Here is a 45,938-nt window from a genome sequence, read left to right as displayed (position 1 = left end):
GTCAAGGCGTCCTCGACGGTGTCGGGCACGGCGGCCGACGTCACGTGGGGCCAGGCGGGCTCGGTGTCGGTGACGGTGACCCCGTCCGCCGCGACGGGCACGGTGGAGCTGTACGACGGTGCGACCAAGCTCGGCGAGGGCACGCTCTCCTCGGGCGCGACGTCGGTGGCGATCGCTGCCCGGGCGCTCGAGCCGGGCAGCCACTCGCTGACGGTGAAGTACCTCGGCGACAGCCATTACGCGGCGAGCCTGGGCTCGGTCAGCGTGACGGTGGTCAAGGCGTCCTCGACGGTGTCGGGCACGGCGGCCGACGTCACGTGGGGCCAGGCGGGCTCGGTGTCGGTGACGGTGACCCCGTCCGCCGCGACCGGGATGGTCGAGCTGTACGACGGCACGACCAAGCTGAGCCAGAACGCCGTCACCGCGGGGGCCGGGACGATCACGATCCCGGCCAACGCGCTGGCGGTGGGCGAGCACGAGCTGACGCTGAAGTACCTCGGTGACACCCACTACTCGGCCAGCGAGTCGACGGTGGACGTCACGGTGGTCAAGGCGGCCGCGACCGTCACGGCCACGCCGACGCCCGCGTCGGTGGTCCAGGACAGCGGCACGAGCACCATCGCCGTAGCGGTGACCGCAACGGGCACCACCCCGACCGGCACGGTCAGCGCCTGGCTCGGTGGCACGCAGCTCGCCACCGCCACGCTGTCCAACGGTGAGGCCGACCTGGTCGTCGGTCCGTTCGCCACGACGGGCACCAAGTCCATCGAGGTGCGCTACTCCGGGTCCGGCGACGTCAGCGCGGCCACCCGGACGGTCACCGTGACCGTCACGGCCAAGCCGACGCCGCAGCCGACCCCGACCACCGTCACCGGCACGGACACCACCATCCAGTGGGCCAAGGCCGGCTCGGTTGCGGTCTCCGTCGCCCCGTCCGCGGCGACCGGCACGGTGGAGCTCTACGAGGGCGCGACGAAGCTCGGCACGGCCAGCCTCTCGGGTGGCGCGGCGAGCTTCCCGCTCGCGGCGAAGTCGCTGGCGGTCGGCACGCACACCATGGTCGTGAAGTACCTCGGCTCGAGCACCCACGCGGCCTCGCAGGGCACGGTGACCGTCACCGTGACCAAGGCGAAGCCGAAGGTGCAGGTGGAGAAGCCCGACAAGATCAAGGCTGGCGACAAGGCCAAGATCAAGGTCGCCGTCACGGCTCCCGGCTACAGGGCGACCGGCGAGGTCCGGATCGTGCTCCGCGGCGTGGGGAAGGCGATCACCGTCGTCGAGGACCTGAAGGGCGGCGACGCTGTCGCTCGGATCAAGGTGACGCGCCCCGGCAAGTACGAGGTCACCGTCACCTACCTCGGTGACGAGCACACCCTCCGCGGCGAGGACACCACCAACCTCCGGGTGAAGTGACCCGCAGCCGCTGACCGACCAGAGGTCCCGAGCCACCTGCAGGTGGCTCGGGACTTCTGCGTTGTGCCCGACCCGCCCCTAGAATCTGCCGGGTGACTCTGAGGCTCCACGACACCGCGACGCGCGAGGCCCGCGACTTCGTCCCCCTGGTTCCGGGCAGGGCGGGCATCTACGTGTGTGGCCTCACCGTGCAGTCGGAGCCGCACGTCGGACACGTGCGGTCCGCGGTGAACTTCGACGTGCTCCGCCGCTGGCTCACCGCCACCGGCTTCGACGTCGACTTCATCCGCAACGTCACCGACATCGACGACAAGATCCTCGCCAAGTCCGAGGAGCAGGGCGTGCACTGGTACGCCCTCGCGTCGGCGATGAAGCGCGAGCTCGACAAGGCCCTGGCCTCGATCAACGTGCTGCCGCCGACCTACGAGCCGGGCGCGACCGGTCACGTGCCGGAGATCGTCGAGCTGATCGAGCAGCTCATCGCCCGAGGCCACGCGTACGCCGCCGAGGACGGCAGCGGTGATGTGTACTTCGACGTCCGGAGCTGGTCGTCCTACGGCGAGCTGACGCGCCAGCGCGTCGAGGACATGGAGCCGGCCGGCGACGCCGACCCGCGCGGCAAGCGCGACCCCCGTGACTTCGCCCTCTGGAAGGGCTGGAAGAAGGAGACCGAGCCGCAGACCGCGGCCTGGCCCTCGCCGTGGGGCCTCGGGCGCCCGGGCTGGCACATCGAGTGCTCCGCGATGGCGGGCAAGTACCTCGGGCCGGCCTTCGACATCCACGGCGGCGGCGTCGACCTGCGCTTCCCGCACCACGAGAACGAGCAGGCCCAGTCCCGGGCGGCCGGCCGGCCGTTCGCGTCGTACTGGCTGCACAACGCCTGGATCACCACCGCCGGCGAGAAGATGAGCAAGTCGCTGGGCAACTCGCTGCTCATCCCCTCGGTGCTCGAGCGGGTCCGCGGCATCGAGCTGCGCTACTACATGGTCGCGGCGCACTACCGTTCGCACGTCGAGTTCTCCTTCGAGGCCCTCGACGAGTCGGCGAAGGCGTTCCGCCGCATCGAGGACTTCCTCGACCGCGCCGCTCCGGTCGTCGGCTCGTGGTTCGCCGCGATGCCCGACTCCTTCGTGGCCGCGATGGAGGACGACCTCGGCACGCCCGCCGCGGTCGCGGTGATCCACGACTCGGTGCGCGAGGGCAACCGGCTTCTGGCCGAGGGCCCGTCCGACGCGCTGAGCCAGAAGTTCGGCGAGGTCATCGCGATGCTCGACGTGCTCGGCCTCAACCCGGCCGACGAGGCGTGGGCGACCGGCGGTGCCGACGACAAGCTGACCGACGTGGTCGACGCCCTCGTGAAGGGCCTCCTGGCGGAGCGGACGGCTGCCCGCGATGCCAAGGACTGGGCGCGTGCCGACGCGATCCGCGACCAGATCAAGGCAGCCGGTATCGAGGTCGAGGACACCCCGTCCGGACCGAAGTGGAGCGTGTGAGAGACATGGCTGGCAACAGCAAGCGCAAGGGCGCGATCAAGAAGACCGGCAAGGGCAATCCCACCGCCGGCTCGGGTGGACGGGTCCGGCGCGGCCTCGAGGGGAAGGGCCCGACGCCCAAGGCGAAGGACCGGCCCTACCACCAGGCCCACAAGGCGGCCAAGCGTGCGGAGAAGGAGCGGACCACCCGGCCCAAGCGTCGTACGACCTCCGACGCCGAGTGGGCCGCGGGCCGCAACTCGGTCGTCGAGCTGCTCCAGGGCGGCGTGCCGGTCGCGGCGATCTACGTCGCCGAGGGCACCGAGCGCGACGGACGGATGCGCGAGGCGTTCAAGCTCGCCGCCGAGCAGGGCCTGACGATGCTCGAGGTCACCCGCAACGAGATGGACCGGATGACCGGCGGCGCCGTGCACCAGGGTCTCGCGGCCCGGCTGCCGGCCTACGAGTACGCCCACGCCGACGACCTGCTCGACCGCGCGGCCGACAACAAGGAGCCGGCGCTCATCGTCGCGCTCGACCAGGTCACCGACCCGCGCAACCTCGGCGCCGTCATCCGCTCGGCCGCCGGCTTCGGCGCCCACGGCGTGCTGATCCCCGAGCGCCGCGCGGCAGGCATGACCGCCTCGGCCTGGAAGACCAGCGCCGGCGCGGCCGCGCGCCTCCCGGTCGCGCAGACCGTGAACCTCACCCGCCAGCTCAAGGCCTACCAGGACGCCGGCTGCATGGTCGTCGGCCTGGCCGCCGACGGTGACATCTCGCTGCCCGAGCTGGTCGCCGAGGGCGGGCTCGCCGAGGGACCGCTCGTGGTCGTGGTCGGCTCGGAGGGCAAGGGCCTGGGTCGCCTGGTCACCGAGACCTGCGACCAGATCGTGTCGATCCCGATGGCCGGCCAGCTCGAGTCGCTCAACGCCGGCGTGGCCGCCTCGGTGGCCCTCTACTCGATCTCGCAGGCGCGCCTGACCTGATGGGCCGACGACGCCGAGTGGTCGCGGGCATCGCGGTCGTCTGCCTGAGCGTCCTGCTCGGGATCGGCGTCGCGGTCTCGCTCTTCCTCACCAGCAGCCGCACGGTGGTGCTGCTGGGGCACGACACCGTGGTGCGTCCCACCCTGGCCCGTGACGCGGTGATCCAGACGGGGCCGCTCCTCCCCGACCTCCGGATCCGTGACGTGGGGCCGGTGGGTGCCACGTTGACGCTCGGCAAGACCGAGGTCGGCTCGATCGAGGAGCTGGTCGATCGGTACGCCTACATCGCCGGCGACCCCACGTCGCAGATCGACAAGGTGAAGGCCGTGGTCGTCGACATGGCCCTGGCGGCGGCCATCCGGGGCCTGGGGATCGGGCTGCTGCCGGTGGCGGTGTACCTACTGCTCGGGCGCCACCGCCGCGGAGAGCTCTTCCGCGGCCTCGGCACACGTCAGGGCCTGCTCGCACTGGGCCTGATCCTGGTGCTGCCCGTGCTGGTCTGGCAGCCGTGGGAGTCGGCGGAGGAAACGCAGCAGGCTCAGGGTTCGTGGGAGACGCTCGAGGAGTTCGTCGGTCCGGAGGCCGTGCTCCCCCGCGAGGTCCGCGACATCGAGATCCGCACGAGCGTCCTGACCACCCAGAGCAGGCGGCTGGTACTCAGCGCGCTCGGGACCTACAGCACGAGCAAGGACTTCTACTCCGACGCAGCAGCAGAGGCGGCTGACCTCGACCTCCGGGAGCCGGAGGAGGGGGAGACAGTGGCGCTCCTGGTGAGCGACCGCCACGACAACATCGGCATGGACCGCGTTGCGCGGGCCATCGGCGAGGCCGCGGGCGCCAGCGTGGTCCTCGACGCAGGGGACGACACCTCCACAGGGCAGCCGTGGGAGGCGTTCAGCCTCGACTCGCTGGCCGGCGCCTTTGACGACTGGGACCGCTTCGCCGTCGCCGGCAACCACGACCACGGCACCTTCGTCAGCGGCTACCTGGCGGACCTCGGCTGGACCATGCTCGACAGCGAGCCGGTCGAGGCGCCCTGGGGAGGCACCTTGCTCGGCGTCGACGACCCACGCAGCAGCGGTCTCGGCAGCTGGCGCGACGAGACCGGTCTCAGCTTCGCCGAGGTGGGCGAGCGCCTGGCCGACACCGCCTGTGCGGCGATGGAGGACGGGGAGCGGGTCAGCACCGTGCTGGTCCACGACGCCAACCTCGGCCGCGAGGCGCTCGCCCGCGGGTGCGTGGACCTCGTCGTCGGCGGCCACACCCACGTCCAGGCAGGCCCCGAGGCGGTCGAGGGCGAGGACGGCAGCATCGGCTACACGTGGACCAACGGCACGACCGGCGGGGCGGCGTACGCAATCGCGCGCGGCAGCAAGCCGCGCCGCAACGCCGACGTCAGTCTCGTCACCTACGCCGAAGGACGCCCGGTCGGACTGCAGTGGGTGCGCCTGCGCACCGACGGGACCTGGCGGGTCGGCGACTGGGAGCCGGTCCAGCCCAGCGCCGCGGAGGCGCTCACTCCTGCCCCGTGATCGCCTCGTCAGGTCGCGCGGTGAGGAACGTGTCGATGTAGTCGCGCGCGGTCTCGTGGAGGTCGACCTGCCGGCCCGCCTTCTCCGAGAGGTACCAGCGGTGCTCGAGGATCTCGTGGAAGATCTCGGCGGGCTCGAGCTTGCCGGTCGCGTCGGGCGGGATCATGGCCATGATCGGCTCGAAGATCTGGGTCATCCACCGGCTGGCGACGAGGTGCTTGTCCTCGCGGCCCAGGTCGAGGGCCGCGGTGAAGGAGGCCAGGTCGTTGAGCAGCCGCCGGGCCTGGTTGTCCTCGACGTTCATGCCGGTGAGCGCCTGGACCTCACGCGTGTGGTGGCCGAGGTCGACCACCTTCGGCTGGATGCGGATCGTGTCGCCGCCGAGGTCGGTGACGATGTCGAGCTCGTCGACGTCGAAGCCGAGGTCGTTGAGCCGCTCGACGCGCTGCTCGATGCGCCACATCTCGTCGACGCGGAACTCCTCGAGGTCGGTGAGCTCGCCCCAGAGCGCCTCGTATCGCGAGCGGAGGTGCTCGACGATCTCGAAGCCGTCGATGGGCTGCTGCACGGCGCCGCTCGCGCTGAGGTCCATCAGCTCGGCGAAGATGTTCTCGCAGCCGACCGAGATGTCGTAGTCCCGCATCCGGTCGCTCACCGCCTCGTGCAGCTCACCGGTCTCGGCGTCGACCAGGTAGGCGGCGAACTCGCCGGCGTTGCGCCGGAACAGCACGTTGGAGAGCGAGACGTCGCCCCAGTAGAAGCCGGCCAGGTGCAGGCGCACGAGGAGCACCACGATGGCGTCGATGAGCACCGGCACGTCGGCCACGGTCGCGCCGCGGCTGAAGAGGCTGCGGTAGGGGAGCGAGAACTGCAGGTGCTGGGTGATCAGCGCGGCAGGGAGCTCGTCGCCGTTCGGGTCCTCGCGCCCGGTGACCACTCCCTGGGGGAGGACCGCGGGCATGCCCATCCGCTGGAGGTCGCGCAGCATCCGGTACTCGCGGAACGCGATGTCGTCCTGCGTCTCCTTGACGGCGTAGACCCGGTCGCGCAGCCGCACGATGCGCACGATGTGGCGCGACAGGCCGCGCGGCAGGGGTACGACGACGTCGTCGGGCCACTCCTCGAGCGGGGTGTCCCACGGCAGGCTGAGGATCGCCGGGTCGGGCCGGCTGGCGACGATCCGCATGGCCATGGCTGAACGCTACTCCGTGGCGAGGGCCCAGACGTCGAGCCGCGGACCGTCCGCCCCCGGCACCCGTACGCCGTCGGGGCCGGGCGCGAGGTCCGCTCCGCCGGGCTCGGAGCCGAACAGGTACTCCGCCGCGCCGACGGGCAGGTCGAAGGCCGGGCCGGCAGCCCTCCGTGCCACGACCAGCAGCGAGCCCGCCTCGTGCTCGCGCAGGTAGGCGATCGTGTCGGTGTCGACGTGTGCCCAGCGCAGGCCTCCGCGCCGGAGGGCGGGACGGGCCCGTCGCAGCCTCGCCAGGTCGGCGTACGTCGTCAGGGTGGCGCGGTCCCACGAGTCGCGCGAGGCCCACGGCATGGTGCGGCGCGCGTCCTCGCCGTTGACTCCCTCCAGCCCGAGCTCGTCGCCGGCGAAGACCATCGGCACGCCGGGCATGGTGAACTGCAGGCCGGCCGCAACCCGGTGCACGGCCGCCTCGCCGCCGACGACGGTGCGGATGCGGGCGGAGTCGTGGGAGCCGAGGATGTTCCAGCTGTTGGCGGTGGCGCGCCAGCCGAGGGTGCCCTGCCAGGCGCGGAAGGTGTCGACCACGGCGGTGCCGTCGCGTCGGGGGACCGGCACCGGGCGGCCGAAGGCGCGGGCCGGTGAGGACGGGTCGCGCAGCCACGACCAGACCGGCCAGGAGAAGCCGGAGTAGTTCATCGTGCCGTGCCAACCGTCGCCGTCGACGTCGCCGGTCGCGTCGTGGTTGTGCTCGCCGATGACCCACGGGTCCTCGCGCAGCTCCGCGGCGGTGGCGCGGGCGGCGCGGGCCACGTCGTGGGCCACGTCGATCGGCCCGAGCCGGCCGGTCATGTTGGCCACGTCGATGCGCCAGCCGTCGACGTCGTACGGCGGCCGGAGCCAGCGACCTACCACGGAGTCGGGTCCCTCGACCATCGCGGCGCGCAGGTCGGGGTCGGCGTGGTTGATCTTCGGCAGGGTGCCGTGGCCCATCCAGCACGCGTAGGTGCCGTCGTCGCCGAAGTAGTAGTAGGTCCGCCGCGGGTCCAGAGGGTCGTCGGCCGCGGCGAGGAACCACTCGTGGGTGTCGCCGGTGTGGTTGGTGGTGAGGTCGCCGAGGATCCGCCAGCCGCGCTCGTGCACCGCGGTGCTGAGCCGGTCGTACGCCTCGTCGCCGCCGAGCAGCGGGTCGACCTCGGTGAAGGTGGTGGCGTTGTAGCGGTGGTTGCTCTCGCCGGGGAAGACGGGCGTCGTGTAGACGATGTCGGCGCCGACCTCGGCGACGTGGTCGAGGTGCTCGGTGAGGCCGTCGAGGTCGCCGCCGAAGAGCTGCATCGGGGTGCGCGGGTCGTCCGGCTCGAACGCGACCTCCTCGTCCCACTCCGCGGGCAGCGCCCAGTCGGGGCTGGGTCGGCCGTCGGCCGCTGCGGAGCGTGCGAAGCGGTCGGGGAAGACCTGGTAGACGACGCCGTCGCGGCCCCAGTCGGGGGCGGCGGGGTAGGCGGCCAGCCGGAAGTCCGCGGCATCGGGCAGGTCGTGGCCCACGATGCCGGCGCCGGTCAGCCAGTCCTGGTCGTCACCACGGACGACGAGGAAGCGGTAGTGCGTCACCGGGTTGTGCACCGGCAGCGCGCCCTCCCACCAGACCGTGTCGCCCTCGGTCGTCGCGGTCATCGGGTGGAAGACCGGCTCGGCGTCGTACGTCGTCCGCAGCCAGACCGCGTCCACCGGGTCGTCGGCTCGCGTGCGCACCCGGACGGTCACGGTGTCGCCCAGCGTCGGCGCCTCGTCCCCGACGTAGAGAGGCGAGCCGTCGTGGTGAGGGAGGTGGAGGAGGCTCACGGGCCCCATCCTCGCAGCCCGGACCCGCTGACTAGGATTGCCGCCGCGCCTGTGGGCGCACCGCCGGTGTAGCTCAGTTGGTAGAGCGCATTACTTGTAATAATGATGTCGCGGGTTCGATTCCTGTCACCGGCTCAACGCACCTGCTCGACCTCGAACTCGCACGCCGGCGCGGCGATGGCGCCCTGGGCGGCGACCAGGCGCAGCTCGCGCTCGCCGGAGTCGAGGGTCTCCTTGAGCACCGCGAAGACCGAGGACGCCGTCCGGGCGAGGGCGTCCGCGGCCGACCCGGTGTCCTTGAGGTGCGCGGTGAAGAGCGCGGCGGTGATGTCACCCGAACCGTTGGCCTTCATCGGCAGGCGGGGCGTGGTCACCAGCCAGGCGCCGTCGCCGGTGACCGCCAGCATCTCGATGACGTCCTCGGGCGCTCCCTCGCGAATCACGGAGGTGACCAGCACGGTCGCCGGCCCGAGGGCGCGCACCTCCTCGGCGGCGGCCAGGATGTCCGCCAGCGCGGACGCGCCGCTGAGCGCGTCGTTGTCGGTGATGAAGCCGAGCTCGAACTGGTTGGGCGTCAGCACGTCGGCGACGGGGATGACCGTCGAGCGGTACTTCGGCGGGATCGCGGGGTTCACGAAGCACCCCGAGGTCGCGTTGCCCATCACCGGGTCGCAGGTGTACGTCGCCGCCGGGTTGGCCGCCTTCACCTGCGCGACCGCGTCGACGATGACGTCCGCGATCTCCGGCGACCCCTGGTAGCCCGAGAGCACCGCGTCGCAGGTCTCGAAGGCTCCGCGCTCGCCGATCCCGGTGACGACCTCACGGACGTCGTCCGCCGGGATCAGCGGCCCGCGCCAGGCGCCGTACCCGGTGTGGTTGGAGAAGTTCACCGTGAGCACGGGCCACACCTCGTGGCCGAGGCGCTGGAGCGGGAAGACGGCTGCGGAGTTGCCGACGTGGCCGTAGGCGACGTGGGACTGGATCGAGAGGACGCGCATCCTCTCAACCTATCCGGATCTCGATACACGCCGTCACGACCTCGTACCTCGGTCGGGGGCGCACTCGACCTCGCTCGACTTCGAGCCGCCTCCTTCGTCGGCGACCCGTCAAGCGACCTGCAGCGACCGCTTGGACAGCCCCATCCAGTAGCCGTCGATGACCTGGATGCCCGGCTCGTCGGCCGTCGTCGCAGCACCGAGGGTCACGAAGAGCGGCGTGTAGTGCTCGACGGTCGGGTGGGCGTACGGCATGCCGGGCGCCTTGGCCTTGTAGTCGGACAGCAGGTCGACGTCGCCGCGGGTCATCGCGTCGGCCGCCCACAGGTCGAAGTCCTTGCTCCAGCCGGGGGCCGCGGCGTCGATGCTCCAGTCCTTGAGGAACGGCAGGCCGTGGGTGAGGAAGCCCGAGCCGATGATCAGCACGCCCTCGTCGCGCAGTGGGCGCAGCCGCTCGCCGAGCTGCATCAGGCGGTGCGGGTCGTCGGTCGGCAGGGACATCTGGAGGACCGGGATGTCGCCCTTGGGGAACATGATCTTCAGCGGCACCCACGCGCCGTGGTCGAGGCCGCGAGAGGTGTGCTGGTGCACCGGCTCGGTGGTCGGCATCATCGCCGCGACCCGCTGGGCCAGCGCGGAGGAGTCCGGCGTCTCGTAGGTCATCTGGTAGTACTTCGGCGCGAACCCGCCGAAGTCGTAGACCAGCGGCGCGAAGTTCGCGGTCAGGCTGACCGGCGCCGACTCCCAGTGCGCGCTCACGATGAGGATCGCCTTCGGGCGCGGCAGGTCCCTGGCCCAGGCGGCGAGCTGCCCCGACCAGATCGGGTCGTCGAGCAGAGGCGGCGCACCGTGGCCGATGTACAGGGCAGGCATGCGTGCGTTCATGACATCCTCAATAGTACGGGATTCAACTATATTCCCGGTGTAGTCCAGTGGCAAGTGGTGGCGGACGACACGTCCCGACGACCACCTGCCACTGGACTACCGAGGAGGTACGTCGTCGTACGCCGGCAGCGTCCAGTCGACCGGCTCGGCACCCTGCTCCTCCAGCAGTCGGTTGACGCGGCTGAAGGGCTTCGACCCGAAGAAGCCGCGGCGCGCGCTGAGCGGCGAGGGGTGCACCGACTCCACCCACGGGATCGGCCCGAGGAGCGGCTTGAGCGCCTGGGCGTGGCGGCCCCACAGGATCGCGACGACCGGTCCGCCGCGCTCGGCGAGCGCCGTGATGGCGCGCTCGGTGATCGCCTCCCAGCCCTTGCCGGCATGGCTGTTGGAGTCGCCGGGCCGCACGGTCAGCGACCTGTTGAGCAGCATCACGCCCTGGTCGGCCCACGCCGACAGGTCGCCGTGCTTCGGCGGCACGATCCCGAGGTCGTCGCGCAGCTCGACGTAGATGTTCACCAGGCTCGGCGGCAGCGGCCACACGTGCCGCTCGACGGCGAAGCTCAGCCCGATCGGGTGCGACGGGTTGGGGTAGGGGTCCTGCCCGACGACGAGGACGCGTACGTCGGCGAGCGGGCGCTGGAAGGCCCGGAAGACCCGGTCGCCCTCGGGCTGGTAGCCCCGCCCGGCGGCCACCTCGGCCCGCAGGAACTCACCCATCGCCGCGATCCGGTCGTCGACCGGCGCCAGCGCCTCGGCCCAGTCCGGCGCCACGAGGCCCTTCTCCACGAGGCCGTGGAGGCTGCTCATCGTGCAGGCCTCTGCAGCCGGTCGAGGAACGCCTTGAGCAGTGCCTCGCGCATCGCGGGGGAGGCCACGTCGAGCATCGCGTTGACCTCGGCCATCCGGGTCGGCAGCTCGAGGTCACCGTCGGCCGACGCGCCCACCAGTCCGGACGCGGCGAGCAGGCCGTCGAAGTCGTCGTCGCCCAGCGCGGCGGGGTCGAGCGCCTCGATGAAGGCGACCACCTCGGCGTCGACGGCGACCGGCCCGACCTCCTGGGCGGCCTTCACCGAATCGCGCAGGGCGTCGCCGAACTCGTCGACGTGCGCCTTCGTGCCGGCGCTGACCGAGAGGTGGATGCTCGGCCCGTCGTCGCCGAAGGACAGCTGGGGCTGGACGTACCACCCGCGCGCGACCAGCTCGTCGGTCAGCGTGAACGGGTCGAGCGAGTCGTCGGTGGCAAGGGTGACGAGGGTGGAGTCGGGCTCGACGAGCAGCCGCAGGGCGGGCTCCGCGTCGACGTACGACACGATCGCGTCGACGGCCTCGAGGGCCTGCGCGGCCAGGTCGAGGTAGCCCTCGTCGCCGATCTGCTGCACGACCGCCCAGGTGCCGGCGATCGGGCCGCCCGACCGCGTCGACTGGGTCGTGGCGTTGAGCATCGTGTAGCCCGGCCACGCCGCCGAGGCGAAGAACTGCGGCTTGCGCAGCCCGGGGTCGCGGTGCAGCAGCAGCGAGGTGCCCTTGGGGGCGTAGGCGTACTTGTGGGTGTCGACCGAGATCGACGTGACGCCCTCGACGGCGAAGGTCCACGGTGGCACGGCACGCCCCAGGCGGGCGGCGTACGGCAGCACCCAGCCGCCGATGCAGGCGTCGACGTGGCAGCGCACGCCGCGTGCGGCCGCTGCGGCGGCGATCTCGACGACCGGGTCCACCACCCCGTGGGCGTACGACGGTGCGCTGGCGACGACCAGCACGGTGGACTCGTCGATCGCCGCGGCCATCTCGGCGGCGTCGGCGCGGAAGTCCGGGCCGACCGGGACCAGGACGGCATCGACGCCGAAGTAGTGCGCCGCCTTGTGGAACGCCGCGTGCGCGGTCGCCGGCAGCACCATTCGCGGCCGCGCGACGTCGGGCCGGCTGTCACGGGCCCCCTGCACGGCGAGCAGGATCGACTCCGTCCCGCCCGAGGTGACCGTGCCGACGGCGCTCGGCGGTGCGTCGAGCAGGTCGCACGCGAAGCCGACGAGCTCGTTCTCCATCTGGAGCAGCGACGGGAACGCGGTCGGGTCGAGGGCGTTGGACGCGGCGTAGGCCGCGACCGCCTCGGCGCCGACGCGATCGACCTCGGCGTCGCCGGAGTCGTACACGTAGGCCAGCGTGCGGCCGCCGTGCACCGGCAGGTCGGCTCCCTGCAACGACTTCAGTCGCTCGAGGGGGTCGCTCACGAGACGGCTCCTTCCGCAGCCGCCACGTCGGCGGGGTCGAGGGCGTACTGGCGCAGCCACCAGAGGCTGGCGAGGGTCAGCAGGGCGGGCACGATCGAGAAGCCGAGCGCGATGGCGGTCAACGCGGAGTCGGGCTGGCTGATGTCGCGGCCCTCGCTCGAGAGGTAGCCGCCGAGCGCCAGCATCAACGCGTAGAGCGCCGGCCCGAGGGCCAGGCCCAGGGTCTCGCCGGCCGTCCAGACGCCGGTGTAGACACCGGCCCGGTTCTCGCCGGTCCGCGCGGCGTCGACCGCGGCCACGTCGGGCAGCATCGCCATGGGGAAGACCTGGCACCCGGCGTAGCCGACGCCGACCAGCCCGGTCGCGATGAAGGTCCACACGTCGTTGCCGCCACGCGACAGCATCGCGAGCGCGGCGCCGGCGGCGAGCACCAGAGAGGCGGCGACGTAGCCCTGCTTCTTGCCGACCTGCTCGCCCCATCGCGCCCACAGCGGCGTGAGCAGGAGCGCCGGCCCGACGAAGCAGACGAAGAGGATCGTGGCCGCACCGGTGCTGTCGAAGAGGTCCTCGGCGACGTAGGCGACGCCCGCCAGCATGCAGCCCGTCGCGAGCGCCTGGAGCACGAACGTCGTCAGCAGCACCCGGAAGTCGCGCGCCTGCCCGATGATCCGCAGCTGCTCGCGCAGCGAGCCCGCACCCGCGCCGACCGCACCGATCGGGGCGTTCCGGGTGCCCCACCACGCGCTCACCACGCCGACCACGATGAGCACCGCCATCACGACACCCATCACGCGGTAGCCGTCGCGCCCGCCGACCGCGTCGCGGATCACGGGCGCGGTCGCACCGGCCAGCATGATCGTGAACGCCAGGATCGCGACCCGCCACGTCATCAGCCGGGTGCGTTCGTCGTACGACGTGGTGATCTCGGCGGGCATCGCGACGTAGGGCACCTGGAAGAAGGCGTACGCCGACGCCGCGAGCACGAAGAACACCAGCACCCACGTCGCCTCGAGCGCCGCGCTCCCGAGGTCGGGCGCCGCGAAGATCAGGGCGAAGGCGCCGGCCAGCATCAGCCCGGCCCGGATCAGCCACGGCCGGCGCGGACCCGCCGGGTCGATCGTCCGGTCGCTGACCCGCCCGGCGACCGGGTTGAGCACCACGTCCCAGGCCTTCGGCAGGAAGACGATCACGCCCGCCCACAGCGCGGCGATGCCGAGCTCGTCGGTGAGGTACGGCAGCAGCATCAGGCCCGGGACCGTGCCGAACGCACCGGTCGCGACCGACCCGCTGCCGTAGCCGATCCGCACGCCTCGCGGCAGCCGCGACGCCTCGTCGCGGGAGGTGGTCGCCGTCATCGGGCGCCCAGCGCGCGGGAGCCGGCAGAGCCGTAGCGGCGGGTCGGGTTCGAGCCGATGGTCTCGGCCGTCGCCTTCTTCGCAGCGGTCTTCCTGGGGGCCGCCTTCTTCGCAGGTGCCGCCTTCTTGGCGGACGCCTTCTTCGCTGCCGCCTTCTTGGCGGGAGCGGCCTTCTTCGCGGGCGCCTTCTTGGCAGCGGCCCTCTTGGCCGGTGCCGTCTTCTTGGCAGCGGCCTTCTTCGCGGGCGCCTTCTTGGCCGGAGCGGCCTTCATCGCCACCTCGCCGCGCGACCACTGCGCCACCCACTCGTCGATGACCTGCCACGTCGTGCCGCGGGCGGCGCGACCGGTGAGCATGCCGAGGTGCCCGCCGGGGACGACCTCGAAGCGCACCTGCTCGGAGCCCGAGAGCAGCGGCACCACGGCTCGTACGGCGGGGAGCGGGGCAATGCCGTCGGTGTTGCCGGCGAAGACGAGCACCGGCACGGTGATCGCCGCCAGGTCGATGGTGCGCTCGCCCACCTCCATCTGGCCCTTCGCGAGCGCGTTGCCCTTCACGAAGCGGTGGTAGAGCTGCCCGAACGTCCGGCCCGGGTAGGCCGTCATGCTCGACATGAAGCGGCTGACCGCCTCGAGCTGGGCGAGGAAGTCGGTGTCGTCGAGGTGGGTGAGCACGGCCAGCGGCTTGGTGACGACCTTCTGCGCCGAGGCGGCCGTGAAGGCCCAGTTGACCAGCGGCACCGGCACGCCGCCGAGCGCGCGGTAGGCACGGGTGATCGCGCCGCGGCCCTGGGTCAGGTTCAGCAGCGGCCGCACCGGCGCCACCAGCGGCACCTTGGTGACGTCGACGGGGGAGCCGAGCACGGTGAGCGAGGCGATGGGGAGGTCAGTCCGGTCGGCGGCCACGAGGAGGGCGAAGATGCCGCCGAGGCTCCACCCGACGAGGTGCACGCCCCGGCCACTGGAGTGCTCGTGCACGGCCCTGATCGCCTCGGGCAGCACCTCGTCCACCCAGTGCTCCACGCCGAGCGCGCGGTTCTTGAAGGACACCTGCCCGTACTCCAGCAGGTAGGTCGGGCGCCCCTGCGTCACCAGGTGCTCGACGAGAGAGCAGTCGCGTCGCAGGTCGAAGCAGAGCGCGGGTGCGGCCAGCGGCGTGACCAGCAGGACCGGGTCGCCAGTCTCCACGACGCCCTTGGCGGGGCGGTAGTGGTAGACCTCGCGCAGCTCCCCGTCGTCGATCAGCGTGCGCGGCATCGGCCGCAGGTCGGCCAGGCCGCCGTAGAGCAGGGTGTGCGCGACGTTGCCCGCTGCCGAGACCACCTGATCAGGCGTGGGGATCAGATCCATGGAAGAAATCTACGGGCAGGTGCATCCAGTGCGGCGCTCCGGCGGGAGAAGGGGCTGACAGGGCGCCACATCGGGCGCCCCCGACGGAAGGACTGCCCCATGAAGCGTCGCGTTCCCGCCATCCTGGCCGTCTCGGCCCTCGCCCTCGGTGCCGTCACGGCAACGGCCCCCGCGGCCAGCGCCAAGGCCGCCGGCGAGGACAGCCTCGCCGCACTGCTGACGTCCGACGGCAACCAGTTCGACAAGGACAAGTCCGACTTCGACATCGTGACCGAGGCAGCGCTCGCGGTGGTCGCGGCGAAGCCGGACTCCCCGGTCGCGCTGCTCGCCGACGGGTCGAAGCGGCTCACGGTGTTCGCCCCGACCGACCAGGCCTTCCGCCTGCTCGCCAAGGACCTCACCGGCCAGAACATCAAGAGCGAGAAGAAGATCTTCGACACGCTCGTCGGCCTCGCCGGTGTGGACACCATCGAGACGGTGCTGCTCTACCACGTCGTCCCTGGCAAGACCCTCACCAGCAACAAGGTCCTCAAGGCCAACGGCGCCAAGCTGATGACCGCGGCCGGCAAGACCATCAAGGTCAAGGTCCGCACCAAGCCGAGCGTGTCCGTCACGCTCAAGGACAAGGACAAGAACGACACCGACCCGATGGCCGTGCTCAAGGCCCTCGACCTCAACAAGGGCAACAAGCAGGTCGCGCACGGCATCGACCACGTGCTGCGCCCGATCGACCTCTGACGGAGGCGGAGTGTGGGGACGGGGAGGCGTGGTGTCGGGCGCAACGTCCGCGGTCACCCTCCCCGTCCCGCGACGGCTTCGTTACGGTGACCCCGTGACCGACGGAGCGCTGGTGGGGGAGGCGCACGACGACGCCGTCACCGTGCTCGCCCGACGGCTGGTCTCCGGCGACCCCGACGGCCTCGCCGAGGTCTTCGACCGCTGGTCCGCGCTCGTGCACACCTACGCCCTCCGTGCTCTCGGTGACTCGCACGACGCCGAGGAGGTCACGCAGCAGGTGTTCATCGCGGCGTGGCGCAGCCGTCACACCCTCACCCCGTCGCCGGGGGCCCTGCCGGGCTGGCTGATCGGCATCGCTCGCCACAAGGTGGCCGACCGCCGTGCCGAGCGCGCCCGAGACGTACGCCGGTCGGTGGCCGTCGTCGCGGCCGCTCCGGACCGCGACGGTGAGGACGCCGACCTCGCCGAGCGCCTGGTCGTGCGGCAGGCGGTCGAGGAGATGGCCGACCCGCGTGGCACGATCCTGCGGCTCGCCTTCTGGGACGACCTCACCCACATCCAGATCGCCGAGCGCACCGAACTACCCCTGGGCACCGTCAAGAGCCACCTGCGGCGCGGCCTGATCGAGCTGCACCGACGACTGGAGGAGGTGCGCGATGGCTCATCCTGATCTCGAGGTCCTCGCGGGCCTCGCCCTCGACCCTGCCGAGGTCGACGCCGACGTGCGCACCCACGTCGACGCCTGTGCCGAGTGCCGTGCACTCGTCGAGGCACTCTCCGACGTGCACGACCTCGCTGCCGCCGGCGAGCCGCTGACGCCCGCGCCCGCCGGCGTACGCGCACGGGTGCTCGCCGAGGCCCGACGCTCCGAGCAGCCTCCGGCAGCGGCGCCCGTCGTCCCGATCGCCGCCGCCGAGCGACGTCGCAGCGGCGTGCCGCTCTGGCTGGCCGGCGCCGCGGCCGCGGTGACCCTGGTCGCCGGCGTCGTCGGTGGCCGGCTCAGCGTCGACGACCCGGCCCCGCCGGTTGACCGCGGCACGGTGGTGGCCGCCGCCGACCTGACCGCGCTCGACAGCGACGCCCCGCGGGGCGAGGCGAGCGCCGTACGCTCCAAGGACACCGTGACGCTGCGGGTCGCGGCCCGCGAGCTCGGCGACGAGGACGGCTTCCACGAGGTGTGGCTGATCAACGTCGACGGGTCGCGCATGGTCGCGCTGGGCGTGCTCGCCGAGGGCGACACCGGCGAGTTCGACGTCCCCCTCGGCCTGATCGACGAGGGCTACCGGATCGTCGACATCTCGGTCGAGCCCGACGACGGCGACCCCACCCACTCGGGTGTGAGCCTGGCACGCGGGGAGCTCGCCTAGCCTCGACAACCCGTGTCGCGAGGGCTAGGAACGACCCATGAGGTGGAGGTACGCGATCCTGGGCGGCACCGCTGCGGCTGCGGCCGCCACGACGGTGCACGACCTGGTCCAGAGCAAGCACGCGATCATCCGCAACTTCCCGGTGGTCGGCCATGCCCGCTTCTTCCTGGAGAGGTTCGGGCCCGAGCTGCGGCAGTACATCGTCACCAACAACGACGAGGAGCGACCGTTCAGCCGCGACCAGCGGCGCTGGGTCTATGCCAGCTCGAAGCTGGAGAACAACTACTTCGGGTTCGGCACCGACAACGACGTCGAGAACGGCGAGGGCTACCCGATCATCAAGCACCGCACCTTCACCGGTCCGGGTGCCGCGGTGATGCCGCACGCCCAGGAGGAGATCGTGCTGCCGTGCGCGAAGGTGATGGGCGGCCCGCGCGGCCGTACGCACGCCTTCCGGCCGAGCTCCGTGGTCAACATCTCCGGGATGAGCTTCGGCTCGCTGTCGGGCAAGGCCATCGAGTCCCTGAACAAGGGCGCCGCGATGGCCGGTTGCCTGCAGAACACCGGTGAGGGCGCGCTGTCGCCGCACCACCGCCACGGCGGCGACGTGGTCTTCCAGATCGGCACGTCCTACTTCGGCTGCCGCGACGAGCACGGCCGCTTCGACCTCGGCCGCCTCGTCGACCTCGTGCAGTCGGCACCGGTCCGGGCCATCGAGGTCAAGCTGAGCCAGGGCGCCAAGCCGGGCCTCGGCGGCATGCTCCCGGGCGAGAAGGTGAGCAAGGAGATCGCCGAGATCCGCGGCATCCCCGAGGGCGTCGACTGCGCCTCGCCCAGTCGTCACGCGGTCTTCCACGACGTCGACTCGATGCTCGACTTCGTCGAGTCGGTCGCCCAGGCGACCGGGCTGCCGGTCGGCATCAAGTCGGCCGTGGGCAACTTGACGATGTGGGACGAGCTCGTCACCGAGATGTCGCGTGGTGGCCGGGGCGTCGACTTCGTCAACATCGACGGCGGCGAGGGCGGCACGGGTGCCGCGCCGATGATCTTCGCCGACTCCGTGGCCTACCCCTTCCGGATCGGGTTCGCCGAGGTCTACAAGCGGTTCGCGGCCGCTGGGCTGTGCGACGACGTGGTCTTCGTCGGCGCCGGCAAGCTCGGCATCCCGGAGAACGCGGTGGTCGCCTTCGCGCTCGGTGTCGACATGGTCAACGCCGGCCGCGAGGCGATGATGTCGATCGGCTGCATCCAGGCCCAGAAGTGCCACACCGACCACTGCCCGGTGGGCATCGCCACGCAGAACCCGCGCTACACCCGCGGTCTCGACGTCAGCCTCAAGAGCGTCCGCGCGGCCAACTACATCCGGTCGATGCGCCGCGACCTGCTCAAGGTCTCGGAGGCCGTGGGTGTCGTGCACCCGGGACTGATCGCCCCGCGCGACGTCGACATCCTCGACGGCACCCGCTCGGCGGTGGGCCTGGCCGAGACCTACGGCTACGACCCGTCCTGGCCGCGGCTCGCCCCGCGCCTGGTCAAGGAGATCGAGGAGATCATGGTGGCGCAGGACGCCACCGCCGCCGCGTCGGCCGAACAGACCGCCTGACCTCAGCGCGAGCGCGACTGCCGTACGGTCTTGTCGTGGTGCTCGGGCAGCGCCTCGAGCTCCTGGAGGAAGTCGCGGGCCCACTTGGCCACGTCGTTCTGGACGACGGTCTTGCGCATGGCCCGCATCCGGCGCGAGACGTCCTTCTCGTCGGCGGCGTAGGCCTCGAGCAGGGCGGCCTTCATCCCGTCGATGTCGTAGGGGTTGACCAGCCACGCCTGCCGAAGCTCCTGGGCCGCGCCGGCGAACTCCGAGAGCACGAGCGCGCCGTCGTCGTCGACCCGGCAGGCGACGTACTCCTTGGCGACGAGGTTCATCCCGTCGCGGAAGGGCGTGACCACCATGATGTCGGCCGCGCGGTAGAGCGCGGCCATCTCCTCGCGCGGGTAGGAGGAGTGCATGTAGGAGATCGCCGGGCGGCCGATGCGGCCGTGGTCGCCGTTGATCCCGCCGACGAGGCGCTCGATCTCCTCGCGGAGGATGCGGTACTGCTCGACCCGCTCGCGCGACGGCGTGGCCACCTGCAGGAAGACGGCGTCCTCGACGTCGAGCTTGCGGTCGCGCACGAGCTCGCCGAAGGCGCGCAGCCGCGAGTAGATGCCCTTAGTGTAGTCGAGCCGGTCGACGCCCAGGAAGATCCGGCGCGGGTTGCCCAGCGCCTCGCGGATCTCCGCCGCCCGCTTCTCCACGCTCTCGGACCGGGCCAGCTCCTCGAAGCCGGCGGTGTCGATCGAGATCGGGAAGGCGGTCGCCTTCACAGGTCGTCCGTCGGGGAGGTAGATGGTGTCGCGGTGCGTCTTGTGGCCCACCCGGCTGCGCACGAGGCGTACGAAGTTGGCCGCGGCGCCCGGCAGCTGGAAGCCGATCAGGTCGGCGCCCAGCAGCCCCTCGAGGATCTGGCGGCGCCACGGCAGCTGGGAGAACAGCTCGGCCGGCGGGAACGGGATGTGGAGGTAGAAGCCGATGCGCAGGTCGGGCCGCTGGTCGCGGAGCATCTGCGGCACGAGCTGGAGCTGGTAGTCCTGCACCCAGACCGTCGCATGGTCGGCGGCGACCTCGGCGGCCTTGTCGGCGAAGCGCTGGTTGACCGCGACGTAGGACTCCCACCACTCGCGGTGGAACTCCGGCTTGGCGACCACGTCGTGGTAGAGCGGCCACAGGGTGCCGTTGGAGAAGCCCTCGTAGAACTCCTCGACCTCCTGCGCGCTCATCGACACCGGCACCAGGGAGAGCCCGTCCTCGACGAACGGCTCGAACGCGTCGTCGTCGGCGGCACCCGGCCAGCCGATCCAGGCGCCGTCGTTGGCGCGCATCACCGGCTCGAGGGCGGAGACGAGCCCGCCGGGGGAGCGCCGCCACGACACCTCGCCGTCGGGCAGGTGGACGCGGTCCACCGGCAGCCGGTTGGCCACGATCACGAGGTCTGCCTGCGGAGTCGGGCTCACCCCGCGACCCTATCGAGCCCCGGTGACGTGCAGCTCACCCCGCGGTGTCCCTCCGGTGCCCCTTGCGTGCCATCGCGGAAGAACCTCGGGTTTGTCCAGACGACTCGCCGGAGGCGAATGACATCGTTGTCGTTCGTCGCCTAGACTGACCGCAGTCCACTCGCAACCGGGTGGACGTGGGGTCGACGAGGAGAGTCACATGGACGCAGCGAAGCACATCGCAGCCGAGCAGGAGACTGTTGCCGGGCTGAGCGACCGCGACCGCGAGATCCTCGAGTTCGAGCGCCACTGGTGGAAGTACGCCGGTGCCAAGGAGCAGGCCGTCCGCGAGAAGTTCGACATGTCCTCCACCCGCTACTACCAGGTCCTCAACGCCCTCATCGACCGCCCCGAGGCCCTCGAGGCCGACCCGCTGCTGGTCCGCCGCCTCCGCCGGCTGCGTGCCTCGCGCCAGCGCCAGCGCTCCGCCCGCCGCCTCGGCTTCGAGATCTGACACCGCGAGATCTGACCACCCACCTCACGATCGGCATCTTCCCCATGGCCTCCTTCCCCAGTCCGGGCCGCCCCTCCCTCCGTCCTCGTGACGAGCAGGGCGTCGCCTTCCCGTCCCCTCTCGTGATGCTGTCGGTCATCGCCGTCGCGATGGCCTCGATCACCTTCCTCGCGACCCGCGACGAGGCGCCGACCGAGCGCCGCGTCGACACCGCGACGATCGCCAGCGCCGACCAGTCGCCGAGCGAGGAGCCGACCCCGAGCAGCACCCCGACGCCCAAGCCGACGCCGCAGCTCAAGCGCGGCGAGGTCTACGTCGAGGTGTTCAACAACTCCGGCATCAAGGGCCTCGCCGCCGGCACCGCGGCCAAGGCCACCCAGGTCGGCTGGGCGGTCGTCGGCGAGGACAACTGGTACGGCGTCATCCCGACCACGACGGTCTACTTCCCGCCCCGGCTCAAGGCGGCCGGCAAGCAGCTGGCCCTCGACCTCGGCATCAAGCGCACGGCTCCCGCCGTGGGCGTGATGAAGCGCGACCGGCTGACAGTCATCCTCACCACCGACGCTCCTCGCTGACCTGCCGTCGCCGACCGCCCGGATTCGGGACGGTTCGGCGCCGACCGGCGTCGCGTGGTTGGCTGAGCCCATGGAGTTCACCTCCGCAGCCGCCCGTGAGCACTACGACGCCGTCCGGGAGGTCCTCGACGGCGCCGTGGTCGGTCTCGACTTCGACGGCACGCTGTCGCCGGTGGTCGACGACCCCGAGGCCGCCCGGCTGCACCCGGGTGCCCCCGGTGTGCTGCTCGAGCTCGCCGAGGTGGTCCGGGCCGTCGCGGTCATCACCGGTCGCCCCGCCCGGCAGGCCATCGCCATGGGCGACCTCGACGCGCTCGGCAACGCCATGCTCGACCGCGGCGCCGAGCTCTTCGTCTTCGGCCAGTACGGCAACGAGCGTTGGTCCTCGACCGAGCAGCGCATCCTCTCTCCGCGGCCCCCGGCCGGCCTCGCGAGCTTCGAGCGCGAGCTGCCCGGCGTCCTCCGTCGGGCAGACGCGGCCGAGGCCTACATCGAGGAGAAGGGCCTCGCCGTCGCGGTGCACACCCGCCGGATGGACGACCCGACGGGTGCCTTCGAGCGGATCGTCGCCCCGCTCACCACGCTCGCCGAGCGCCACCACCTCACCATCGAGCCGGGTCGCAACGTGGTCGAGATCCGCTCGGGCGACATGCACAAGGGCCAGGCGGTGCGCACCTTCGTGGCCGAGCAGCAGGCCAAGGGCATCGTCTTCGGCGGCGACGACCTCGGCGACATCGAGGCCTTCGAGGCTGTCCGTGACCTCCGGGAGGAGGGGCTGCCCGGCCTGGTGATCTGCTCGGCGTCCACCGAGCAGCCCGACCTCGTCGACCTCGCCGACCTGGTGGTCGACGGTCCCGCCGGCGTCGTCGACGTGCTCGGCAGCCTGCTGCGCGATCGCTGATCTTTTTCGATCCACATCGTGGAATCGGTGTGCACATGGTGAGACAGCACGCCTAGGCTTGGTCCTGCTCATCACGAGGGACTGAGGGAACGGCCCGTTGAAGTCCCGGCAACCACCCATGAGCCTCCTGTCCGGAGCAGTCCGGCCAGTCATGGGAGCAGGTGCCAAATCCGACCCACGCGAGAGTCGCGGGGACAGATGAGAAGGAGGACTTCATGAGCACCCTGCTGGACGAGAACGCATCCGCCACCCCCTCGGAGGGACTGCGCGAGGGGGCCTTCGGCAACGCCCGCGCCCTGGCCTGCCGCGAGTGCGGGCACGAGGTGGCGCTGGGACCGTCGTACGCCTGTCCGGAGTGTTTCGGGCCGCTCGAGGTGGCCTACGACTTCCCGACGGTGACCCGCGAGGAGATCGCCGCCGGACCCCGCAACATCTGGCGCTACAAGGCGCTGCTGCCGGTCCCGACCGACATCGAGCAGAGCCCCAACACCGAGCCGGGCTTCACCCGGCTGCTCGAGGCGAAGAACCTCGCCCGTGAGCTCGGCATCGACACGCTCTGGGTCAAGGACGACTCGACCAACCCGACCAACTCCTTCAAGGACCGCGTCGTCGCCTGCGCCCTGAGCGCGGCCCGCGAGCTCGACGCCAAGGTCTTCGCCTGCCCCTCGACCGGCAACCTCGCCAACGCCGTCGCCGCCGCCGGCGCCCGCGCCGGCATCCCGACGGTCGTGTTCATCCCGAGCAACCTTGAGACGCCCAAGCAGGTCAACTCGGCCGTCTTCACCGAGCGGCTCGTCGCGGTCGACGGCAACTACGACGACGTCAACAAGCTCGCCTCCGAGATCGCCGGCGAGGAGGAGGGCTGGGCGTTCGTCAACGTCAACGTGCGCCCCTTCTACGCCGAGGGCTCCAAGACGCTGGGCTACGAGATCGCCGAGCAGCTCGGCTGGCGCCTGCCCGACCAGATCGTCATCCCCGTCGCGTCCGGCTCGCAGCTCACCAAGGTCGACAAGGCCTTCCAGGAGCTGATCAAGCTCGGCCTCGTCGAGGACAAGCCCTACAAGATCTTCGGCGCCCAGGCCACCGGCTGCTCCCCGGTCTCGGTCGCCTACAAGGCGGGCACCGACGCGATCCGCCCGGTCAAGCCCGACACCATCGCCAAGAGCCTTGCCATCGGCAACCCCGCCGACGGCATCTACGTCCTCGACATCTGCCGTCGCACGGGTGGCGCCGTCGAGGACATCGCCGACGACGAGGTGCGCGAGGCGATCGTGCTGCTCGCCCGCACCGAGGGCATCTTCACCGAGACCGCCGGCGGCACCACGGTCGGCGTGCTGAAGAAGCTCGTCGAGTCCGGCCAGCTCGACACCTCGCTCGAGACCGTCGTGATCAACACCGGCCACGGCCTCAAGACCCTCGACGCGGTCTCCGACCGGGTCGCCCCGTTCGCCACCATCGCCCCCAGCTATGACGCCTTCGTCGCCGCTGGCATCGTCTGAGAAAAGAAGGAGTGCTCCATGGCAGTCTCGGTCCGGATCCCCACCATCCTGCGCACCTACACCGGTGGTGAGTCCGAGGTCAGCGCCGAGGGCGACACCCTGGCCGCCGTCCTCGACGACCTCGACGCCAACTACTCGGGCATCAAGGGCCGCATCCTCGACGAGGCCGGCGCCCTGCGCCGCTTCGTGAACGTGTACGTCGGCAACGACGACGTGCGCTTCCTCGACGAGCTGGCCACCGCGACGCCCGACGGCGTGCAGATCTCGGTCATCCCCGCGGTCGCCGGAGGCTGATCCGCCGGGGAACCCGTTGCCCCACCCTCGTCGTCAGAGCACCATGACCTCGATGAAGCGTGTGTGCCAGACCGTCCTGCTCGCGCTCGCCCTCGGTGCGGGTGCCACACCGTCGTACGCCGTCGCGGACCCACGACCGGTGGACCCGTTCGTGCCCGGGATCAACGAGGACCCGCAGCTCGCCACCGCGTGGCAGCACTGGCAGGCCAAGGCGATCGACGACTACGCGATCTCCGTGCGGCTCAGCTGCTTCTGCGCGCCTCGGGCCGCCGTGCGCACCGTGGTCCGCGACGACCGCATCGTGAAGGTGACCCGGGGCGACCACCGGCTGCGGGCCGGCCGCGGGTGGTCGATGGACGGGCTCTACATCATGATCCGCGAGGCGTTGGCCGAGGCCGACTCCGTCGACGTCAGCTACACCCCGCGCGGCGTGCCGAAGTCGATCGCAATCGACCCCGACCGGATGGCCGCCGACGAGGAGACCTATTACACGGTCACGCTCGAGCGCCTCTGATCACGGAGCGCGTACGCCGACCACGGCGGCGTGGCCGCGGCCGTCGACCTTGACCTCGGCGATCGCGCCGTCGCGCAACAGGTCCTCGGTCCGGGACGCATCGTCCTGCGGCAGGAACCAGCTCTCGATGCCGCAGCGGATCTGCCACGACCGGTCGTCGCACGCGAGGTAGGGCCCGTCCGCTGGGCGGCGGCGCGACCAGTCGTCGGCGACCCACACGCCGTCCTCCTCCACCAGGGAGATGTAGACGTCGCCCTCCTGCCCGTCGTCCAGCGAGCCGAGCCCGGGGTCGACGAACGACTGCGAGGAGTCGTGCCGCAGGTCGGGGTAGTCGAGCGAGACGTAGGCACCCCGGAACGGGTCGATCGGGTCGAGCGGCGCCACGCGCATCAGGTAGGTGTCGCCGGTGGCCCGGGCCGAGAGCTGCGGGGCGACGGCGACGCCGACCAGCACGAGCTGGGTGGCCGCGACGGCGGCGGTGGTCAGGGTGCGTTTCATCGGTCTGCTCCCGTGGAGTCGGAGTTCGTGTCGTCGGAGTCGAGGGCGTGGGCCAGCTCGCGGCGCGCCCGGTCGAAGAGGAAGCCGGTGCCGAGGAAGACGGTCCCCAGCACCACGAAGAGCCAGGCGCCGGTGACGATCGGGGCGAACACCGCGAAGCTCTGGAAGGTCGTGAAGACCACGAGCCCGACCATCGCCATCCAGACCAGCGGCGGGTGCTCGCGCACGGTCCCGAGGGCGACGAGGCCCACGGCCAGGACGACGTACGCCATCACGGAGACGGCGGCGTGCGCCCAGTCGGCCGCGTCCACGGACGAGGTGTCGGTCCCGGTCTGCCACAGCCCCAGCAGCGTCGCGACGACGAGCACCGCGATCGCGCCCGCCGGCTCGAGCACCCGGATGCCGGGTCGGGTCACGGCCGCGGCGACCGCGGACAGGCCGGCGGCGCCCAGCGCGACCACGAGCCAGAAGCCCCAGGTGACCCGGTCCGAGCCGACGTCGGGGATCGCGGCGACGAACATCGCGAGGAGGGCCATGCCGGCCCCGACGGTGCGCCAGGTCCAGGCGAAGGCCTCGATGCGCTTGTCGTGCAGGACCGCGAGGCTGGTGGCGAGGACCGCGCCCGCTCCGAAGAGCAGGACGACGGCCAGGCCGCTCGGCTCGTCCCACAGGGGCTGGCTGAACCACCAGCCGACGCCGGTGGCGACGCCGACGAGGAACGGCAGGTAGGCCCGGGTGGCGTAGGCGTGCACGAGGGCGGCCGCCGACCAGAGGCCGACCAGGCGAGGCTCGAAGGCCGGCACCTGCAGCGACTGTGCGGCCTGGAAGAGGACGGCTCCGATGCCCAGCGCAGCCAGCAGCCGGACGGCGCCCACGACGGGAGCGGAGGCCTTGCGGGCGGCGAGGGTCTCGCCGCCGACGAGGAGGGCCAGCCAGATCAGGGCGACGGCGAGGAAGCGGGCGAGGGGGGAGAGCTGGTCGAGGTTGGCGGCCACCAGCCAGATCAGGCCGACGCCGACGAAGCCGCCGCCGAGGTAGAGGAGCACGCGCCCGACGTTGACCCGTGCGTGGCCGAGTCCGGGGCGGTAGCGGACCGCGATGCGCTCGGCCTGCTCCTCGGTGATGAGGCCGTCGGAGGCCCAGTCGGTGAGCTCGGTGCGCAGCCAGGCGAGCTGGCGGGGCGGGACGGAGCGGGGGATGAGGGCAGGTGCGTCCATACGCCAAGCGTGGCGCGGGCGACGCTCGCTGTCCTGAGTACGTGGACCCAACTGTGGCGTGACGTTGGGCCCGTTGTCGCGCGTGGTTGAGCCGGCGTTCAGTCGGGCGTGGTTGAAGAGGGGAGTGTCGAGCAACCACCTGACCCGGGCCGGCGTCGCGCTGGCGCTCCTCGGCGGCCTCGCCGGCGGGACGGCGTACGGCGCCCGGGAGCTGCTGCACCGCCAGGCCGCCCAGGCGCGCCGGGCCATCGGCAAGCCGCTCGGGGAGGAGGCGCCGTCGGGGGACCGGCACTACAAGAAGAAGCTCGGCGAGCCGGTCGACCTCCTCGTGGTGGGCGACTCGATCGCCGCCGGGCTGGGGGCGGAGCGGGCCAAGCACACGCTCGGCGGGCGCCTGGCGAAGGGGATCGCGAAGCACGCCGGCCGCTCCGTGCGGCTGCGGACCGCCGCCGTCGTGGGATCGGAGAGCAGCATGCTCGCCGCGCAGATCGACGCGCTGCCACCGTCGTACCGTCCCGACGTGGCGGTCGTCGTCGTCGGCGGCAACGACGTGACCCACCGGGTGCCCGTCGCCGAGTCCGTACGACACCTCGCAGAGGCCGTCGACGCCCTGCGGTCGCGCGGCGCCGAGGTCGTCGTCGGCACGTGCCCGGACCTCGGCGCGCTGCGCCCGGTGCCGCAGCCGCTGCGCGCCCTGGGCTCGCGTGCCTCGCGTCAGCTCGCCGACGCCCAGCGTGCGGCCGCGCTCGAGCGGGGCGCCCGCGTGGTCTCGCTGGCCCACGTGGTGGGCCCGTTCTTCATCAGCAACCCGGACGAGATGTTCAGCCTGGACCGCTTCCACCCCAGTGCCCACGGCTACAAGCGCACGGCGAAGGCGATGCTGCCGTCGGTGCTGGCCGCGCTGGGCGTGGTGGAGGAAGTGCCGTTCGGGCACCACGCACCGGGGGTCGGGGGCTCAGGCTAGGGTTCGGACGTGCGCACCACTGCTCGACGGGCCGGCGAGGTCGTCAAGAAGGCCGCCCAGAAGGCGGGCCGTCTGCAGTCCTCCCCGGCTCCCGAACCGGTCGAGCCCACCGCGGAGCAGAGGAAGGCCGAGCGCCGGCGCCGCCTGCTGGCAAGCAACCTGACCGAGCTCGCCATCGAGTTCCGCACCGACAAGTGGGGCGTGCACAAGTACACCCCCCACTACGAGCGGCACCTGCAGCACCTGCGGGGTGAGTCCTTCACCCTCCTGGAGCTCGGGATCGGCGGATACAAGAAGCGCCGCAAGAGCGGCGCGTCCATGAAGATGTGGCGCTGGTTCTTCCCCAGGGCGCGCATCGTCGGCCTCGACATCGAGGACAAGACGTGGCTGACGCGGGGCCACATCCACACCTACCTCGGCGACCAGACCGACCCGGTGGTCCTCAAGCAGATCATCGAGGAGCAGGGTGCTCCGCTCGTCGTCATCGACGACGGCAGCCACATCCCGGCCCACGTGCGCGAGTCGTTCCGGATCCTCTTCCCGCTGCTGCCCGACAGCGCGATCTACTGCATCGAGGACACCCAGACCTCCTACTGGCCCGCCTGGGGCGGCCAGCTCGACCCGCGGGCGCCGGGCACGTCGATGGACCTGGTGAAGGACCTCATCGACGGCCTCAACCACGAGGAGTTCCTCGTCGAGGGCTACGAGCCGACCTACACCGACCAGTGGGTCCGCGCGGTGCACTGCTACCACAACCTCGTGATCATCGAGAAGGGCGACAACCGCGAGGGCTCCAACCGCGACCGCGTCGCGCACGAGCTCTACGGCGCGTCCGAGCTCCCCGACGGATGACCGTCCTGCTCGCCACCAGCGGCGACCTGCCCGACGGCGAGCCGGGTGCCGCAGCGCTCGACGACGCCCTCGCCGCCCGCGGCATCGACTTCGCGTGGGCCCGCTGGGACGACCCTGCGGTCGACTGGGCCGCCGCCGACCTCGTCGCGGTGCGCTCCACCTGGGACTACATCCACCGGCACACCGAGTTCCTCGCCTGGGCCGGCTCGCTCGACCAGTCCCGCCTGCTCAACGGCGCCGACGTCTTCGCGTGGAACCACGACAAGCGCTACCTGCTCGACCTCGACGCCCTCCCGAGCGTGCCGACGGCGTGGGTCACCAGCGCCACCCAGCTGGTGGCGGCCGTCGACGGCCTGGGCACGGCCGTGGTCAAGCCCGCGGTGGGCGCGGGCGGCGAGGGGCTGGTCATCCTCGAGGCGGGACTCGACGAGGACCAGGCGGCCTCGCACGTCGAGCGCGGCGCGGTCGTCGTACAGCCGCTGGTGGAGTCGATCCACACCCACGGGGAGGTCTCCGTCCACGTCCTCGACGGCCGGGTGACCCAGCGCTTCGACAAGTTCCCGGCCGGCGCGGGGGAGGTGCGCGTCCAGGAGGAGTTCGGCGGCGTGGTCCGGGCCGTGGAGACCGGCGACGTCGGCGACCTCGCCCTGCAGGCGTACGACGCCATGGCAGCGCGGTTCGGGCGCCCGATCGACTACCTCCGCGTCGACCTCCTGCGCTGGGAGGACGCCTGGGTGGTCAGCGAGCTCGAGCTCATCGAGCCCGGTCTCTACCTCGACGTGTCGCCCGCCAACGCGGGTCCGTTCGCCGACCTGGTCCAGTCCAGGCTGGGGCGTTAGCGCCACTCTGCCTAGTGCGCAAGTGGTCATTTCGGGCTATTAACTCCGGCCACTGGGCTGACGCATCCTTGGTCCGCTGTCACTAGCGTGCGTCAACGTCGGGACCGCTGTGCTCAACGCGACGCACACTGGATCCCGCCCGGGCGTGGGTCGTCCGGGGCAGGGTCTACGAGGGAGCAGTCGATGAGCACATTCCGCAGGCGACGGGGCGAGCGGGGCGCCTCGGCCGTCGAGTTCGCGCTGGTCGTGCCCATCTTGTTGACGTTTCTCCTCGGCACAGTCGAGCTCGGGCTCTACATGAAGGACTACGTGTCGATGAGCAGCAGCGCCCGCGCGGGCGCACGCGCCGCGTCGGCAGCCGCCGACGCCGGTCCGGGCACCTGCGAGGCCAGCTCCAACCCGCCTCCGTGCACCCCGGCGAGCGCGCCGGCCCTGGCGCAGGCGGCGGCCGACACAATGCAGACCGCCGGCATGGCCATGAACTCCCAGGACATCGACTGGGTGATGATCTACTCCGCCAACGACAAGGGCTACCCGGGGTCCAACGGCAGCACCGCGATTCCGACCACGTGTCCCGCCAAGTGCGTGAAGTACGTCTGGGACGCGAACCTCAGCGGCGGGAAGTTCCGCTATTCCAGCGGCTCCTGGACGTCGTCCACCGTCAACGCGTGCCTCAACGACGCCTCACGCGAGTCCGTCGGCGTGATCCTCCAGGCCAGGCACGCCTGGATGAGCGGTCTCGTCGGCGGGCTGATGGGCGGCGACAAGACCATGACCGAGCGCACGGTCATGCAGTTCGAGCCGCTCGAGCAGGACCGCTGCAAGCCCGGCACCCCCAACGCGCACAGCTGATCGGACGGACTCCCGTGTTGCACCTGACTCCCCTCACCCGGATCGCCCGCCGGCGCGACGAGATCGGCGCGGTCGCCATCGTCGTGGCGATGTTCTTCGCGTTCGTCGCAGTCCCGCTCGGAGCCGTGAGCATCGACATCGCCCGGCTCTACGTCGAGCTCCAGCGAGTCCAGGCCGCTGCCGACGCGGCGGCGACAGCGGGGGTGACCTTCATGCCCGACGACTTCGCCAACGCCAAGGCGCGCGCCATCGAGGTCGCCGAGGACAACGGCTTCCCCAACTCGGGCACCAGCGCCGTGGCGGTCGCCATCGGTGAGAAGCCGACCCAGCTGAAGGTGACCGTCTCCTCGACCGTGTCCAACGCGTTCGCCAAGTCGTTCGGCATCAGCAGCTCCACGATGTCGCGCTCGGCGGTCGCCGACTTCAACGGCCCTGCCCCGATGGGCAGTCCCTGCAACACCTTCGCCAACGAGCCCGCCGGCTCGGCCCAGCTCGGTCCGTCGGCGAGCGTGCTCAAGCAGCCGACGTACGCCGACTGCGCGGACCCGCAGTTCTGGGGTGCCATCGCAGGTCCTGAGACCTACAAGGGCCAGGGGGCGGAGTTCGAGACCCGCAAGTGCGGGGGCGGCGAGGACCTCTGCGCAGGGGGCTCCGGCAGCGCCAACCTCGAGTTCGACCCCCGCGGCTTCATCTACCTGGTCCGCGTCGGCTCGGCAGGGGTGGGTCAGTCGATCCAGCTCCAGATCTACGACCCCGCCTACGTCGAGACGGCTTCGTCGTGCTCATCCTCGTCAGGCCCCACCGGCGGCATCAGCTCCAGCGACAACTATCGCTATCCCTACTCCACCACCGACGCCAACAACCGCTACAACAACTCGGCCAACTCGTTCTGCACCGGCGACTCCGACAACAACGGCAACCGGTTCGGTTCGTCCGACGTGCCCACCATCACCTCCTTCGCCCTCCGCAACAAGGTGGACAACCTCAACCCCTACTCCGCGCCCGCGCTCAACCCGAGCCAGTGCACCAAGCAGTTCCCGGGCTACAGCTACACCTCGAGCACCGCTTGGACCACCTCGCACCTGCGCGACTCGAACAACACCTCGGGCAAGCCGTACAACGTGGACCTGGCCCGGGTCTTCCACCAGTGGGTCGACCTGTGCACCTTCACCCCGACGGCGGCGGGTGACTACTACATCCAGGTGCGCAGCAACGTCGCGCTGCCCTCGACCTACACCCTGGACTCGACCGGTGCCGTGGTGGGCAACTCCGCGGTGGTGAGCCAGACCGGTGACGACACCAGCGTCCAGGGCAACGGCACCAACAACTTCGCCCTCCGTGCGATCAGCGGCGCCCCGGCCGGCGCGGTCTCGGTGGCTCCGTGGGAGCGGATGCGCATCTATGCCAACTCCGACGCTGCGACCACCGAGTTCAACCTCGTCCGGGTGGTGCCAGCCGCGGCGAACAAGACGCTCGTGGTCAGCTTCTTCGACGTCGGTGAGGGCGCCTCGAGTGGCTCCGTGACGATCCTCAAGCCGAACGACTCCAACATGCCTTCGTCGATCGCGGGATGCAAGGCGTCCGGTGTCGTGACCGGAGCCCTGACGGGCTGCAAGATCACCGGCATCACGCCGACGAACAACAACGGCAAGTACCAGGAGATCCGGATCCCGATCCCCAACACCTACACCTGCCAGGTCTCCAGCCAGGGCGGTTGCTGGTTCCGGGTTCAGGTCAGCTTCGGCACCGGAACCGTGCACGACGCGACCACCTGGACCGCCCGCATCGTGGGCGAGCCCGTGCGCCTCATCGAGTAGCGCCAGCCCCTCGTCGTACGACCGTCAGACGCCGTCCCGGATCCACCGGGGCGGCGTTTGCACTCTCAGGGGTCGAGTGCTAAACATGACGCTGGCACTCTCGTCATGAGAGTGACAACGACCCAGGTGACGCTGAGGTCGGCAGAGCCGGCGGGAATGGATCGCCGGGGCGAGCCGGTCGTCCGTCGCGGGCAGCCCGCCTGGAGCACCCACAGAACTCACGTCGACAGGAATCGCGAAGAGTTATGCCGAAGCTGATTGCTTTCAACGAGGAGGCCCGCCGCGGCCTCGAGCGGGGTATGAACACCCTCGCCGACGCGGTCAAGGTCACCCTCGGCCCCAAGGGCCGCAACGTCGTGCTGGAGAAGAAGTGGGGTGCCCCCACGATCACCAACGACGGTGTCTCGATCGCCAAGGAGATCGAGCTGGAGGACCCCTACGAGAAGATCGGCGCCGAGCTGGTCAAGGAGGTCGCCAAGAAGACCGACGACGTCGCCGGTGACGGCACGACGACGGCCACTGTCCTGGCCCAGGCCATGGTCCGCGAGGGCCTGCGCAACGTGGCCGCCGGCGCCAACCCGATGGGTCTCAAGCGCGGCATCGAGGCCGCCGTCGCCGCCGTGTCCGAGCAGCTGCTCGCCATGGCCAAGGACGTCGAGACCAAGGAGCAGATCGCGTCCACCGCGTCGATCTCCGCCGCTGACACCACCGTCGGCGAGATCATCGCCGAGGCGATGGACAAGGTCGGCAAGGAAGGCGTCATCACCGTCGAGGAGTCCAACACCTTCGGGCTGGACCTCGAGCTGACCGAGGGCATGCGCTTCGACAAGGGCTACATCTCGGCCTACTTCGCCACCGACCTCGAGCGCATGGAGGCCGTGCTGGAGGACCCCTACGTCCTCATCGCCAACTCCAAGGTGTCGACGGTCAAGGACCTCCTCCCGCTGCTGGAGAAGGTCATGCAGTCCGGCAAGCCGCTGCTGATCATCGCCGAGGACGTCGACGGCGAGGCGCTGTCGACCCTGGTCGTCAACAAGATCAAGGGCACCTTCCGCTCCGTCGCCGTCAAGGCGCCGGGCTTCGGTGACCGCCGCAAGGCCATGCTGCAGGACATCGCGATCCTCACCGGCGGCCAGGTCATCTCCGAGGAGGTCGGCCTCAAGCTCGAGTCCGCCGGTCTCGAGCTGCTCGGCCAGGCCCGCAAGGTCGTCATCACCAAGGACGAGACCACCATCGTCGAGGGTGCCGGCGACCAGGGCCAGATCGAGGGCCGGGTCAACCAGATCCGCGCCGAGATCGAGAAGTCGGACTCCGACTACGACCGCGAGAAGCTCCAGGAGCGCCTCGCCAAGCTGGCCGGCGGCGTGGCCGTCATCAAGGTCGGCGCGGCCACCGAGGTCGAGCTCAAGGAGCGCAAGCACCGCATCGAGGACGCCGTCCGCAACGCCAAGGCTGCGGTCGAGGAGGGCATCGTCGCCGGCGGTGGCGTGGCGCTCGTCCAGGCTGCCGACGCCGCGTTCGCCAAGCTGGACCTGGCCGGCGACGAGGCCACCGGTGCCGACATCGTCCGCAAGGCCACCGAGGCCCCGCTCAAGCAGATCGCGGTCAACGCCGGCCTCGAGGGTGGCGTCATCTCCGAGAAGGTGCGCAACCTCGAGCCGGGTCACGGCCTCAACGCCGCGACCGGTGACTACGTCGACATGATCGCCGAGGGCATCATCGACCCGGCCAAGGTCACCCGCTCGGCCCTGCAGAACGCCGCGTCGATCGCCGCGCTGTTCCTCACCACCGAGGCCGTCGTGGCCGACAAGCCCGAGAAGGCGCCGGCGATGCCCGGCGGCGACATGGGCGGCATGGGCGGCATGGACTTTTGATCGACAGGTCGGACCGCGGCGGAGCCGCGGTCCGACCGTCGTCGATCAAGGTCGAGTGCGGGTCAGGGGCCGCCGCGAAGCAAGGCCCTGAACCCCGCGTATCGAGACCCAGGTCGTCCACACGCTCCACCCAGCTCCACCAGCAAGGCCCCCGCTCCGGCGGGGGCCTTGCTGCCATTTCCGCCGGTGTTCCTGTGCCGAATCGTGACCTGTCGGTCGTGTTCACGCGTGGTACCGAAGCCCTACTGTGTGCTTCGCAACGCATTCCATCGTCCTGAGCCATCGTCACGCGGCGGAGGAGGACCCTGCATGAGCACACCGGCGGTCGAGCTGGTCGACGTCACCAAGTCCTTCGGAGCGGTGACGGCGGTCGACCACGTCGACCTGCGGATCGAGAACGGCGAGTTCTTCTCGATGCTCGGCCCCAGCGGCTCGGGCAAGACGACGGTGCTGCGGATGATCGCCGGCTTCGAGCAGCCGTCGTCGGGCCGGGTCATGCTCGCCGGCACCGACGTCACCGACCGGGCGCCGTTCGCCCGCGACGTCAACACGGTGTTCCAGGACTACGCGCTCTTCCCGCACATGGACGTCCTCGCCAACGTCGAGTACGGCCTGCGGGTGAAGAAGGTGCCGCGGGCGCAGCGCCGCGAGCGCGCGATGGCAGCCCTCGAGTCCGTCCAGCTCGGCCAGTACGCCGCCCGCCGCCCCACGCAGCTCTCCGGCGGCCAGCGCCAGCGCGTCGCCCTCGCGCGTGCCCTGGTCAACCGCCCGACGGTGCTGCTCCTCGACGAGCCGCTCGGCGCGCTCGACCTCAAGCTGCGCCGTGAGATGCAGCTCGAGCTGAAGCAGCTCCAGCGCGAGGTCGGGATCACGTTCGTCTTCGTGACCCACGACCAGGAAGAGGCGCTGACGATGAGCGACCGCATCGCCGTCTTCCGCGACGGGCGGATCGAGCAGGTCGCCACCCCGGCCGAGCTCTACGAGGACCCACGCACCGCCTTCGTGGCCGGCTTCGTCGGCACCTCCAACCTGCTCACCGGCGAGGCCGCGAGGACGGTCATCGGCCGGGAGGGGACCTTCAGCATCCGGCCGGAGAAGGTCCACCTCGACCCGGACGCCGCAGCCGGTCACACCTCGGCCCGCGGCACGGTGACCGACGTCGTCTACCTCGGCTCGGTGAACCACTACGTCGTCGAGCTCGAGGCCGGCCCCACCCTCACGGTCCTGCGCCAGAACCTGCACGGCAGCACCGACCAGGCGATGGGCCGCAGGGGCCAGCACGTGACCGTCGGCTGGGCCGACGAGCACGTCATCGACCTCTCGGGCCACCCCCAGGAGCCCCAGCGGGCCCAGCCCACGGAGAAGGAGAAGTCATGAAGCGGACCAGGATGCTCATCACCTCGGCAGCGGTGCTCGCGCTCGCGCTCGCGCTCACGGGCTGCGGGACCTCGTCGGGCGACGGTGACGACGGTGGCGGCGGCACCGGCTCGGAGGCGCAGGGCGGCTTCACCGCGCCCGACCTCCCGATGGCCGAGGAGGTCGGCGACGGCGAGGGCGCCGTCAGCGTGCTCGCGTGGCCCGGCTACGCCGAGGACGGCTCCACCGACGCGTCGGTCGACTGGGTCACGCCCTTCGAGAAGGAGACCGGCTGCCAGGTCGACGTGAAGTACTTCAACACCTCCGACGAGGCGGTGAACCTGATGAAGTCGGGGCAGTACGACGTCGTCTCGGCGTCGGGTGACGCCTCGCTCCGCCTCATCGCAGGCGGCGACGTGGCGCCGGTGAACACCGACCTGATCGACAACTACGCCGACGTCTGGTCCTTCCTCAAGGACCGCGACTGGAACTCCGTCGACGGGCAGATGTACGGCGTCCCGCACGGCTACGGCGCCAACCTCCTGATGTACAACACCGACGAGGTCACCCCCGCGCCCACGAGCTGGAGCGCGGTCTTCGACGACGCGTCGTCGTACGCCGGCAAGGTGACGGCGTACGACTCGCCGATCTACATCGCCGACGCGGCGCTCTACCTGTCGAAGACGCAGCCCGACCTCGGCATCGAGGACCCCTACGCCCTCGACGAGGACCAGCTCGCCGCGGCTGTCGACCTGCTCAAGAAGCAGCGCGAGAACATCGGTGAGTACTGGTCGGACTACCTCAAGGAGACGCAGGCCTTCAAGACCGGCGACTCGGTCGTCGGCACCACCTGGCAGGTGATCGTCAACCTCGCGCAGAGCGAGAAGGCGCCCGTCGAGGCGATCCTGCCCGAGGAGGGGGCGACCGGGTGGTCGGACACCTGGATGCTCTCCTCGAAGACCGAGCACCCGAACTGCGCGTACATGTGGCTCAACCACATCATCAGCCCGGAGGCCAACGCCGCCGTGGCCGAGTGGTTCGGCGAGGCTCCGGCCAACGGCAAGGCGTGCGACCTGACCAGCAAGGGCTTCTGCGACTCCTACCACGCCGGTGACGAGTCCTACGCCGAGCAGATCCACTACTGGACCACGCCGATCGAGCAGTGCCTGGACGGTCGCACCGACGTGAAGTGCACGACCTACCAGGACTGGACGCAGGCCTGGACCGAGATCAAGGGCTGACGCATGGCGGAACAGCGTCCGCCGGGAGGCGGTGGAGCGGCCCTGCTCCACCGCCACCGCGGGCTGCGGCTGGGGCTCCTGCTGGGGCCGCCGATGCTGTGGCTGGGGGTGCTCTACCTGGGCTCCCTGGCGGCGCTGTTCATCACCTCGCTCTGGACCGTCGACGCGTTCGGCGGCAACATCGAGCGGATCTGGAACCTGGACAACTACCGGGACCTGTTCACCCTCGACGTCTACCGCACCATCACCGTCCGCACCCTCCTCACCGCCGTCGCGGTGACCGTGATCGACGCGCTGCTGGCCTTCCCGATCGCGCTCTACATGGCCAAGGTCGCCTCGCCGCGGCTGCAGCGGCTGCTCGTCATCGCCGTGCTCACGCCGCTGTGGGCGTCGTACCTCGTCAAGGCGTATGCGTGGCGCGGGATGTTCGCCACCGGCGGCCCGCTCGACGCGGTCGGGATCTCGCCCGGCTACGGCCTCGCGGCCACGATCCTGACGCTGTCCTACCTCTGGCTGCCCTACATGATCCTGCCGATGTACGCCGGCCTGGAGCGGTTGCCGAGCTCGCTGATCGAGGCCTCCGCGGACCTCGGTGCGTCGACGGCCACCACGATGCGCCGGGTGGTGCTGCCGGTGCTGTTCCCGGCCGCCGTCGCCGGCTCGATCTTCACCTTCTCGCTCACCCTGGGCGACTACATCGCGGTGAAGATCGTCGGTGGTGCCAACCAGATGCTCGGCAACGTCGTCTACGACTCGTTCCTCACCGGCAACAACCTGCCGTTCGCCGCAGCGGTCGCGACCATCCCGGTCGCGGTGATGCTGGTCTACCTGACCGCCGTGCGTCGCACCGGGGCGCTGGACTCGCTGTGAGGACGGAGGCGGAGCGATGAGCTTCTCGAGGGCGACCCGGGCGGTGCTGCTGGCGTTCACGGCGCTGGTGCTGCTGTTCGTCTACGCGCCGCTGGCGCTGGTGGTGCTCAACTCCTTCAACACCTCGCGCACCTTCGAGTGGCCGCCCCCGGGCTACACCACGAAGTGGTGGTCGAGCGCGCTGGAGAACCCCGGCGCCCGCGACGCCATCGTGGTCTCGGTGGAGGTCGCGCTGGTGGCGACCGCCGTCGCGCTGGTGCTGGGGACGATGGCGGCCCTGGCCCTGCAGCGCTTCCGCTTCTTCGGCCGCGACACCGTCTCGCTCCTGATCATCCTGCCGATCGCCCTGCCCGGCGTGGTCACCGGCATCGCGCTCGCCAACGCGTTCCTCACCATGTTCGGCATCGAGCTCGGCTTCTTCTCCCTCGTCGTCTCGCACGCCACCTTCTGCATCGTCACCGTCTTCAACAACGCGATCGCCCGGCTGCGGCGCCTCGGCGGCAACCTCGAGGAGGCGTCGATGGACCTCGGCGCGGGCACGTTCCGCACGTTCTGGTCGGTGACCCTGCCGATGATGCGCTCGGCCCTGCTGGCCGGCGCGCTGCTGTCGTTTGCGCTCTCCTTCGACGAGATCATCGTGACCACGTTCACCGCAGGCACCGGCATCCAGACCCTGCCGATCTGGATCTACCAGAACCTGTTCCGGCCCAACCAGGCCCCGGTCGTCAACGTCGTCGCGGCCGCGCTGATCGTGCTGTCGGTGATCCCGATCTGGCTGTCGCAGAAGCTCGCCGGCACCGACGAGTCGGTCGCGGCGGCGCGCTGATCCGCCCGGTCAGCCCGCCGCGACGGCGGTGCGGCTGCGGTGCGCCGTCAGGTAGAGGCTGAGCACGACGTAGTAGACGACGTAGGCCACCGAGATGGTCAGCCAGATCGTGCTGGGGTCGGGGAGCTGCGTGAGGAGCACCGCATAGCTGACCAGCCAGAGGCAGGTCAGCACGAGCGTGGGTGCCTGCAGCGTCGTGGTGCGCGAGGGGTAGACGTAGCCGATCGGCACGAAGACGAGCACGGCGCACACGAGGAGCGTGACCGCGACGGCGGCCGGGCGGAGGTCGAGGACCACGACGTAGAACGCGGCGATGTTCCAGTAGCTCGGGAAGCCGAGGAACAAGTGGTCCTCGGTCTTCGCGTCGACCCGGCAGAACTGGTAGGCCGAGGCGAGCAGCGGGATCACCGCCAGCACCGTCGCCCCGTGGCCCGTGCCGAGGTAGCCGGCACTCCACAGCAGCACCATCGGCATGAAGGCGTAGGTGATGTAGTCGACGATGTTGTCCAGCAGCGCGCCGTCGAACCACGGCACGTGCAGCTTCACCTTGACCCAGCGCGCCAGCATGCCGTCGGTCCCGTCGACGACCATGGCGGCGAGGAAGAGCCAGAGGCCGCGGACGGTGTCGCCCTCCATCACCGCGATGACGGTGAGGAACGCGAGCACGACCCCCGACGCCGTGTAGGCATGGACCAGCCACGAGGCTGCGATCGGCAAGGACAGCCCGGGACTCCGCACCCGCGGATCATCTCAGGCCGGGGCGGCTCAGGAGCGGCGCCGGTCCGATCGGGTCGCACGAGATCGACGCCCGGCTGCGGGAACGGCGACGCGATCCTCCGCGTCCAAACCGATGTGGCACGGTGGACGAGCACCGGCCCGGTCCCACCAGGAGGAATCGTGAACACCCGCCGAACCCGCAGCGTCCTCGCTGTTCCTGTGCTCCTCCTCGCCCTGGCCGGCCTGTCCGCCTGCGGCTCCGACGCCCCCGAGGCCACCTCGGACGACACCGCCTCCGACACCAGCTCCGACACCTCCGCCTCCTCGGCGGCGCCCGCCCCGGTCGAGCTGACCGCCGACGCGTCCGCCGCCGGCAAGTGCGCCGTACCGTCCGCCGAGACCCTGTCCACCTTCGACACCGCCTTCTCCGGCACCGTCACCGCGCTCGAGGACGGCACCGCGACGCTCGACGTCGACCGGTGGTACGCCGGCGGCGACGCCGACACGGTCACCGTCACCACCCCGAGCAAGGACCTCGCGGCGCTACTGATGGCCGTCGAGTTCGAGAAGGGCAAGTCCTACCTGGTCAGCGCGACCGACGGCCGGGTGACGCTCTGCGGCTTCACCGGCGAGACCAACCCGGACCTGCAGGCGCTCTACGACGAGGCCTTCCCCGGCTGACAGACTGGCGCCCATGACGGTCGTCGGCCTCCTGCTCGCCGCCGGCGCGGGGGAGCGCTTCGGCGGCCCGAAGGCGCTGGCGCGCGACGACGACGGCACCTCCTGGCTGCTGCGCTCGGTCCAGGCGCTGCGGCCGTGCGCGGAGATCGTGGTCGTGCTGGGCGCCGAGGCCGACCGGGCGGCGGCGCTGCTGCCGATGTCGGTCTCTCGGATCCGGGCCGACGACTGGGCCGAGGGGATGGGCGCCTCGCTGCGCGCCGGGCTGCAGGCCCTCGGGCCGACCGGCCACGACGCGGCGCTCGTCTCGCTGGTCGACCTGCCCGACGTGGACGCCGCGGTGGTGGCCCGTCTCGTCGGCACGGCGACGGGCCCCGGCGACCTCGCCCGGGTGGCGTACGACGGCACGCCCGGGCACCCCGTGCTGATCGGTCGCGACCACTGGGAGGGCGTCGTCGCGACCGCCACCGGCGACCGGGGCGCGCGCGACTACCTCGCCGTCCACGAGGTCGCGCTGGTGGAGTGCGGCGACCTCGCCACAGGTGTTGACGTCGACACCCGCTGATCTTCGGAATTCCTGCCAACGTCCGGCCAACGTGCGGGTCGTAGCCTCTAGGCATGGACTCCGCCGCTGACGTGGCCGCCCGCCTGGGCGCGACCGGATACCTCGCCGACGAGGAGCTCGCCACGGTCGTCTTCCTGGCCGCGCGGATGCAGCGCCCGCTGCTGCTCGAGGGGGAGCCCGGCACCGGCAAGACCGCGCTCGCCGAGGCGCTCGCCCAGAGCCTGGAGCTGCCGCTCGTGCGCCTCCAGTGCTACGAGGGCATCGACGCCAGCCAAGCGCTCTACGACTGGGACTTCCCGCGCCAGATCCTGCACCTGCGGGCCCTCGAGGCGGCCGGCCAGGTCGACTCCGACGAGGCCGAGAAGAGCCTCTACGACGAGCGGTTCCTGCTGTCGCGCCCAGTGCTCGCCGCGCTGCGCCAGGCGCCGGCCGTGCTGCTGGTCGACGAGGTCGACCGCGCCGACGACGAGTTCGAGGCGTTCCTGCTGGAGGTCCTCTCGACGTGGCAGGTGACGATCCCGGAGTTCGGCACCGTGACGGCCCCCGAGCCGCCGCTCGTCGTGCTCACGTCCAACCGCACCCGTGAGCTGCACGACGCCCTCAAGCGGCGCTGCCTCTACCACTGGATCGACCACCCCGGCCTCGAGCGCGAGGTCGAGATCGTCCGCTCGCGCGCGCCGGAGGTCGGCGAGGCGCTGGCCCGCCAGGTGGTCGGGCTGGTCCAGCAGCTGCGCACCCGTGACGACCTGCTCAAGCCGCCCGGGGTCGCCGAGACGCTCGACTGGGCGCGCGCGTTGACCTACCTCGGTGCCGCCGAGCTCGACCTCGCCTCGGCCGCGGCGACGCTCGGTGCGCTGCTGAAGTACCGCGAGGACGCCGACCGGGTGAAGGCCGCGCTCGACCGGATGATGTCGCGATGAACGACCGCGCGCCCGACGAGGTGCTGCTCGGCTTCACCCGGGCGCTGCGGGCTGCCGGGGTGCCGGTCACCCAGGACCGCGCGCACGGCTTCCTGACCGCCGTCGCCGCCGTCGGGCTCGACGACAAGCAGGCCACCTACTGGGCAGGCCGCGCGACGCTGTGCGGCTCGCCCGACGACCTGGTCCGCTACGACCAGGTCTTCGCGGCGTGGTTCGACCCGCGCGACGGGCTGCCTCGGTCGCGGCCCCGCGAGGCCAGCCGGGCGGCCACCGCCCACCTGCTGCCCGACGCCGAGGGCGCCGGAGGCGACGGCGAGGCCGAGGAGGACGTGGTGCGGGCAGCCGCCTCGGCCGCCGAGGTGCTCCGCCACCGCGACGTCGCCACGCTCGACGCCGCGGAGAAGCGGCGCCTCGACGCGATGTTCGCCCGGCTGTCGCTGCGCCCGCCGAGCCGTCGTACGGCACGGCACCGGAGGTGGCACCGCGGCCAGCTCGACGCCTCACGCACGCTCCGCGCGTCCCTGCGCCAGATGGGCGAGCCGGCCGAGATCGCGTGGCGCCGTCGTGGCGTGCGGCCCCGCCGGGTCGTGCTGCTCGTCGACGTCAGCGGCTCGATGAGTGCCTACGCCGACGCTCTCCTGCGCCTGGCCCACCGCCTCACCCAGTGCGGGCGTGCCACCGGTGGCACCGTGGAGACCTTCACGGTCGGCACCCGGCTGACCCACGTGACCCGCGCGCTGCGCTCGCCCGACGCCGACCGCGCCATCGTGGCGGCCGGCGAGGTGGTGCCGGACTGGTCGGGCGGCACGCGGCTGGGGGAGACGCTGCGCGTGTTCCTCGACCGGTGGGGGCAGCGCGGGATGGCGCGCGGCGCCGTCGTGGTGGTCTTCAGCGACGGGTGGGAGCGTGGCGACGCCGACCTGCTGGGTGAGCAGATGGGCCGCCTGAAGCGGGTCGCGCACCGCGTCGTCTGGGTCAACCCGCACCGCGGCAAGGAGGGCTACGAGCCCCTCCAGGCCGGGGTGGTTGCGGCGCTTCCCCACTGCGACGACTTCCTCGCCGGCCACTCGCTGGCGACGTTCGCCGACCTGACGGAGGTGATCTCCCGTGCGTGACGTGCTGCCCGAGCTGATGAAGTGGTGGGAGGCGGGCGACACCGTCGGCGTCGGCACCGTCGTGGCGACCTTCCGCTCCGCCCCGCGCCCGCCCGGCGCCTCGATGCTGGTCGGCCCCGACGAGACCGCAGTCGGCTCGGTGTCGGGCGGCTGCGTCGAGGGCGCGGTCTACGAGCTGGCCACCTCGGTCGTGGCCTCCGGCGACCCCGTCCTGGAGAGGTACGGCGTCTCCGACGACGACGCCTTCGCCGTCGGCCTCACCTGCGGGGGGATCCTCGACGTCTTCGTCGAGCAGGTCTCCCGCGAGACCTTCCCGCAGCTGGGAGAGATCGCCGCCGACATCGACTCGGGGCGGCCGGTCGCGCTGGCGACGGTGATCGAGCACCCCGACCCCGCCTGGCTCGGCCGGCGGATGGTCGTGCGCCCGGACGCGGCTGCCGAGGGCAGCCTCGGCTCGCCTCGCGCCGACGCGGCCGTGCACGACGACGCGCTCGGCCTGCTGGCGGCCGGGTCCAACGCGACGCTGACCTACGGCCCCGACGGCGAGCGCCGCGGCGAGGGGATGCGGGTCTTCGTCTGGGGCTTCGCGCCCAAGCCGCGGATGCTGGTCTTCGGGGCGATCGACTTCGCCGCCGCGGTCGCCAAGGTCGGCTCCTTCCTCGGCTACCACGTCACGGTGTGCGACGCACGCCCCGTCTTCGCCACCAACTCCCGCTTCCCCGGCGCCGACGAGGTGGTCGTCGACTGGCCGCACCGCTACCTCCAGGCCGAGCTCGACGCCGGCCGCATCGATCGTCGTACGGTCCTCACGGTGCTGACCCACGACCCGAAGTTCGACGTGCCGCTGCTCGAGGTCGCGCTGCGCCTGCCCGACGACGTACGCCCGGGCTACATCGGCGCGATGGGCTCGCGGCGCACCCACGACGAGCGGATGGACCGGCTCGTCGAGGCCGGCCTGGCCAAGGAGGAGATCGCGCTGCTGTCGTCCCCGATCGGGCTCGACCTCGGTGCGCGGACGCCGGAGGAGACCGCGGTCTCCATCGCGGCCGAGATCGTCGCGCGGCAGTGGGGCGGGTCGGGGGAGCGGCTGGCCACCACCGAGGGACGCATCCACCACGACGACTGACGGGCGAGATCGAGAATTGTGCGCTCGTGAATTCCTGCCCTATGGTCTTCGGGATGTTTTTTCCCCCCGTAACCCCCCGTGCCCTTGTCCGCCCCCTCGTCTCCGTCGCAGCGACCCTGCTGCTGCTGACGGGCGTGACCTGGGCCGCCACCGCGGCACCTGAGCGCGAGGTGTCGCAGGTGCGCGGGGAGTCCCAGGTCCGGACCACGAACCGTGCCCCCGTCGCCCACTTCGGCGTGGCCACCCTCAACCTGCGCAAGGGGATGCGCGTCGCGGGCATGCGGCACGACATCGGGCAGGTCATCGGCGGCCGCGCCTCGGTGATCGGCTTCCAGGAGCGCCTCTTCAGCAAGCCGGCCCTGCGGGCGTCGCTGCCGAAGTCGTGGGCGCTGCTGATGCCGGACGGCCCGACCGGCACCGACGACAACCCGATCGCCTTCGACAAGAGCGTCTGGAAGCTCGAGAAGACCTGGTCCGCCCTGCTGACCGGCACGACGTGGCGGCGCTACACGGGCCAGGTCGCCCATGACCAGTACGGCGTCGTGGCCGTGCTCCGGCACCGCAAGACCGGTCACACCATCCGGGCCGTGAGCTTCCACCTGCCCAACCACCTGCACAACCGCCACTCGGGCGGGCCCAACTACGCCAACCGCGCCGGGGTCCAGGCGATGTGGCGGATGGCGGCCAGCATCCGCTCGCTCGAGGAGAACACCCCCGAGGAGCACCAGTTCGTCGCGATGTGCGACTGCAACGTCACCGAGAACCGCGACCTGGGCAACGACCTCGTCAAGGGACGGATCACCAAGCCGCTCCGGCTGGAGACCAACTACTCCGCCGACGACCGCCACCGCGGCTCGGGGATCGACTACGTGATGGGCGAGCGCGCGTCCGACTTCCGGATCCGCAACTTCCGCTTCTTCCGGCACATGGTCACCGACCACCCGGGCGTCGTCGCCACCTTCGCGCGCCGGCGCTGACCTCCCCGGGCGTGGCCCACTGGTCCGATTCCCTGTTGCGAGCGTCACACTCGGGCTAGTTTTGGCGGCGACCGACCAGGAGCCGTCATGACCACCGATGACCTGCACGCACGCCGTGTCAGTGCCGTGCGCGCCTGGACGCGGTTCGTCGCGGAGGGCGACGAGGAGGCGGACGCGGTCCGGCCGGAGATCCTGCGCAGCTGGCAGCTCTCCGGCGTCGTCTCGCCGGACGTCACCCACGCGCCGCTCGACGACGAGGGCGACACGGCCGACTTCTGGAAGGCCTCGCCGCTGCAGACCGCGGTGATGCGGGTGCAGGACGAGCTGCGTCGTACGGCCGAGGACGGCGACCTCGTCATCGCGGTCACCGACGAGCAGACCCGGATCCTGTGGACCTACGGCGGCCGGGTCATGCGCCGCAAGGCCGAGACGGTGAACTTCGTGCCGGGCGGGCGCTGGGACGAGCGCAGCGTCGGCACCAACGCCCTGGCCATCGCCGGGCGCACGGGGGCGCCGTCGATGGTCTTCAGCGCCGAGCACTACGCCGAGGTGGTGCACAACTGGGTGTGCTGGGCGGCGCCGGTCTACGACCCGGTGACCGGCCGCTCGCTCGGCGTCATCGACCTCTCGACGACCTGGGACCGCACCCACCCGATCGGGCTGGCGACCGCGCGCGTGATGGCCCGGCTGATCGAGGGCGCGCTGCCCGCCGATCGGCGCGGCGTCCTGGCCGGCAGCGAGGGGCCTGACGAGCCCGGCCTGACCCTGACCCTCCTCGGCACCGCCGAGGTCTGGCTCGACGGCCAGCGGCTGCTGCTCAACCGGCGCCAGACCGAGATCCTCGCGCTGCTCGCGCTCCACCCGGGCGGGCTGTCGGTCGAGCACCTCCACTCGCTGCTCTACGGCGACTCGGCGGTGACCACCTCGACGCTCAAGGCCGAGGTCTCCCACCTCCGCTCGGCGCTGGCGGGACAGTTGTCCTCGCGCCCCTACCGGCTCACGATGCCTGTCTCGACCGATGTCGAGGAGGTGCAGCGCCTCCTACGACGGGGCGACGTACGGGCTGCGGTGCGTGCGTACGGCGGCGACCTGCTGCCCGGCACCGAGTCGCCGGCCCTGGTGCAGATGGGCGACTACCTCGCGGTCAGCGTGCGCGAGGCGCTGCTCGCGCACCCCGATCCCGACGCGGTCCTGCGCTACAGCGACCTGGCGCCGTACGACACTGCAGTAGTCGAGGCGTGCCTGGCCGCGCTGCCCGTGCACCACCCCGTGGCCCCGCTCCTGAAGGGCCGGCTGGCCGCGGCCCGCTGAGCGCCGACCCACTTCCCCGAACCTGCGGTCTGGTCCTGTCCGGGCGACCAACCTGCCGCCAACCACCGCGACCTAGCGTCGGGCTCGAGAGTGACCCACCTCACACGCCCGGAGGCGCCCCATGACGAAGATCGAACTCACCGTCGACGGGGCTGCGGTCTCCGACGACGTCGAGCCGCGGATGCTGCTGGTGCAGTACCTCCGCGAGAAGCTCGGCAAGACCGGCACCGTGATCGGCTGCGACACCTCGAACTGCGGGGCGTGCACGGTGCACCTCGACGGCTCGAGCGTGAAGTCCTGCAACGTCCTCGCCGTGCAGGCCAACGGCCGCACGGTGACCACGATCGAGGGACTCGCCGACACCGCCGAGGGTGAGCTCCACCCGGTGCAGGAGGCCTTCCGGGAGTGCCACGGCCTCCAGTGCGGCTTCTGCACGCCGGGCATGATCATGCAGGCCGTCGACCTGTTGGGGGAGAACCCGAACCCCACCGAGGAGGAGGTCCGGCTCGGCATGGAGGGCAACCTCTGTCGGTGCACGGGCTACCACAACATCGTCCGCAGCGTGCTCCACGCGGCAGGAGGTGCCCAGTCGTGACCGCCACCCAGGAACGTCCCGCAGGCGAGATCGGCAAGGACCGCCGCCGCAAG

45 protein-coding genes, 1 tRNA gene and 1 riboswitch (1 of these 47 cut by a window edge) are annotated in these 45,938 nt (G+C 71.3%); of the genes, 34 read left to right on the top strand and 12 right to left on the bottom strand.

Annotation, left to right across the window (positions count from 1 at the left end; genetic code table 11):
- The 4 genes from J2X46_RS04290 to J2X46_RS04275 all read left to right on the top strand — a co-directional run.
- On the top strand, positions 1 to 1,413 hold a 1,413-nt coding region (locus J2X46_RS04290; protein WP_310247301.1), incomplete at its 5' end, for an Ig-like domain-containing protein.
- Between the two features lie 92 nt (positions 1,414 to 1,505).
- The gene (gene cysS, locus J2X46_RS04285) at positions 1,506 to 2,906 is read left to right on the top strand and encodes a cysteine--tRNA ligase (protein ID WP_310247299.1); all 1,401 of its coding nucleotides are present in this window, start codon (positions 1,506 to 1,508) and stop codon (positions 2,904 to 2,906) included.
- A 5-nt stretch (positions 2,907 to 2,911) separates the two neighbouring features.
- A complete protein-coding gene (gene rlmB, locus J2X46_RS04280; RefSeq protein ID WP_310247296.1) occupies positions 2,912 to 3,871 on the top strand; it encodes a 23S rRNA (guanosine(2251)-2'-O)-methyltransferase RlmB in 960 nt (319 codons plus the stop codon).
- Positions 3,871 to 5,403, top strand: a complete 1,533-nt coding sequence (locus J2X46_RS04275) for a metallophosphoesterase (RefSeq protein ID WP_310247293.1) — start codon at positions 3,871 to 3,873, stop codon at positions 5,401 to 5,403. The genes rlmB and J2X46_RS04275 overlap by 1 nt, the downstream gene beginning before the upstream one ends.
- On the opposite strand, the gene J2X46_RS04270 is transcribed toward J2X46_RS04275, so the two are convergent.
- Together J2X46_RS04270 and J2X46_RS04265 are read right to left on the bottom strand one after the other, a co-directional pair.
- Positions 5,387 to 6,595 (bottom strand): DUF4032 domain-containing protein, encoded by a 1,209-nt coding sequence (locus J2X46_RS04270; protein ID WP_310247290.1) that lies wholly within the window; start codon positions 6,593 to 6,595, stop codon positions 5,387 to 5,389. The two genes, J2X46_RS04275 and J2X46_RS04270, sit on opposite strands and share 17 nt — an antisense overlap.
- Positions 6,596 to 6,604: 9 nt before the next feature.
- Positions 6,605 to 8,434: an alpha-amylase family glycosyl hydrolase gene (locus J2X46_RS04265; protein ID WP_310247286.1), complete on the bottom strand. Its 1,830-nt coding sequence runs from the start codon at positions 8,432 to 8,434 to the stop codon at positions 6,605 to 6,607.
- Between the two features lie 62 nt (positions 8,435 to 8,496).
- Between J2X46_RS04265 and J2X46_RS04260 the strand changes: the two genes are divergently transcribed.
- A tRNA-Thr gene (locus J2X46_RS04260) sits at positions 8,497 to 8,569 on the top strand.
- On the opposite strand, the gene pdxY is transcribed toward J2X46_RS04260, so the two are convergent.
- From pdxY to J2X46_RS04230, 6 genes are all read right to left on the bottom strand, one after another.
- Positions 8,569 to 9,432, bottom strand: coding sequence for a pyridoxal kinase PdxY (pdxY, locus tag J2X46_RS04255; protein ID WP_310247284.1), 864 nt, complete (start codon positions 9,430 to 9,432; stop codon positions 8,569 to 8,571). The two genes, J2X46_RS04260 and pdxY, sit on opposite strands and share 1 nt — an antisense overlap.
- A 108-nt stretch (positions 9,433 to 9,540) precedes the next feature.
- A complete protein-coding gene (locus J2X46_RS04250) occupies positions 9,541 to 10,302 on the bottom strand; it encodes a class III extradiol ring-cleavage dioxygenase (protein ID WP_310247283.1) in 762 nt (253 codons plus the stop codon).
- Positions 10,303 to 10,410: 108 nt separating this feature from the next.
- Positions 10,411 to 11,121: a uracil-DNA glycosylase gene (locus tag J2X46_RS04245; RefSeq protein WP_310247281.1), complete on the bottom strand. Its 711-nt coding sequence runs from the start codon at positions 11,119 to 11,121 to the stop codon at positions 10,411 to 10,413.
- A complete protein-coding gene (locus tag J2X46_RS04240) occupies positions 11,118 to 12,542 on the bottom strand; it encodes an aminotransferase class V-fold PLP-dependent enzyme (RefSeq protein WP_310247279.1) in 1,425 nt (474 codons plus the stop codon). The genes J2X46_RS04245 and J2X46_RS04240 overlap by 4 nt, the downstream gene beginning before the upstream one ends.
- The gene (locus J2X46_RS04235) at positions 12,539 to 13,897 is read right to left on the bottom strand and encodes an MFS transporter (RefSeq protein ID WP_310247277.1); all 1,359 of its coding nucleotides are present in this window, start codon (positions 13,895 to 13,897) and stop codon (positions 12,539 to 12,541) included. The genes J2X46_RS04240 and J2X46_RS04235 overlap by 4 nt, the downstream gene beginning before the upstream one ends.
- Positions 13,894 to 15,246, bottom strand: coding sequence for an alpha/beta fold hydrolase (locus J2X46_RS04230; protein WP_310247276.1), 1,353 nt, complete (start codon positions 15,244 to 15,246; stop codon positions 13,894 to 13,896). The genes J2X46_RS04235 and J2X46_RS04230 overlap by 4 nt, the downstream gene beginning before the upstream one ends.
- A gap of 99 nt (positions 15,247 to 15,345) precedes the next feature.
- Between J2X46_RS04230 and J2X46_RS04225 the strand changes: the two genes are divergently transcribed.
- From J2X46_RS04225 to J2X46_RS04210, 4 genes are all read left to right on the top strand, one after another.
- On the top strand, positions 15,346 to 15,984 hold the full coding sequence (locus J2X46_RS04225) for a fasciclin domain-containing protein (protein WP_310247273.1): 639 nt from the start codon (positions 15,346 to 15,348) through the stop codon (positions 15,982 to 15,984).
- A 94-nt stretch (positions 15,985 to 16,078) separates the two neighbouring features.
- Entirely contained in the window at positions 16,079 to 16,654 is a 576-nt protein-coding gene (locus J2X46_RS04220; RefSeq protein ID WP_310247270.1) for a sigma-70 family RNA polymerase sigma factor, read from the top strand.
- Positions 16,641 to 17,351, top strand: coding sequence for an anti-sigma factor (locus J2X46_RS04215; RefSeq protein WP_310247267.1), 711 nt, complete (start codon positions 16,641 to 16,643; stop codon positions 17,349 to 17,351). The genes J2X46_RS04220 and J2X46_RS04215 overlap by 14 nt, the downstream gene beginning before the upstream one ends.
- 37 nt (positions 17,352 to 17,388) lie before the next feature.
- Positions 17,389 to 18,954, top strand: coding sequence for an FMN-binding glutamate synthase family protein (locus tag J2X46_RS04210; protein WP_310247266.1), 1,566 nt, complete (start codon positions 17,389 to 17,391; stop codon positions 18,952 to 18,954).
- A gap of 2 nt (positions 18,955 to 18,956) precedes the next feature.
- On the opposite strand, the gene J2X46_RS04205 is transcribed toward J2X46_RS04210, so the two are convergent.
- A complete protein-coding gene (locus J2X46_RS04205) occupies positions 18,957 to 20,399 on the bottom strand; it encodes a trehalose-6-phosphate synthase (RefSeq protein ID WP_310247265.1) in 1,443 nt (480 codons plus the stop codon).
- A gap of 199 nt (positions 20,400 to 20,598) precedes the next feature.
- On the opposite strand from J2X46_RS04205, the gene J2X46_RS04200 reads away from it, so the two are divergent.
- The 6 genes from J2X46_RS04200 (at position 20,599) to J2X46_RS04175 (ending at position 24,675) form a co-directional block, all read left to right on the top strand.
- The gene (locus J2X46_RS04200; RefSeq protein ID WP_310247264.1) at positions 20,599 to 20,892 is read left to right on the top strand and encodes a DUF3263 domain-containing protein; all 294 of its coding nucleotides are present in this window, start codon (positions 20,599 to 20,601) and stop codon (positions 20,890 to 20,892) included.
- 44 nt (positions 20,893 to 20,936) lie between these two features.
- Positions 20,937 to 21,467 (top strand): LytR C-terminal domain-containing protein, encoded by a 531-nt coding sequence (locus J2X46_RS04195; RefSeq protein WP_310247263.1) that lies wholly within the window; start codon positions 20,937 to 20,939, stop codon positions 21,465 to 21,467.
- A gap of 70 nt (positions 21,468 to 21,537) precedes the next feature.
- Positions 21,538 to 22,368: a trehalose-phosphatase gene (gene otsB, locus J2X46_RS04190; RefSeq protein WP_310247261.1), complete on the top strand. Its 831-nt coding sequence runs from the start codon at positions 21,538 to 21,540 to the stop codon at positions 22,366 to 22,368.
- A gap of 65 nt (positions 22,369 to 22,433) precedes the next feature.
- Positions 22,434 to 22,573: riboswitch (SAM riboswitch) on the top strand.
- 10 nt (positions 22,574 to 22,583) lie between these two features.
- A complete protein-coding gene (gene thrC / locus J2X46_RS04185; protein WP_310247258.1) occupies positions 22,584 to 23,867 on the top strand; it encodes a threonine synthase in 1,284 nt (427 codons plus the stop codon).
- Positions 23,868 to 23,885: 18 nt separating this feature from the next.
- Entirely contained in the window at positions 23,886 to 24,161 is a 276-nt protein-coding gene (locus J2X46_RS04180; protein WP_310247256.1) for a MoaD/ThiS family protein, read from the top strand.
- 52 nt (positions 24,162 to 24,213) lie between these two features.
- Positions 24,214 to 24,675, top strand: a complete 462-nt coding sequence (locus J2X46_RS04175; protein WP_310247254.1) for a DUF6174 domain-containing protein — start codon at positions 24,214 to 24,216, stop codon at positions 24,673 to 24,675.
- Here the strand turns inward: J2X46_RS04175 and J2X46_RS04170 are convergent, their stop codons facing one another.
- Positions 24,676 to 25,173 (bottom strand): GDYXXLXY domain-containing protein, encoded by a 498-nt coding sequence (locus J2X46_RS04170; RefSeq protein WP_310247250.1) that lies wholly within the window; start codon positions 25,171 to 25,173, stop codon positions 24,676 to 24,678. It lies immediately after the preceding gene.
- A complete protein-coding gene (locus tag J2X46_RS04165) occupies positions 25,170 to 26,390 on the bottom strand; it encodes a DUF2157 domain-containing protein (protein ID WP_310247247.1) in 1,221 nt (406 codons plus the stop codon). Before J2X46_RS04165 ends, J2X46_RS04170 begins: the two co-directional genes overlap by 4 nt.
- Positions 26,391 to 26,514: 124 nt before the next feature.
- On the opposite strand from J2X46_RS04165, the gene J2X46_RS04160 reads away from it, so the two are divergent.
- The 10 genes from J2X46_RS04160 (at position 26,515) to J2X46_RS04115 (ending at position 37,881) form a co-directional block, all read left to right on the top strand.
- The gene (locus J2X46_RS04160) at positions 26,515 to 27,354 is read left to right on the top strand and encodes an SGNH/GDSL hydrolase family protein (RefSeq protein WP_310247244.1); all 840 of its coding nucleotides are present in this window, start codon (positions 26,515 to 26,517) and stop codon (positions 27,352 to 27,354) included.
- 9 nt (positions 27,355 to 27,363) lie between these two features.
- Entirely contained in the window at positions 27,364 to 28,206 is an 843-nt protein-coding gene (locus tag J2X46_RS04155) for a hypothetical protein (protein WP_310247242.1), read from the top strand.
- Positions 28,203 to 29,045: a hypothetical protein gene (locus J2X46_RS04150; RefSeq protein WP_310247240.1), complete on the top strand. Its 843-nt coding sequence runs from the start codon at positions 28,203 to 28,205 to the stop codon at positions 29,043 to 29,045. Before J2X46_RS04155 ends, J2X46_RS04150 begins: the two co-directional genes overlap by 4 nt.
- 183 nt (positions 29,046 to 29,228) lie before the next feature.
- Complete coding sequence (locus J2X46_RS04145; RefSeq protein WP_310247237.1) at positions 29,229 to 29,897, top strand: pilus assembly protein; 669 nt, start codon at positions 29,229 to 29,231, stop codon at positions 29,895 to 29,897.
- Between the two features lie 14 nt (positions 29,898 to 29,911).
- Positions 29,912 to 31,714, top strand: coding sequence for a pilus assembly protein TadG-related protein (locus tag J2X46_RS04140; RefSeq protein WP_310247234.1), 1,803 nt, complete (start codon positions 29,912 to 29,914; stop codon positions 31,712 to 31,714).
- Between the two features lie 245 nt (positions 31,715 to 31,959).
- On the top strand, positions 31,960 to 33,588 hold the full coding sequence (groL, locus tag J2X46_RS04135) for a chaperonin GroEL (RefSeq protein ID WP_310247232.1): 1,629 nt from the start codon (positions 31,960 to 31,962) through the stop codon (positions 33,586 to 33,588).
- A gap of 309 nt (positions 33,589 to 33,897) precedes the next feature.
- Positions 33,898 to 34,965 carry an ABC transporter ATP-binding protein gene (locus J2X46_RS04130; RefSeq protein ID WP_310247229.1) on the top strand — a complete coding sequence of 356 codons (1,068 nt, stop codon included), beginning with the start codon at positions 33,898 to 33,900 and terminating at the stop codon, positions 34,963 to 34,965.
- Positions 34,962 to 36,185 carry an ABC transporter substrate-binding protein gene (locus J2X46_RS04125; protein WP_310247227.1) on the top strand — a complete coding sequence of 408 codons (1,224 nt, stop codon included), beginning with the start codon at positions 34,962 to 34,964 and terminating at the stop codon, positions 36,183 to 36,185. The genes J2X46_RS04130 and J2X46_RS04125 overlap by 4 nt, the downstream gene beginning before the upstream one ends.
- A 3-nt stretch (positions 36,186 to 36,188) precedes the next feature.
- Positions 36,189 to 37,055 (top strand): ABC transporter permease, encoded by an 867-nt coding sequence (locus tag J2X46_RS04120; RefSeq protein ID WP_310247224.1) that lies wholly within the window; start codon positions 36,189 to 36,191, stop codon positions 37,053 to 37,055.
- 16 nt (positions 37,056 to 37,071) lie between these two features.
- A complete protein-coding gene (locus J2X46_RS04115) occupies positions 37,072 to 37,881 on the top strand; it encodes an ABC transporter permease (protein ID WP_310247219.1) in 810 nt (269 codons plus the stop codon).
- Positions 37,882 to 37,890: 9 nt separating this feature from the next.
- Here J2X46_RS04115 and J2X46_RS04110 read toward each other — a convergent pair whose 3' ends face one another.
- Entirely contained in the window at positions 37,891 to 38,619 is a 729-nt protein-coding gene (locus J2X46_RS04110; RefSeq protein ID WP_310247218.1) for a CDP-alcohol phosphatidyltransferase family protein, read from the bottom strand.
- Positions 38,620 to 38,778: 159 nt separating this feature from the next.
- Between J2X46_RS04110 and J2X46_RS04105 the strand changes: the two genes are divergently transcribed.
- The 9 genes from J2X46_RS04105 to J2X46_RS04065 all read left to right on the top strand — a co-directional run.
- Positions 38,779 to 39,279, top strand: a complete 501-nt coding sequence (locus J2X46_RS04105) for a hypothetical protein (RefSeq protein WP_310247216.1) — start codon at positions 38,779 to 38,781, stop codon at positions 39,277 to 39,279.
- 13 nt (positions 39,280 to 39,292) lie between these two features.
- Positions 39,293 to 39,841 (top strand): nucleotidyltransferase family protein, encoded by a 549-nt coding sequence (locus tag J2X46_RS04100; protein WP_310247214.1) that lies wholly within the window; start codon positions 39,293 to 39,295, stop codon positions 39,839 to 39,841.
- Positions 39,842 to 39,894: 53 nt separating this feature from the next.
- Positions 39,895 to 40,761 (top strand): MoxR family ATPase, encoded by an 867-nt coding sequence (locus J2X46_RS04095; RefSeq protein ID WP_310247211.1) that lies wholly within the window; start codon positions 39,895 to 39,897, stop codon positions 40,759 to 40,761.
- Complete coding sequence (locus J2X46_RS04090; RefSeq protein WP_310247210.1) at positions 40,758 to 41,876, top strand: VWA domain-containing protein; 1,119 nt, start codon at positions 40,758 to 40,760, stop codon at positions 41,874 to 41,876. Before J2X46_RS04095 ends, J2X46_RS04090 begins: the two co-directional genes overlap by 4 nt.
- Positions 41,869 to 43,002: an XdhC family protein gene (locus J2X46_RS04085; RefSeq protein ID WP_310247208.1), complete on the top strand. Its 1,134-nt coding sequence runs from the start codon at positions 41,869 to 41,871 to the stop codon at positions 43,000 to 43,002. The genes J2X46_RS04090 and J2X46_RS04085 overlap by 8 nt, the downstream gene beginning before the upstream one ends.
- Positions 43,003 to 43,055: 53 nt before the next feature.
- Positions 43,056 to 43,979 (top strand): hypothetical protein, encoded by a 924-nt coding sequence (locus J2X46_RS04080; protein WP_310247205.1) that lies wholly within the window; start codon positions 43,056 to 43,058, stop codon positions 43,977 to 43,979.
- An 87-nt stretch (positions 43,980 to 44,066) separates the two neighbouring features.
- Positions 44,067 to 45,290, top strand: a complete 1,224-nt coding sequence (locus tag J2X46_RS04075) for a transcriptional regulator (RefSeq protein ID WP_310247203.1) — start codon at positions 44,067 to 44,069, stop codon at positions 45,288 to 45,290.
- A gap of 121 nt (positions 45,291 to 45,411) precedes the next feature.
- Complete coding sequence (locus J2X46_RS04070) at positions 45,412 to 45,885, top strand: 2Fe-2S iron-sulfur cluster-binding protein (protein WP_310247200.1); 474 nt, start codon at positions 45,412 to 45,414, stop codon at positions 45,883 to 45,885.
- Positions 45,882 to 45,938: the 5' end (the start) of a xanthine dehydrogenase family protein molybdopterin-binding subunit gene (locus J2X46_RS04065; protein WP_310247198.1), read on the top strand. The gene runs 2,391 nt beyond the window's last position; only the first 57 of its 2,448 coding nucleotides appear in the window; the start codon lies at positions 45,882 to 45,884; the stop codon falls past the right edge of the window. Before J2X46_RS04070 ends, J2X46_RS04065 begins: the two co-directional genes overlap by 4 nt.

The sequence above is a fragment of the Nocardioides sp. BE266 genome (assembly GCF_031457855.1).
Classification (GTDB): domain Bacteria; phylum Actinomycetota; class Actinomycetes; order Propionibacteriales; family Nocardioidaceae; genus Nocardioides.
The sequence above is the reverse complement of the archived record's forward strand: the minus strand, read 5'-3'. Positions and strand labels throughout refer to the sequence as shown.

Coding starts and splice junctions, on each gene's coding strand:
- J2X46_RS04115 (WP_310247219.1), top strand. CDS start 37,072: ATGAGCTTCTCGAGGGCGACCCGGGCGGTGCTGCTGGCGTTCACGGCG.
- J2X46_RS04130 (WP_310247229.1), top strand. CDS start 33,898: ATGAGCACACCGGCGGTCGAGCTGGTCGACGTCACCAAGTCCTTCGGA.
- J2X46_RS04090 (WP_310247210.1), top strand. CDS start 40,758: ATGAACGACCGCGCGCCCGACGAGGTGCTGCTCGGCTTCACCCGGGCG.
- rlmB (WP_310247296.1), top strand. CDS start 2,912: ATGGCTGGCAACAGCAAGCGCAAGGGCGCGATCAAGAAGACCGGCAAG.
- J2X46_RS04270 (WP_310247290.1), bottom strand. CDS start 6,595: ATGGCCATGCGGATCGTCGCCAGCCGGCCCGACCCGGCGATCCTCAGC.
- J2X46_RS04245 (WP_310247281.1), bottom strand. CDS start 11,121: ATGAGCAGCCTCCACGGCCTCGTGGAGAAGGGCCTCGTGGCGCCGGAC.
- J2X46_RS04275 (WP_310247293.1), top strand. CDS start 3,871: ATGGGCCGACGACGCCGAGTGGTCGCGGGCATCGCGGTCGTCTGCCTG.
- J2X46_RS04250 (WP_310247283.1), bottom strand. CDS start 10,302: ATGCCTGCCCTGTACATCGGCCACGGTGCGCCGCCTCTGCTCGACGAC.
- J2X46_RS04125 (WP_310247227.1), top strand. CDS start 34,962: ATGAAGCGGACCAGGATGCTCATCACCTCGGCAGCGGTGCTCGCGCTC.
- J2X46_RS04215 (WP_310247267.1), top strand. CDS start 16,641: ATGGCTCATCCTGATCTCGAGGTCCTCGCGGGCCTCGCCCTCGACCCT.
- J2X46_RS04175 (WP_310247254.1), top strand. CDS start 24,214: ATGAAGCGTGTGTGCCAGACCGTCCTGCTCGCGCTCGCCCTCGGTGCG.
- J2X46_RS04100 (WP_310247214.1), top strand. CDS start 39,293: ATGACGGTCGTCGGCCTCCTGCTCGCCGCCGGCGCGGGGGAGCGCTTC.
- J2X46_RS04195 (WP_310247263.1), top strand. CDS start 20,937: ATGGCCTCCTTCCCCAGTCCGGGCCGCCCCTCCCTCCGTCCTCGTGAC.
- J2X46_RS04070 (WP_310247200.1), top strand. CDS start 45,412: ATGACGAAGATCGAACTCACCGTCGACGGGGCTGCGGTCTCCGACGAC.
- pdxY (WP_310247284.1), bottom strand. CDS start 9,432: ATGCGCGTCCTCTCGATCCAGTCCCACGTCGCCTACGGCCACGTCGGC.
- J2X46_RS04120 (WP_310247224.1), top strand. CDS start 36,189: ATGGCGGAACAGCGTCCGCCGGGAGGCGGTGGAGCGGCCCTGCTCCAC.
- J2X46_RS04210 (WP_310247266.1), top strand. CDS start 17,389: ATGAGGTGGAGGTACGCGATCCTGGGCGGCACCGCTGCGGCTGCGGCC.
- J2X46_RS04095 (WP_310247211.1), top strand. CDS start 39,895: ATGGACTCCGCCGCTGACGTGGCCGCCCGCCTGGGCGCGACCGGATAC.
- J2X46_RS04225 (WP_310247273.1), top strand. CDS start 15,346: ATGAAGCGTCGCGTTCCCGCCATCCTGGCCGTCTCGGCCCTCGCCCTC.
- J2X46_RS04075 (WP_310247203.1), top strand. CDS start 44,067: ATGACCACCGATGACCTGCACGCACGCCGTGTCAGTGCCGTGCGCGCC.
- otsB (WP_310247261.1), top strand. CDS start 21,538: ATGGAGTTCACCTCCGCAGCCGCCCGTGAGCACTACGACGCCGTCCGG.
- thrC (WP_310247258.1), top strand. CDS start 22,584: ATGAGCACCCTGCTGGACGAGAACGCATCCGCCACCCCCTCGGAGGGA.
- J2X46_RS04145 (WP_310247237.1), top strand. CDS start 29,229: ATGAGCACATTCCGCAGGCGACGGGGCGAGCGGGGCGCCTCGGCCGTC.
- J2X46_RS04180 (WP_310247256.1), top strand. CDS start 23,886: ATGGCAGTCTCGGTCCGGATCCCCACCATCCTGCGCACCTACACCGGT.
- J2X46_RS04170 (WP_310247250.1), bottom strand. CDS start 25,173: ATGAAACGCACCCTGACCACCGCCGCCGTCGCGGCCACCCAGCTCGTG.
- J2X46_RS04230 (WP_310247276.1), bottom strand. CDS start 15,246: ATGGATCTGATCCCCACGCCTGATCAGGTGGTCTCGGCAGCGGGCAAC.
- groL (WP_310247232.1), top strand. CDS start 31,960: ATGCCGAAGCTGATTGCTTTCAACGAGGAGGCCCGCCGCGGCCTCGAG.
- J2X46_RS04200 (WP_310247264.1), top strand. CDS start 20,599: ATGGACGCAGCGAAGCACATCGCAGCCGAGCAGGAGACTGTTGCCGGG.
- J2X46_RS04165 (WP_310247247.1), bottom strand. CDS start 26,390: ATGGACGCACCTGCCCTCATCCCCCGCTCCGTCCCGCCCCGCCAGCTC.
- J2X46_RS04080 (WP_310247205.1), top strand. CDS start 43,056: ATGTTTTTTCCCCCCGTAACCCCCCGTGCCCTTGTCCGCCCCCTCGTC.
- J2X46_RS04150 (WP_310247240.1), top strand. CDS start 28,203: ATGACCGTCCTGCTCGCCACCAGCGGCGACCTGCCCGACGGCGAGCCG.
- J2X46_RS04235 (WP_310247277.1), bottom strand. CDS start 13,897: ATGACGGCGACCACCTCCCGCGACGAGGCGTCGCGGCTGCCGCGAGGC.